Source organism: Flavobacterium xinjiangense, assembly GCF_900142885.1.
GTDB classification, from domain to species: domain Bacteria; phylum Bacteroidota; class Bacteroidia; order Flavobacteriales; family Flavobacteriaceae; genus Flavobacterium; species Flavobacterium xinjiangense.
Genome location: NZ_FRCL01000006.1, coordinates 57,672 through 115,342 on the forward strand (window position 1 = coordinate 57,672; position 57,671 = coordinate 115,342).

At 33.3% G+C, this 57,671-nt stretch carries 57 protein-coding genes (2 of these 57 cut by a window edge); 41 read left to right on the plus strand and 16 right to left on the minus strand.

Annotation, left to right across the window (positions count from 1 at the left end):
* Window positions 1-1,918, plus strand: the 3' portion of a protein-coding gene (locus BUC23_RS08740; RefSeq protein WP_073208563.1) for a M1 family metallopeptidase. 146 nt of this gene lie to the left of the window's left edge; the window shows 1,918 of its 2,064 coding nt (coding positions 147-2,064); the start codon falls outside the window, past its left edge; it ends in the stop codon at window positions 1,916-1,918.
* Between the two features lie 119 nt (window positions 1,919-2,037).
* Here the strand turns inward: BUC23_RS08740 and BUC23_RS08745 are convergent, their stop codons facing one another.
* The gene (locus BUC23_RS08745) at window positions 2,038-2,559 is read right to left on the minus strand and encodes a DUF7935 family protein (RefSeq protein ID WP_073208565.1); all 522 of its coding nucleotides are present in this window, start codon (window positions 2,557-2,559) and stop codon (window positions 2,038-2,040) included.
* A 130-nt stretch (window positions 2,560-2,689) separates the two neighbouring features.
* On the opposite strand from BUC23_RS08745, the gene BUC23_RS08750 reads away from it, so the two are divergent.
* The 3 genes from BUC23_RS08750 (at window position 2,690) to BUC23_RS08760 (ending at window position 6,617) form a co-directional block, all read left to right on the plus strand.
* Window positions 2,690-3,457 carry a sulfite exporter TauE/SafE family protein gene (locus BUC23_RS08750; protein ID WP_073208567.1) on the plus strand — a complete coding sequence of 256 codons (768 nt, stop codon included), beginning with the start codon at window positions 2,690-2,692 and terminating at the stop codon, window positions 3,455-3,457.
* A 118-nt stretch (window positions 3,458-3,575) separates the two neighbouring features.
* Entirely contained in the window at window positions 3,576-5,912 is a 2,337-nt protein-coding gene (locus BUC23_RS08755; RefSeq protein ID WP_073208570.1) for an ATP-dependent helicase, read from the plus strand.
* A gap of 84 nt (window positions 5,913-5,996) precedes the next feature.
* A complete protein-coding gene (locus tag BUC23_RS08760; RefSeq protein WP_073208572.1) occupies window positions 5,997-6,617 on the plus strand; it encodes an L-threonylcarbamoyladenylate synthase in 621 nt (206 codons plus the stop codon).
* A 131-nt stretch (window positions 6,618-6,748) separates the two neighbouring features.
* Here the strand turns inward: BUC23_RS08760 and BUC23_RS08765 are convergent, their stop codons facing one another.
* The 3 genes from BUC23_RS08765 to BUC23_RS08775 all read right to left on the minus strand — a co-directional run bounded on the left by BUC23_RS08765 (window position 6,749) and on the right by BUC23_RS08775 (window position 9,146).
* The gene (locus BUC23_RS08765) at window positions 6,749-7,582 is read right to left on the minus strand and encodes an OmpA/MotB family protein (protein ID WP_073208574.1); all 834 of its coding nucleotides are present in this window, start codon (window positions 7,580-7,582) and stop codon (window positions 6,749-6,751) included.
* A 53-nt stretch (window positions 7,583-7,635) separates the two neighbouring features.
* Window positions 7,636-8,634, minus strand: a complete 999-nt coding sequence (locus tag BUC23_RS08770; RefSeq protein ID WP_073208576.1) for a glycosyltransferase family 2 protein — start codon at window positions 8,632-8,634, stop codon at window positions 7,636-7,638.
* A gap of 65 nt (window positions 8,635-8,699) precedes the next feature.
* Window positions 8,700-9,146 (minus strand): type I restriction enzyme HsdR N-terminal domain-containing protein, encoded by a 447-nt coding sequence (locus tag BUC23_RS08775; RefSeq protein ID WP_073208578.1) that lies wholly within the window; start codon window positions 9,144-9,146, stop codon window positions 8,700-8,702.
* Window positions 9,147-9,237: 91 nt separating this feature from the next.
* On the opposite strand from BUC23_RS08775, the gene holA reads away from it, so the two are divergent.
* The 3 genes from holA (at window position 9,238) to ettA (ending at window position 12,284) form a co-directional block, all read left to right on the plus strand.
* Entirely contained in the window at window positions 9,238-10,242 is a 1,005-nt protein-coding gene (gene holA / locus BUC23_RS08780; RefSeq protein ID WP_073208580.1) for a DNA polymerase III subunit delta, read from the plus strand.
* Between the two features lie 77 nt (window positions 10,243-10,319).
* Window positions 10,320-10,502, plus strand: coding sequence for a CAL67264 family membrane protein (locus tag BUC23_RS08785; RefSeq protein ID WP_039108177.1), 183 nt, complete (start codon window positions 10,320-10,322; stop codon window positions 10,500-10,502).
* Window positions 10,503-10,589: 87 nt separating this feature from the next.
* Window positions 10,590-12,284, plus strand: coding sequence for an energy-dependent translational throttle protein EttA (gene ettA / locus BUC23_RS08790; RefSeq protein ID WP_073208582.1), 1,695 nt, complete (start codon window positions 10,590-10,592; stop codon window positions 12,282-12,284).
* Window positions 12,285-12,357: 73 nt separating this feature from the next.
* On the opposite strand, the gene BUC23_RS17775 is transcribed toward ettA, so the two are convergent.
* The 4 genes from BUC23_RS17775 to BUC23_RS08805 form a co-directional block, all read right to left on the minus strand.
* The gene (locus tag BUC23_RS17775) at window positions 12,358-12,486 is read right to left on the minus strand and encodes a hypothetical protein (protein WP_279625681.1); all 129 of its coding nucleotides are present in this window, start codon (window positions 12,484-12,486) and stop codon (window positions 12,358-12,360) included.
* A 76-nt stretch (window positions 12,487-12,562) separates the two neighbouring features.
* A complete protein-coding gene (locus BUC23_RS08795) occupies window positions 12,563-12,979 on the minus strand; it encodes a thiol-disulfide oxidoreductase DCC family protein (protein WP_073208584.1) in 417 nt (138 codons plus the stop codon).
* A gap of 81 nt (window positions 12,980-13,060) precedes the next feature.
* Window positions 13,061-13,366 (minus strand): GIY-YIG nuclease family protein, encoded by a 306-nt coding sequence (locus BUC23_RS08800; protein ID WP_073208889.1) that lies wholly within the window; start codon window positions 13,364-13,366, stop codon window positions 13,061-13,063.
* A gap of 119 nt (window positions 13,367-13,485) precedes the next feature.
* A complete protein-coding gene (locus tag BUC23_RS08805) occupies window positions 13,486-15,651 on the minus strand; it encodes an endonuclease MutS2 (RefSeq protein ID WP_073208587.1) in 2,166 nt (721 codons plus the stop codon).
* Window positions 15,652-15,798: 147 nt separating this feature from the next.
* Here BUC23_RS08805 and ung point away from each other — a divergent pair, with 147 nt between their 5' ends.
* Window positions 15,799-16,479 (plus strand): uracil-DNA glycosylase, encoded by a 681-nt coding sequence (gene ung / locus BUC23_RS08810; RefSeq protein ID WP_073208589.1) that lies wholly within the window; start codon window positions 15,799-15,801, stop codon window positions 16,477-16,479.
* A 193-nt stretch (window positions 16,480-16,672) separates the two neighbouring features.
* Here the strand turns inward: ung and BUC23_RS08815 are convergent, their stop codons facing one another.
* From BUC23_RS08815 to porX, 5 genes are all read right to left on the minus strand, one after another.
* Window positions 16,673-17,047, minus strand: a complete 375-nt coding sequence (locus BUC23_RS08815; RefSeq protein WP_073208591.1) for a DUF4258 domain-containing protein — start codon at window positions 17,045-17,047, stop codon at window positions 16,673-16,675.
* A gap of 36 nt (window positions 17,048-17,083) precedes the next feature.
* The gene (locus BUC23_RS08820) at window positions 17,084-18,283 is read right to left on the minus strand and encodes an alanine dehydrogenase (protein ID WP_073208594.1); all 1,200 of its coding nucleotides are present in this window, start codon (window positions 18,281-18,283) and stop codon (window positions 17,084-17,086) included.
* Between the two features lie 91 nt (window positions 18,284-18,374).
* Window positions 18,375-18,848 (minus strand): GNAT family N-acetyltransferase, encoded by a 474-nt coding sequence (locus BUC23_RS08825; protein ID WP_073208596.1) that lies wholly within the window; start codon window positions 18,846-18,848, stop codon window positions 18,375-18,377.
* Between the two features lie 9 nt (window positions 18,849-18,857).
* Window positions 18,858-19,265 carry a tRNA (adenosine(37)-N6)-threonylcarbamoyltransferase complex ATPase subunit type 1 TsaE gene (gene tsaE, locus BUC23_RS08830; RefSeq protein WP_073208599.1) on the minus strand — a complete coding sequence of 136 codons (408 nt, stop codon included), beginning with the start codon at window positions 19,263-19,265 and terminating at the stop codon, window positions 18,858-18,860.
* Between the two features lie 81 nt (window positions 19,266-19,346).
* Window positions 19,347-20,900, minus strand: a complete 1,554-nt coding sequence (gene porX / locus BUC23_RS08835) for a T9SS response regulator signal transducer PorX (RefSeq protein ID WP_073208601.1) — start codon at window positions 20,898-20,900, stop codon at window positions 19,347-19,349.
* Between the two features lie 449 nt (window positions 20,901-21,349).
* Between porX and BUC23_RS08840 the strand changes: the two genes are divergently transcribed.
* The 20 genes from BUC23_RS08840 to BUC23_RS08930 all read left to right on the plus strand — a co-directional run bounded on the left by BUC23_RS08840 (window position 21,350) and on the right by BUC23_RS08930 (window position 39,189).
* On the plus strand, window positions 21,350-21,796 hold the full coding sequence (locus BUC23_RS08840) for a hypothetical protein (RefSeq protein ID WP_073208604.1): 447 nt from the start codon (window positions 21,350-21,352) through the stop codon (window positions 21,794-21,796).
* Between the two features lie 221 nt (window positions 21,797-22,017).
* Window positions 22,018-22,641 carry a hypothetical protein gene (locus tag BUC23_RS08845; RefSeq protein ID WP_073208606.1) on the plus strand — a complete coding sequence of 208 codons (624 nt, stop codon included), beginning with the start codon at window positions 22,018-22,020 and terminating at the stop codon, window positions 22,639-22,641.
* A 28-nt stretch (window positions 22,642-22,669) separates the two neighbouring features.
* Window positions 22,670-23,023 carry a hypothetical protein gene (locus tag BUC23_RS08850; RefSeq protein WP_139259807.1) on the plus strand — a complete coding sequence of 118 codons (354 nt, stop codon included), beginning with the start codon at window positions 22,670-22,672 and terminating at the stop codon, window positions 23,021-23,023.
* A 135-nt stretch (window positions 23,024-23,158) separates the two neighbouring features.
* Entirely contained in the window at window positions 23,159-23,953 is a 795-nt protein-coding gene (locus BUC23_RS08855) for a 3-keto-disaccharide hydrolase (protein ID WP_073208610.1), read from the plus strand.
* A gap of 341 nt (window positions 23,954-24,294) precedes the next feature.
* Window positions 24,295-24,873 carry a protoglobin domain-containing protein gene (locus BUC23_RS08860; RefSeq protein ID WP_073208612.1) on the plus strand — a complete coding sequence of 193 codons (579 nt, stop codon included), beginning with the start codon at window positions 24,295-24,297 and terminating at the stop codon, window positions 24,871-24,873.
* A gap of 196 nt (window positions 24,874-25,069) precedes the next feature.
* A complete protein-coding gene (locus BUC23_RS17480; protein ID WP_167365567.1) occupies window positions 25,070-25,234 on the plus strand; it encodes a hypothetical protein in 165 nt (54 codons plus the stop codon).
* A gap of 23 nt (window positions 25,235-25,257) precedes the next feature.
* Window positions 25,258-26,391 carry a chromate efflux transporter gene (chrA, locus tag BUC23_RS08865; protein ID WP_073208614.1) on the plus strand — a complete coding sequence of 378 codons (1,134 nt, stop codon included), beginning with the start codon at window positions 25,258-25,260 and terminating at the stop codon, window positions 26,389-26,391.
* A 58-nt stretch (window positions 26,392-26,449) separates the two neighbouring features.
* Window positions 26,450-26,932 carry a GyrI-like domain-containing protein gene (locus BUC23_RS08870; RefSeq protein WP_073208616.1) on the plus strand — a complete coding sequence of 161 codons (483 nt, stop codon included), beginning with the start codon at window positions 26,450-26,452 and terminating at the stop codon, window positions 26,930-26,932.
* A 199-nt stretch (window positions 26,933-27,131) separates the two neighbouring features.
* Window positions 27,132-28,445 (plus strand): M16 family metallopeptidase, encoded by a 1,314-nt coding sequence (locus BUC23_RS08875; protein ID WP_073208618.1) that lies wholly within the window; start codon window positions 27,132-27,134, stop codon window positions 28,443-28,445.
* A gap of 4 nt (window positions 28,446-28,449) precedes the next feature.
* Window positions 28,450-29,850: a M16 family metallopeptidase gene (locus BUC23_RS08880; RefSeq protein WP_073208893.1), complete on the plus strand. Its 1,401-nt coding sequence runs from the start codon at window positions 28,450-28,452 to the stop codon at window positions 29,848-29,850.
* Window positions 29,851-29,932: 82 nt separating this feature from the next.
* Window positions 29,933-30,781, plus strand: a complete 849-nt coding sequence (locus tag BUC23_RS08885) for a hypothetical protein (RefSeq protein ID WP_073208620.1) — start codon at window positions 29,933-29,935, stop codon at window positions 30,779-30,781.
* 171 nt (window positions 30,782-30,952) lie between these two features.
* Complete coding sequence (locus BUC23_RS08890) at window positions 30,953-32,194, plus strand: HD domain-containing protein (protein ID WP_073208622.1); 1,242 nt, start codon at window positions 30,953-30,955, stop codon at window positions 32,192-32,194.
* Window positions 32,195-32,312: 118 nt separating this feature from the next.
* Window positions 32,313-33,356 (plus strand): UDP-3-O-(3-hydroxymyristoyl)glucosamine N-acyltransferase, encoded by a 1,044-nt coding sequence (gene lpxD, locus BUC23_RS08895; RefSeq protein WP_073208624.1) that lies wholly within the window; start codon window positions 32,313-32,315, stop codon window positions 33,354-33,356.
* A complete protein-coding gene (locus BUC23_RS08900) occupies window positions 33,349-34,737 on the plus strand; it encodes a bifunctional UDP-3-O-[3-hydroxymyristoyl] N-acetylglucosamine deacetylase/3-hydroxyacyl-ACP dehydratase (protein WP_073208896.1) in 1,389 nt (462 codons plus the stop codon). Before lpxD ends, BUC23_RS08900 begins: the two co-directional genes overlap by 8 nt.
* A gap of 70 nt (window positions 34,738-34,807) precedes the next feature.
* Window positions 34,808-35,593 (plus strand): acyl-ACP--UDP-N-acetylglucosamine O-acyltransferase, encoded by a 786-nt coding sequence (gene lpxA / locus BUC23_RS08905; protein WP_073208626.1) that lies wholly within the window; start codon window positions 34,808-34,810, stop codon window positions 35,591-35,593.
* Between the two features lie 53 nt (window positions 35,594-35,646).
* On the plus strand, window positions 35,647-36,213 hold the full coding sequence (gene efp / locus BUC23_RS08910; RefSeq protein WP_073208628.1) for an elongation factor P: 567 nt from the start codon (window positions 35,647-35,649) through the stop codon (window positions 36,211-36,213).
* 85 nt (window positions 36,214-36,298) lie between these two features.
* Complete coding sequence (locus tag BUC23_RS08915; protein ID WP_073208630.1) at window positions 36,299-37,228, plus strand: UDP-3-O-(3-hydroxymyristoyl)glucosamine N-acyltransferase; 930 nt, start codon at window positions 36,299-36,301, stop codon at window positions 37,226-37,228.
* A gap of 1 nt (window position 37,229) precedes the next feature.
* Complete coding sequence (locus BUC23_RS08920) at window positions 37,230-37,592, plus strand: hypothetical protein (RefSeq protein ID WP_073208632.1); 363 nt, start codon at window positions 37,230-37,232, stop codon at window positions 37,590-37,592.
* Between the two features lie 85 nt (window positions 37,593-37,677).
* Window positions 37,678-38,550, plus strand: coding sequence for a succinate--CoA ligase subunit alpha (gene sucD, locus BUC23_RS08925; protein ID WP_035672307.1), 873 nt, complete (start codon window positions 37,678-37,680; stop codon window positions 38,548-38,550).
* Between the two features lie 216 nt (window positions 38,551-38,766).
* Complete coding sequence (locus BUC23_RS08930) at window positions 38,767-39,189, plus strand: hypothetical protein (protein WP_073208634.1); 423 nt, start codon at window positions 38,767-38,769, stop codon at window positions 39,187-39,189.
* A 49-nt stretch (window positions 39,190-39,238) separates the two neighbouring features.
* Here BUC23_RS08930 and BUC23_RS08935 read toward each other — a convergent pair whose 3' ends face one another.
* Window positions 39,239-40,435: a cytochrome-c peroxidase gene (locus BUC23_RS08935; RefSeq protein ID WP_073208636.1), complete on the minus strand. Its 1,197-nt coding sequence runs from the start codon at window positions 40,433-40,435 to the stop codon at window positions 39,239-39,241.
* Between the two features lie 396 nt (window positions 40,436-40,831).
* On the opposite strand from BUC23_RS08935, the gene fabG reads away from it, so the two are divergent.
* The 4 genes from fabG (at window position 40,832) to BUC23_RS08955 (ending at window position 45,666) form a co-directional block, all read left to right on the plus strand.
* Complete coding sequence (fabG, locus tag BUC23_RS08940; RefSeq protein ID WP_073208638.1) at window positions 40,832-41,578, plus strand: 3-oxoacyl-[acyl-carrier-protein] reductase; 747 nt, start codon at window positions 40,832-40,834, stop codon at window positions 41,576-41,578.
* A gap of 103 nt (window positions 41,579-41,681) precedes the next feature.
* Complete coding sequence (locus BUC23_RS08945; RefSeq protein WP_073208641.1) at window positions 41,682-43,709, plus strand: hypothetical protein; 2,028 nt, start codon at window positions 41,682-41,684, stop codon at window positions 43,707-43,709.
* Window positions 43,710-43,728: 19 nt separating this feature from the next.
* The gene (locus tag BUC23_RS08950) at window positions 43,729-44,625 is read left to right on the plus strand and encodes a LysR family transcriptional regulator (protein WP_073208898.1); all 897 of its coding nucleotides are present in this window, start codon (window positions 43,729-43,731) and stop codon (window positions 44,623-44,625) included.
* Between the two features lie 75 nt (window positions 44,626-44,700).
* Window positions 44,701-45,666 (plus strand): YeiH family protein, encoded by a 966-nt coding sequence (locus BUC23_RS08955; RefSeq protein WP_073208643.1) that lies wholly within the window; start codon window positions 44,701-44,703, stop codon window positions 45,664-45,666.
* Here the strand turns inward: BUC23_RS08955 and BUC23_RS08960 are convergent.
* Window positions 45,659-46,399 carry a YoaK family protein gene (locus BUC23_RS08960; RefSeq protein ID WP_073208645.1) on the minus strand — a complete coding sequence of 247 codons (741 nt, stop codon included), beginning with the start codon at window positions 46,397-46,399 and terminating at the stop codon, window positions 45,659-45,661. The genes BUC23_RS08955 and BUC23_RS08960 overlap by 8 nt on opposite strands.
* A 98-nt stretch (window positions 46,400-46,497) precedes the next feature.
* On the opposite strand from BUC23_RS08960, the gene BUC23_RS08965 reads away from it, so the two are divergent.
* Window positions 46,498-47,496 carry a zinc dependent phospholipase C family protein gene (locus BUC23_RS08965; RefSeq protein ID WP_073208647.1) on the plus strand — a complete coding sequence of 333 codons (999 nt, stop codon included), beginning with the start codon at window positions 46,498-46,500 and terminating at the stop codon, window positions 47,494-47,496.
* Window positions 47,497-47,559: 63 nt separating this feature from the next.
* On the opposite strand, the gene BUC23_RS08970 is transcribed toward BUC23_RS08965, so the two are convergent.
* Complete coding sequence (locus BUC23_RS08970) at window positions 47,560-49,659, minus strand: LTA synthase family protein (protein ID WP_073208649.1); 2,100 nt, start codon at window positions 49,657-49,659, stop codon at window positions 47,560-47,562.
* A 165-nt stretch (window positions 49,660-49,824) separates the two neighbouring features.
* Between BUC23_RS08970 and BUC23_RS08975 the strand changes: the two genes are divergently transcribed.
* From BUC23_RS08975 to BUC23_RS09015, 8 genes are all read left to right on the plus strand, one after another.
* Complete coding sequence (locus BUC23_RS08975) at window positions 49,825-50,256, plus strand: QcrA and Rieske domain-containing protein (RefSeq protein WP_073208651.1); 432 nt, start codon at window positions 49,825-49,827, stop codon at window positions 50,254-50,256.
* A gap of 20 nt (window positions 50,257-50,276) precedes the next feature.
* A complete protein-coding gene (locus tag BUC23_RS08980; protein ID WP_073208653.1) occupies window positions 50,277-50,711 on the plus strand; it encodes a thioredoxin family protein in 435 nt (144 codons plus the stop codon).
* Between the two features lie 6 nt (window positions 50,712-50,717).
* Entirely contained in the window at window positions 50,718-51,707 is a 990-nt protein-coding gene (locus BUC23_RS08985; RefSeq protein ID WP_073208655.1) for an FAD:protein FMN transferase, read from the plus strand.
* The gene (locus BUC23_RS08990) at window positions 51,700-51,909 is read left to right on the plus strand and encodes a DUF4266 domain-containing protein (protein ID WP_073208657.1); all 210 of its coding nucleotides are present in this window, start codon (window positions 51,700-51,702) and stop codon (window positions 51,907-51,909) included. Before BUC23_RS08985 ends, BUC23_RS08990 begins: the two co-directional genes overlap by 8 nt.
* 9 nt (window positions 51,910-51,918) lie before the next feature.
* Entirely contained in the window at window positions 51,919-53,328 is a 1,410-nt protein-coding gene (locus BUC23_RS08995) for a DUF3570 domain-containing protein (protein WP_073208658.1), read from the plus strand.
* A gap of 3 nt (window positions 53,329-53,331) precedes the next feature.
* A complete protein-coding gene (locus BUC23_RS09000) occupies window positions 53,332-53,994 on the plus strand; it encodes a response regulator transcription factor (RefSeq protein ID WP_073208899.1) in 663 nt (220 codons plus the stop codon).
* 6 nt (window positions 53,995-54,000) lie between these two features.
* Window positions 54,001-55,395: a HAMP domain-containing sensor histidine kinase gene (locus tag BUC23_RS09005; RefSeq protein ID WP_073208660.1), complete on the plus strand. Its 1,395-nt coding sequence runs from the start codon at window positions 54,001-54,003 to the stop codon at window positions 55,393-55,395.
* A gap of 692 nt (window positions 55,396-56,087) precedes the next feature.
* Window positions 56,088-57,671: the start of a CusA/CzcA family heavy metal efflux RND transporter gene (locus BUC23_RS09015; RefSeq protein ID WP_073208663.1), read on the plus strand. Its footprint extends 2,760 nt past the window's final position; only the first 1,584 of its 4,344 coding nucleotides appear in the window; its start codon is at window positions 56,088-56,090; the stop codon falls past the right edge of the window.

Consider the following 57,671-nt stretch of genomic DNA (forward strand, 5'->3'; position numbering starts at 1 on the left):
AATACCAGTAGATACAATTAAAATCGATGCTCAAAATATGAATTTTACTGATGTAGAATTGAATCAGAAAGAAATCCACTTCACTACTGATGGAAAGCAAATTTTACTGATTTCAGCTTTTAAAAAAGGGACCAATAACATTAGTTTTAATTATGTTGCTAAACCTAAGCAAGCGATGTATTTTGTAGGTTCTGAGGATAATGATAATGTACAAATCTGGACGCAGGGTCAAGGAAAAAACACCAGTAATTGGTTTCCGAGTTTTGATGATGTCAATGAGAAATTGATTTTTAATCTGGAAGTCGTTGTGGATTCCAAGTACCAAGTAATTTCTAACGGAATCTTAAAAAGCAAAGTGGATAACAATTCGATGACGTATTGGAGTTTCAACATGCAAAAACCAATGAGTTCTTATTTATTAATGCTTGCCATTGGGAAATTTGAAAAACAAACGCAGCAATCAAACTCGGGAATTCCATTAGAAATGTACTATGACTCCAAAGACAAATTTAAATTTGAACCCACGTATCGATATTCAAAGCGGCTATTCGATTTTTTGGAAAAGGAAATAGGAGTGAGGTATCCTTGGGGAATTTATAAACAAGCTCCCGTCCGAGAATTTTTATATGCAGGAATGGAAAATACTTCGGCAACATTATTCGCCACCCGGTATCTTGTAGATTCTACAGGTTTTGAAGATAGAAGCTATACGAATGTCAATGCACATGAATTGGCGCATCAGTGGTTTGGAAATCTTGTCACTGCCGAAAGTGGAAAACACCATTGGCTTCAGGAAGGATTTGCAACCTATTATGCGTTACTGGCTGAGAAGGAAATTTATGGCGAAGATTATTTTTATTCCAAATTATATGAATCGGAACAACAATTAAAGTTTGCTTCTAGAACCGACACTATTCCTGTTTTGAATGCCAAAGCGAGTTCGTTGACTTTCTATCAAAAAGGCGCTTGGGCACTTTTTGTTTTACACGAGGCAATAGGAGATAAGGCTTTTAAAACAGCGGTAAAATGTTATTTGAAAAAACATTCGTTTCAAACGGTAAATACACAAGATTTCTTTGCTGAAATTAAAAAAGTGTCTGATTATGATTTAGATAATTTTAGTAAAGTATGGCTTGAAACAAGTGTATTTAATACACAACAGGCTAATATTTTATTAAATAAAAATAAATCAATTCAAATTTTATTTGAAGTAGAAAAATTAAAAAATAAACCCTTATCTGCAAAAGAAAATTTTTTCGCGAAAACACTACAATCCGATGTTTATTTTTCAGTGAAAGAAGCGATTGTCAACCAATTAAAACAAGAAAAATTGGAAGATAAAGGAGCTCTTTTAAGCTTGGCTTTGGCTTCTAAAAATGTACAAGTTCGTCAAGCGGTCGCGGCATCAATGAATGAAATTCCGGAAGGTTTCAGAGCACAATACGAAACTTTACTCGATGATAAATCGTATCAGACGCAAGAAATAGCGTTGTATAATTTATGGAATAATTTTCCGAAACAACAATCCCATTATTTGGATAAATCAAAAGATTGGGTTGGTTTTAGTGATTATAACCTGCGAACATTATGGTTGTCACTGGCATTGTCTACATCCAATTATTCGACAAATAAAGAACAGTTAATAGGTGAATTAATTAATTATTCATCGGGAAATTATGAAGCAACTATTCGTCAAGATGCTTTAGAGAAACTACTTGCTTTTAATATAATCAATGATCAAGTATTGCAAAATTTGGTCAGCGCAACCACGCATCATATGTGGCAATTTTCGAAATTTGGAAGGGATAATATCAGGAAACTGCTTAAAAATAAGGAAATGAGCGTTTCTTTTGAAAGAATTCTGCCTAATTTAAATGAAAGCGAGCAATTTCAATTGAATCGATTATTGAAAGAATAGCAATTAAACATAGAATTTTGGGCGCTATTTTTTAAACTTAAATGAACTTATATTCCTTAAATGTTTGGATTTTTTACCGTATCAGGAATATAAGTTCATTTAAGAATATTAATGATATTCTACCACAATTGCCCCACTTCGTTTTTGATATAAGCCAAAGCCGCATTACTTGGAGATTGTTTTTCCATTAAATCATTCAAAAGCACTTCACGCAATTTGTCAGCACTATCCACACGGTCACTCATATTTGCCTTACGGATCATTTGAATGGTAGCATTTTTGGCTGTTACAATAATCGTCCAGCATTCATCTGACATGTATATTTGTTGCGTCAAATTATGTTCAAATTCCTGTTCGATTTGTGCAATTATAAGATTTTCATAATCGTTTTTATCCTGTGAAAGAGGCGCTATTCGAATCAATAATTTGGTAGGATTGATACGCTCAACATATAAAGTCATACGTTCGAATGCTTGCAAGCGTAAGGGCAAAGCGTTTTTTTGAGCCTCTTTGTTTAACAAATAACGGCGTCTTCCTTCTTCGTTTTTGGTATGGAGATCAAAAAAATAATAGGCAACAAGTCCTGTGACAACTGCCGGCAAAGTATAACTTAGTAATTCTATGATTGGTAATGATTCCATTTTTCTTTAAAGATTTAGTAAAGCAAAAATATACTTTTTTGAACACAAAACAACTTGATTTTATTAGCAATAAATCAATTCGAATAGTATTTTTACCATTTGGACCTAAAATTAAATATCGACAATTACAATGGAAACATACGTATTGGTTTTACTTTGTTTAGCCGCTTTTGCCGCAGGATTTATAGATGCTATTGTAGGCGGCGGCGGACTGATACAAACGCCTATGGGATTGATATTATTACCTAATTTACCAGTTTCAACAGTTATTGGAACTCTGAAAGTTCCTGCTTTTAGCGGTACTTCATTTGCAGCCTATCAATATCTTAAAAAATTAGATATGAACTGGAAATTGCTAGGAATTATGATGCTTTTGGCTTTTCCTTCAGCATTTTTAGGTTCTACATTATTGACGTATGTAAGTAATGATTTTATGAAACCGCTATTATTGGTTGTGCTTTCATTTTTAGTTGTTTATACCTACGCAAAAAAGAATTTTGGGCAACATATTGCAAAAACTCATTCTCCCAGAACTCAAATCTTAAATGCGATTGGAATCAGTTTTATAGTGGGCTTGTACGATGGATTTATTGGTCCGGGAACAGGCAGCTTTTTGGTGGTTGCTTTTATATCCATTATGGGATTCGATTTTTTGCATGCTTCCGCAAATGCTATAATGGTGAATCTTTCGACTAACTTTGGTTCCATTTGCCTGTTTATTTTGAAAGGTAAAATTATTTGGGCAATAGCAATACCGATGGCTGGTAGCAATGCTTTCGGAGGCTGGCTAGGGGCTAAATTAGCTATAAACAAAGGAAATAGTTTCATTCGGATTTTCTTTTTGGTAGTTGTAATCGGTACATTAATCCGTTTTGCTTATGATGTATTTTTTAAATAATAAATACAGAACATCTTATTAAAAACAATTGCAAAATGAATTAGTCAATTGTTGTTTTTTGGTACTTAAAACCTCATTCAAAATCGCTATTTTTGCATAATATAATTTAAAAATTTCCATGCATAAATATATCGATCAACTTAACGAAGCGCAACGAGAACCCGTTCTACAAAAAGACGGTCCTATGATAATTATTGCAGGAGCAGGTTCTGGTAAAACGCGGGTGTTGACCATACGAATTGCTTATTTGATGAATCAGGGAGTAGATGCATTTAGCATTCTGTCGTTGACTTTTACCAACAAAGCAGCTCGAGAAATGAAAAAACGTATCTCTGATATCGTTGGTGCTGGCGAAGCCAAAAACCTTTGGATGGGAACCTTTCACTCGGTTTTTGCTCGAATTCTTCGTTCAGAAGCGGAACATTTAGGCTATCCTTCGAATTTTACCATCTATGATTCTCAAGATTCTCTTCGTGCCATTTCTGGAATTATCAAGGAAATGCAGTTGGATAGGGATGTGTATAAACCAAAACAGGTTTTAAGCAGGATTTCCAATTTCAAAAATAGTTTGATTACGGTAAAAGCGTATTTCAATGATCCCGATTTGCAAGAAGCAGATGCGATGTCTAAAAAACCTCGAATGGGCGAAATTTATCAAAATTATGTAGATAGATGTTTCAAAGCAGGAGCAATGGATTTTGATGATTTATTATTAAAAACGAATGAGTTGTTAACTCGTTTCCCAGAAGTTTTGGCTAAATATCAAAACCGTTTCCGTTACATATTAGTTGATGAGTACCAAGATACGAACCATTCTCAATACTTGATTGTTAGAGCATTATCAGATAAATTTCAAAATATTTGTGTGGTAGGTGATGATGCACAAAGTATTTATGCGTTTCGTGGAGCAAACATCAACAACATCCTGAATTTCCAGAAAGATTATGAAGGGGTGAAAACCTTTCGATTAGAGCAGAATTACCGTTCGACAAAAAACATTGTGGAAGCGGCAAATACTATCATAGATAAAAACAAAGTTAAGCTTGATAAAATAGTTTGGACCGCCAATGATTTTGGTCCAAAAATAAAAGTACACCGCAGTTTAACGGATAACGAAGAAGGCCGATTTGTTGCGAGTACGATTTGGGAGCAAAAAATGCAAAATCAGTTGCCTAATGGCGCTTTTGCAATTTTGTACCGTACCAATGCACAATCACGTGCGATGGAAGATGCCCTGCGAAAAAGAGATATTCCGTACCGAATTTATGGTGGACTTTCTTTTTATCAAAGGAAAGAAGTGAAGGATGTATTGTGTTACTTGCGATTGGTTATCAATCCAAAAGATGAGGAAGCATTAGTGCGCGTAATCAATTATCCGGCTCGTGGAATTGGGAATACGACTATCGAGAAATTGACTATTGCCGCCAATCATTACAAGCGTTCGATATTTGAAGTGATGCAAAATATTGAAAAAATTGACTTGAAACTGAATTCAGGAACAAAACAGAAACTTCTTGATTTTGTAACGATGATTCAGAGTTTTCAAGCTATAAACGAAAATCAAGATGCCTTTTATCTTGCGGACCATGTTGCAAAGAAAACAGGACTAGTACAGGAATTAAAGAAAGATGCCACTCCGGAAGGAATGGCTAAAATCCAGAATATTGAGGAATTATTAAACGGTATCAAGGATTTCACCGAAGGACAAAAAGAAGTTGATGGTGCCAGAGGTGCATTGGCTGAGTTTATGGAAGACGTCGCACTGGCAACCGATTTAGATAAAGATACAAGTGACGAGGATCGTGTGGCGTTAATGACTATCCATTTGGCCAAAGGATTGGAATTTCCTCATGTTTTCGTGGTAGGAATGGAAGAGGATTTGTTTCCAAGTGCGATGAGTATGAGCACGAGAAGCGAACTAGAAGAAGAACGTCGTTTATTTTATGTAGCTTTGACAAGAGCGGAGCATCAGGCGTATTTGACCTATGCGCAATCGCGTTATAGATGGGGAAAGTTGACTGATAGTGAACCTTCTCGTTTTATTGAGGAAATCGACAGTCAGTATCTAGAATATATGACACCACCGGAGAATAATTATCGTTATAAACCGATGATTGACAGTGATATTTTTGGTGATGTGGACAAATCCAAATTGCGTCTGGCAAAACCAATAGGAGGTACACCGCCAAAACAGGTTACTGATAATGAACCCAAATCAGATATAAATGTTAGGAAACTAAAGCCTGTTTCCAGTAATGGAGCTTCAACTGGAAGTGCAAATTTATTTGACAACAAACTCGTTGCTGGAAATATTGTTATGCACGAACGTTTTGGGAAAGGCGAAGTTGTTAATATGGAAGGTGTTGGTGCTGATAAAAAAGCCGAAATCAAGTTTGAAGTGGGCGGAATAAAGAAATTATTATTGCGATTTGCAAAACTGGATATTATTGGGTAAAAATTCGTTTCAGGTTTAAGGTTTAAAGTTGTCTTTTAGAGGAACTTTAAGCCTTAAACATTTTAACTTTAAACTAAAAATTAAATGGCTCAATTTATAAAAATATACGAAGACAAACCTAATGAAGCGGCAATTGCCAAAGTCGTAAAGGTACTTAAAGATGGCGGACTGGTAATTTATCCAACCGATACCGTTTATGGATTAGGCTGCGATATTACAAATACCAAAGCGTTGGAACGTATTGCTAAAATCAAAGGGATTAAGTTGGACAAAGCAAATTTCTCTTTTATTTGCAACGATTTAAGCAATATCTCCGACTACGTGAGACAAATTGATACGACAACTTTTAAAATATTAAAACGAGCTTTGCCTGGTCCTTATACTTTTATTTTACCGGGAAATAATAACTTGCCTAAGGAATTTAAAAAGAAAACGACTGTCGGAATTAGGGTTCCAGATAATGCGATAGCTTTAGAAATCGTTAAGCAACTGGGAAATCCAATTGTGTCCACTTCGATTCACGATGATGACGATGTGATTGAGTACACTACAGATCCCGAGCTTATTTTCGAGAAATGGCAAAACTTAGTTGATATAGTTATTGATGGTGGCTATGGCGATAATGTAGGTTCTACGATTATCGATTTGTCGGGAGATGAGCCAATAGTGGTTAGGGAAGGTAAAGGGAGCTTGGATATTCTTTAAGGAAGTGTTCAGTGTTCAGAAAAACACTGTTCAGTTGCCGCAGCCTCAAAATTAGTGTTCAGTAATAACTATAAAAAAACGTCTCGATACACCGAGACGTTTTTATTATTATAAGCAAACTAAACACTGTTTTATTGTTTTTGTTTTTTCATTTCTTTTTCAATCATATCATAAAACTGATCGATTTTTGGCAATACAACAATACGAGTTCTTCTATTACGAGCTCTGTTTTCAGCAGAATCATTAGTTACTAAAGGAATGTATGAACTTCTTCCTGCTGCAATTAATTGTTCTGGTTTAACACCTAATTGATTTGTTAAGACGCGAATGATGGAAGTAGAGCGTTTTACACTCAAATCCCAGTTGTCTAACAATACACCACTACCTTTGTAAGGCACGTTATCAGTATGTCCTTCAACCATACATTCAAAATCAGGTTTGTCATTTACCACTTTAGCCACTTTGGCTAAAACGCTTTTTGCTCTGTCTGTTACGTCATAACTTCCTGTTTTGAATAATAATTTGTCGGCAATGGAGATAAATACAACTCCTTTTTCAACATTTATTTCGATATCCGGATCAGAAATTCCAACTGAGCTTTTTAAACTTGTTACTAAAGCAAGAGTTACACTGTCTTTTTTAGTTAAAGCATCTTGCATTCTGCTTATTTTTAAATCTTTTTCTTTAATAGATTCTAAAGCTTTCTCAATGTTTTCAGCACCTTTCGTAGACAATATAGTCATGTCTTTGGAAGTACTGATTAATCCTGTATTTTGCTCTTTCAAACCAGCTACAGTAGCTGTAAGCCCAGCTTTTTCCTCTAAACAAGAATTTAACTTTACCGTGCAACTGTTTAATAAATCTTGGGTTTCTTTATTTCTTGCTTCTAAATCAGTGTATTTCTTTTTCGAAACACAAGAAGTTAAAAGTGCTAATACGGATAATGCGATTACGATTTTTCTCATAAAATGTTTAATTTAATTAGACGTGAATTACAAATTTAGTTTTTAATATTTAGTTACGAGTTAAATAAATGTTTAAATATTTGAACCTTTTTGACGAAGTATAGATAAACGATGCTTTTCTGGTTATAGTATTTTTCCGATTGAAATTTGTCTCTTTTTTTATAATTTGCCAAAAATAAGCGGTAAAATGAACCGTGGGCCTTTAAAATGGCTAAAAATTGTTTGAATTTTCCTTGTGAAATAAATTGTATTCCAGCAGCTGCGTCCAAAACCATTCGGCAAAACAGAACCCAATATAATTTATCTTTAGGTAAATTTTTGGTCAACATTAATAATGAATTTCTAAAATTCAGATACGTTTTTTTTGGATTTCCCTGTTGCAATGTAGCTCCGCCAACATGAAAAACCAGTGATTCCGAAATGTATTTAATTTGATGGCCCTTATTGAAAGCGCGCCAACAGAGATCAATTTCTTCCTGATGCGCAAAAAAGTCAGCATCAAAACCTTTCAATTCGTCATAAACAGAACTTCGTATAAAAAAGCAAGCGCCCGATGCCCAAAATATTTCACAGTTATCATTATATTGACCGTTGTCTTTTTCTAAGGTATCAAAAATGCGACCTCTACAATATGGATAGCCATATTTATCAATAAATCCGCCGGCAGCACCAGCATATTCAAAATATTCTTTACTTTTAAAATCTAATATCTTAGGCTGAATTATAGCCGTTTGAGATTCATTTTCAAATGCTTTAATAATGGGTTGCAACCAATTCTTGGTAACTTCGATATCTGAGTTTATCAAAGCATAAACATCGGCATCAATATGCTTTAACGCTTCATTGTATCCGCCAGCGAAACCTGAATTGGAATCATTTTTAACTATTTTAACCGAAGGAAAATTAGCCATTACAAATGAAATGGAATCATCTGTTGAAGCATTATCTGCAAGATAAATTGTAGCTTCAGGTGAGTATTCTACCACTGATGGTATAAATTGTTCTAATAATTGTACTCCATTCCAATTGAGTATGACAACCGCTATTTTCATTTTGACTTTTAGATTTATAGATTTTTCGACATTTTAGATTTTTAAAATCTAAGAAGTTTAAAAATCTAGCTATTATAATTCGGTAGGTTTTCCAGGAAAGTATATTTCTCGTTTTTATAATCCATTTGACAAAAGTAATGATTCAAACCATTGGTCACCATCAAAAATTGGGACTGCATAGTCATATTGTAACGGGCAATTTGGTCGAATGTAGCTTGTGCAATTTTTATTTCGGGTGCTTTGCATTCGATTAATATAAAAATAGAACCATCAGGATTGAAAACAACAACATCGTATCTTTTTCGCAAACCATTGACTTTTAGAACTTTTTCGACATTTATTAATGATTTAGGATACTTTTTTTCATCCAATAAGTACTGAACTACGTGCTGACGAACCCATTCTTCGGGAGTGAGAATGATAAATTTTTTCCTGATTTCATCAAAAATGGAGACTTTATTTTCGCTATTTTTGAACCGAAAGTTATAAAGTTGAAAATTTAGTTTTTGCATAAAGCAAAAGTATTAAATAAGTTTAAAATTTAAGGTTTAAAGTTTCATTGGAAACCACAAACTTTAAACTTCAAACTTTAAACAAAAAGAAATGGACGAGGTTGTAAAAATTGTAAATGATATAAAAAGCGGCAACATCAAACCCATCTATTTTTTGATGGGAGAAGAACCGTATTATATAGATAAATTATCTGATTATATAGAAGAAAAAGTACTAACCGAGGAGGAAAAAGGCTTTAATCAAACCGTTTTATACGGAAGAGATGTTTCGATAGAAGACATTATTTCGACCGCCAAGCGATATCCGATGATGGCAGAACGTCAAGTGGTGATTGTAAAAGAAGCACAAGATTTAATTCGGACGATAGACAAATTGGAAAGTTATGCTGAAAACCCAATGCCTACAACAGTTTTAGTTTTTTGTTACAAATACAAAACGTTGGATAAACGAAAAAAATTAACCAAACTGTTAGCTAAATCGGGTGTAGTTTTCGAAAGTAAAAAACTGTATGAAAATCAAGTTGGTGATTGGATCAAACGTATTTTATCCGGTAAAAAGTATTTGATTGAACCTAAAGCAAATGCCATGTTAGTGGAATTTCTTGGAACAGATTTGAGTAAGATAAACAACGAACTCGAAAAATTACAAATTATCCTACCCGCTGGAAGTACAATAACTCCTAAGCATATTGAGGAAAATATAGGGTTCAGTAAAGATTTTAATGTCTTCGAGTTGCGAAAAGCTTTGGGAGAACGCAACCAATTGAAAGCCTATACCATTGCCGAAAATTTTGCGCAAAATCCTAAAGATAACCCGATGGTGGTAACTACGAGTTTAGTTTTTGGTTTTTTTATTCAGTTATTCAAATACCACGGATTAAAAGATAGAAATCCTAAAAACGTGGCGGCTGTATTAGGCGTTAATCCTTTTTTTTTGAAGGAATATGATGTGGCCTTGAAAAATTACCCAATGAAAAAAGTAAGTCAAATTGTCGGAGCTTTGAGAGATATTGATGTAAAAAGTAAAGGTGTTGGGGCTAATGTCTTATCTCAATCGGATTTATTAAGAGAAATGCTTTATAAAATATTTAATTAAAGTGTAAAAAATCCCGATATTTGCATTTCGGTTCTGACGTTTCGGAGTCGGGAGTAAAAAATTAAAATACCACAATTATGGGAATGAATAAAAACACTGTTTTAGGTTGGGCAACTTTGATAATGATTCTGATGGGATTACTCTTAATAGGATTAGGAGCTTTCCGTTACAGCGATGTTTCAGGATGGGGATTTGCTGCCGTTGGTGTTGGATTTTTAGCTAATGCTTGGGTATTTAGTTCACTTAAAGGAAGGCTTTAAAATAAAGTAAAAATTACGAATAAAAATTAAAAAAATTAGATAATAACTAATTATCTAAAAGTCTAATAATCTGAAAATCTATAAAAAATGGCAGACGATAAGAAAGTGATATTCTCAATGTCAAAATTGAGTAAAACCTATCAAGGAGCAGATAAACCAGTGCTTAAAAATATTTATTTGAGTTTCTTTTATGGAGCAAAAATTGGTATTTTGGGTCTAAATGGTTCTGGAAAATCTTCTTTATTGAAGATTATCGCCGGAGTTGATAAAAACTACCAAGGGGATGTCGTTTTTGCACCAGGCTATACTGTTGGTTATTTAGAACAAGAACCTATTTTAGATGATAGTAAAACGGTTATCGAAATTGTAAGAGAAGGTGTTGCAGAAACTATGGCAGTTTTAGATGAATTCAACAAAATCAACGATAGTTTTGGTTTGCCTGAAGTCTATGAAAATGCAGATAAAATGGAGCAGTTGATGGATCGTCAAGCGCTTTTACAAGATAAAATTGATGCATTGGGTGCTTGGGAAATTGATACCAAACTAGAAATAGCGATGGATGCATTACGTACTCCGGAAGGTGACACGCCAATTAAGAATTTATCTGGAGGTGAGCGTCGTCGTGTAGCTTTATGTCGTTTGTTGTTGCAACAGCCTGATGTTTTGCTTTTGGATGAGCCTACGAATCACTTGGATGCAGAAAGCGTTCTTTGGTTAGAGCAGCATTTAGCACAATATGCCGGAACTGTTATTGCCGTAACGCACGATAGATATTTCTTGGATAATGTTGCAGGATGGATTTTGGAATTGGACAGAGGTGAAGGTATTCCTTGGAAAGGGAATTATTCTTCTTGGTTGGACCAAAAATCAAGCCGTATGGCACTAGAAGAAAAAGTAGCTTCGAAACGCAGAAAAAACTTAGAGCGCGAGTTGGACTGGGTTCGTCAAGGTGCCAAAGGACGTCAAACGAAACAAAAAGCGCGTTTGCAGAACTACGATAAATTATTGAATGAAGACCAAAAACAATTGGATGAAAATCTGGAAATTTATATTCCAAATGGTCCACGTTTAGGGACTAATGTTATTGAAGCCAAAAATGTTTCGAAAGCTTTTGGAGATAAATTACTATATGATAATTTAAATTTCACGTTACCGCAAGCAGGAATTGTTGGTATTATTGGTCCAAATGGTGCTGGTAAATCTACGATTTTTAAAATGATAATGGGTGAGGAAAAGCCAGATTCGGGAGAGTTCTTAATTGGAGACACCGTGAAAATCGCTTATGTGGATCAAGCACACTCTAATATAAATCCGGAGAAATCGATTTGGGAAAACTTCGCTGATGGTCAGGAATTGATTATGATGGGCGGAAAGCAAGTGAATTCAAGAGCCTATTTGTCACGTTTTAATTTTGGTGGAGGAGAACAAAATAAGAAAGTTTCGATGCTTTCAGGAGGAGAACGTAACCGTTTGCACCTTGCAATGACTTTGAAAGAAGAAGGAAACGTATTGTTACTGGATGAGCCTACCAATGATTTGGATATCAATACACTTCGTGCTTTGGAAGAAGGTTTGGAGAATTTTGCAGGTTGTGCGGTAGTAATTTCTCACGACAGATGGTTCTTAGACAGAATTTGTACGCATATTCTAGCTTTCGAAGGAAACTCTGAAGTTTATTATTTTGAAGGTGGTTTCACTGACTATGAGGAAAATAAGAAAAAACGCCTAGGTGGTGATTTAACTCCTAAACGATTGAAATACAGAAAATTAATCAGAAGTTAATGATTCTAAACTAAAGAATTTTATTTTAATATCCAGAGGATGCCTGCAACGGCATCCTCTTTTTTTTACGATATTATTTCTTTTTGGTATCGGAATACATCATAATAAGCACAGCAGCAACTATTCCCATTACCACTAGACCGAAAACGACAATCATTATAAATGATCCATTATCCCAAGAAAAAAGTGATGTGTCTTTCATAATTTAAATTTTAAGGTTATTCAAATTTAGATTTCCTTCAAAATATAATTTATGATAATTATCATGACAGTCTATTTTATTCTAAAAACTTAGATTTCAGCTCCTTTGTAGGAATCATACAACTCTCTTTCTTTCCATACCATTTGTAACGATTTTTGGCAATATAATCGTAAATCTGGTCTCTTAATTTGGTAGGGAGAATTTTAAAAATTGTTGCAAAATAAAAAATTCCACTTAAGTTTTTTGCAATTTCCAAGACAGCTTCGGATTTATAATAATAGGCGATTCCCGGTTCGTATAAAATGATACTATCTATATTTTTAGTATTTATTCCTATGTGTTTGATGATTTCCTGACCTAAATCAGATTGCAACGCCACAAATCTAAAATCATCTTTTTTGTCATGCTTAATGACAAATTGAACTGCAGCATCGCAGAGATTACAAACGCCATCGAAAAGAATTATTTTTTTGTTTTTAGGTAAGTTTTCCATTGTTTGTCATTGCGAGGAACGAAGCAATCGCATTTGGTTGCTCAACACTTCTTTTTGTTAGTCGGTCAAATTCTTTAAGAATCATTCTGTCATTATATTTTTAATTTCTTCAAATAAATCTTGCCAAGTTGGATTTAAAGAACGAATTAATTCATTTTTTGTTTCTCTTGAACCTGCTTTTATTAGTTTTTCTCTAGCTATTGCATCACCAATCCATTGAAATTGTTCAAAATATACTAATATATCCAAATTATAGCGAGCAGAAAATGAACTAGGATATCTTTTCTCTTTGTGTTCCAAAATTCTTTGCGGAAGATTTGAAGTAACGCCTGTATATACTACGGTTTGGTATTTATTAGTGATGATATAGATAAATCCAGGTTTCATATTTTTATTTGTATTTGTCATCGCGGGGAACGAAGCAATCTCATTTAGTTGCTCAATTTGTGCTCTTGTTAGTGCGTTTGCTTCGTTCCTCGCAATGACTTACGTAAACAGATTACCGCTTACTTCTTACCCGCTTCAACGAATTCTAGTGATTCAAGGCTTACTTTAGAGGTAAACACACCGTAATTTACCACCGCTTTGTTTTTCTCAATCTTATCAATGCTTCCCACTGCTTTTCCATCTGACATTCGAACGCGATCACCGACTTTTAGAATCGGTTTCGGCTTTTCAACCACTACTTTTAGTTTTTTCTCTTTCTTTTCTTTTCTGATTTCTTCAACCTTGACAGTAACCTCTTCAATCACTACTTTTTTCTGTTCAATCAGTGCTTTCGTTTCTTTGGGTGTCACTTTTTTTCGTTTTGAATTTTCAATTTCAATAATTTTCAAAAACTCACCAATAAGGTCCTTTTTGCTTTTGTTATTAAAATATTTCTCAGCTATATCTTCAATTTTTTGGCCAATGTATATCGTTTTCTGATTGCTGTCGTATAATTCTTGATAGCTTTCCAGTTTTTGCTTGATTTTCACATTGATGGTTTCCATTTTCCTTCCTTCTTCCCGCGCTTTGGTTTCTTCTTCTTTCAGCGTTTGAGAAGTTTTCTCCATTTTTGAACGCTCCTTTTGAAGGGTAGCAATCGTTTTATCGAAACGTACTTTTCCTACTTCAATTTTCTTTTTGGCACGATTGATTAAACTAAATGGGATTCCGTTTTTTAAGGCAACTTCAAATGTAAAAGAACTTCCCGCTTGTCCTAAAACCAATTTGTACAATGGTTCTAATGTTTTTTCGTCGAAAAGCATATTGGCATTTGTGGCATAAGGCAATTCATTTGCTAGAATTTTAAGATTCGAATAATGCGTTGTTATGATCCCGAAAGCTTCGCGATGATAGAACTCTTCTAAGAAAATTTCGGCTAATGCACCTCCCAATTCTGGATCAGAACCGGTACCAAATTCATCAATCAGGAACATTGTTTTCTTATTACATTTTTTCAAGAAGTAATTCATGTTCTTTAATCGGTAACTGTAGGTACTGAGATGATTTTCAATAGATTGATTATCTCCAATATCTGTTAAAATACGATCAAACAAAAATGTTTCACTACGTTCGTGAACTGGAATTAACATTCCGGATTGCAGCATTAGTTGGAGTAATCCAACCGTTTTTAATGAGATTGTTTTTCCTCCGGCATTTGGTCCTGAAATTACAATAATTCTGCTTTCTTGACTTAATTCAATTGTCTGCGGATGTGTAATTTCGTTTTTTTGTTTGTTGTTCAAATACAGAATAGGATGGAAGGCATCTCTAAAATAAACGCGGCGATCCTCTGTAATTGTTGGCAAAATTCCATTGATTTTATTTGCATATTTTGCTTTAGCGGCAATTACATCAATGTCACTAAGAAAATCCTGGTATTGAATAAGCAAGGGTAAAAAAGGACGAATTCTATTTGATAGTTGTTTTAAAATTCTGGTAATTTCCTCTTTTTCCTCATATTCTAAATTACTCAATTCTCTGGAATAATTCAAGGTAGCTTCTGGTTCGATATAAGCAATGCTTCCTGTTTTTGAACTCCCAAGAATCGATCCTTTTACTTTACGTCTATACATTGCTAAAACCGCCAAAACTCGACGATTTTGAACAAAACTCTCTTTGATATCATCTAAATATCCTAAAGCGTTGTATTGAGTTAAAGCAGTACCAAAACTCTGATTGACTTTACCACGCACTGCATTCATACTTCTGCGAATATTCAATAAATCCGGTGCGGCATTGTCTTTGATTTCGCCATATTTATCGACCACTTCATCAACCATCGTGATGATATCTTTGGTCAGTTCAACTTGGTTTGCTCTCGCATTTAAATTGGGATAATAATCTTCGAATTTTTTTAGGAAATTCAACAGAAAATTAGAAGTGGATGAAATAGTCGCTATTTTTCTAAAACTGCCTACTTCAAGAAAACTGTCTTCTATTGCCAAAAATCTAATTTCATGGGTAATAGCATCAAAACCATGATTGGGAATTGCATTATTATTTTGGAAAGACGAAACATACTCTGATGTTTGCATTAATGCCTGCATCAAAGAGTCCTTGTCTTTAAAAGGAGTTATTTCAAGTGCTTTTTGTTTACCAATATCAGTATTACAAATCGTCGAAATGGTTTCGAGAACGGTTGGAAATTGTAAATCTTGTAATGTTTTTTCGGTGATGGATATCATTTATCGTATTATTCTTTTCAAGACAAAAATAGCTAATAGTTAAGACTATTTAACAGACTTTCACAAAGAATTAATGAATGTTTATTATGCATTTTAGGATAAAAAAAAAGGATTCTCTCTGTATCTTTGCTTTATAAATATTTAACTATGCAAATCAATCTTAATCCGGAATGGCAATCCATTTTGTTAGACGAAATTCAAAAACCCTATTTTCAGGATTTAATGGAATTTGTCGATGAGGAATACAAGAATCATACTTGCTATCCGCCCAAAGAATTGATTTTTGCTGCTTTTAATTATTGTACTTTCAAAGATGTAAAAGTGGTTATTATAGGCCAAGATCCGTATCATGGGAAAGGCGAGGCTAATGGTTTGTGCTTCTCCGTCAATGACGGTGTTCGGATTCCGCCATCTTTACGGAATATCTTTAGAGAACTTAGTGATGATTTAGGAACTATTTTTATGCCGGTTTCGGGTAATTTAGAAGCTTGGGCAAAACAGGGTGTTTTATTGCTGAACGCTTCGCTGACAGTAAGAGAAGACAATCCGAATAGTCATAAACATTTAAAATGGAATCTTTTTACGGACGATGTAATTCAGAAAATTTCAGAAGAAAAGGAACATGTCGTTTTCTTGCTTTGGGGGAATTTTGCGCACAAAAAAGGACTAAAAATTGATCGAAATAAACATTTGGTTTTAGAGTCCGGACATCCGTCACCGATGAGTGCTAATCAGGGAAAATGGTTTGGGAACAAACATTTCAGCAAAACGAATGCGTATTTAAAACAAAACGGAATAAAAACAATCGACTGGATTTCAGCAGATTAAAAATATTTTTAAAGATGTAAATACTTGAATTTCAGATCGTTCCGCGTGAGTGATGGCAGTGGAGCTCTTATTTTGAAAGGCGCTTCAGCCTTTTGAAAAAAAGCGGGAACGTACAGCACGACCCGAAGTTGCGAGGAGGAATGACGAAGCAATCTGCAGGGTCACGCCCAAATAGAACAATTATTTAGAGTTTCTATTTTTTTATAATATCCTCTAAAACGGCTTTGTCACTGTAATTAATCACTTTAAGTGTGATTTCCTGTTTTTTTGTAGTTTGACCTTCAATAATGTACAATTTCCCTTTTTTAAGCTCTACATTACTTTTGTCGAAATCAACATCGCCAAATTTCAATGTATTTTTTATATCGGTGGTGTCCATCCATTTTTCAGCTAATATTTGGGATGCTTTATCGGAATAATAGAAAGGTTTATTTCTTAAATCATTCAAAACTCTGGCATTTGGAAAATAATTACAACGAGTGTCTTTTCCGCTAAAGATAGCAGCAACAAAGAATAATCCCATAATTAAACCAATAAGGTAATAAGCAAAACGATGTACAAATTTCATGAATCAATTTTTTGGCAAAGGTAAAAGAAAGTTTGCTTAAAAAACAATTAAATTGATGTCCTTATCCGGTAAATCAAACCAGTCGCCAATTGCTTTGTTGGTGAGAATTCCGTGATACAAATACACACCGTTTCTTAGGCCTTTGTCACAACGAATAGCAGCCTCAATACCGCCATCTTCAGCAATTTGCATTAGATACGGGGTAATAATATTGCTTATGGAAAGAGAAGCTGTTTTTGAATATCGGGAAGGAATATTAGGTACACAATAATGCAAAACATTGTTTTTGATAAATGTGGGATTCTCATGTGAGGTCACTTCTGAAGTCTCAAAACAACCTCCGGTATCAATGCTGACATCAACAATTACGGCACCATTTTTCATGTGTTCGACCATTGTTTCTGTAACTATAACGGGGCAACGTTCTTTTCCTCTCATGGCTCCAATCGCCACATCACAACGTCGCAAGGCTTTTAACAAAGATTTTGGCTGAATGGTAGAAGTAAAAATTCGTTGGTTTAAATTGTTTTGTAAACGACGTAACTTTGTAATGGAATTGTCAAATACTTTCACATTTGCACCTAAACCTATCGCGGTTTTAGCTGCAAATTCACCCACAGTTCCTGCGCCCAAAATAACAACATCAGTAGGAGGGACGCCGGTAATATTGCCGAACAACAATCCTTTTCCGAATTCATTGGTAATCATCAGTTCAGCAGCAATTAATATAGATGCAGTACCGGCTATTTCGCTTAGTGATTTGACTGCGGGATAAGTCCCATCTTCATCCTTTATGTATTCAAAAGCAAGAGCGGTGATTTTTTTCTTAGTTAAAGCTTCGAAATATGCTTTTTTTCTAGTTTTCAATTGAATTGCCGAAATCAGAATCGTTTCCGGATTCATCATTTGAATTTCGGCTGTAGTGGCTGGCTCAACTTTTAGGATCATCGGGCAGCTAAATACTTTCTTGGTGTCATTTGTAACCTCTGCACCGGCATCACAATACTCTTTATCAGAATAACTGGAACTTTGTCCTGCACCAGCTTCAATCATCACTCTGTGTCCGTGAAAGGTCAACGAATTTACAGCATCTGGAGTAAGACAAATCCGGCGTTCCTGATAGCTGGTCTCTTTTGGGATTCCAATAAAAAGTTCGCTTTTTTGTCTCGCTATTTCCAATTTTTCTTCTTGAGGTAATAGCTGTTGCTTTGTGAATGGAGTTATAGTAATTGACATTTTAATTGTTAATTTGTGGTACAATTTACGCAAAAGTTTTAGAAAAACGCAATTGTAGCGATGATAAGTACAGTAGTAGTTATTTTAAAATTTAGATGATGATTCTTTCCATTTTTATATCGGCTCTTTCATAAACTCCATCTTCTAATGCTATTTCTATAAAACCATATTTTTCATATAAATGGATAGCGGGCAGTAAACTTCTATTTGAGTACAAAATAAGTTTTTGAATGCCTTCTTCTTTGGCAACAGCCAGACAATGTTCCATTATTTTTTTACCAATTCCTAAACCCTGAATCGTATCTGTAACCGCCATTTTACTCAATTCAAAAGTAAAGTCATCTATTTTTATCAATGAAACGGTACCTATGATTTGATTATTGTATTTAGCATAAAATATCATTCCGCCTTTATCAATAATTTCACTTTGTGGATTAGAAAGTACGATTTCGTCTTTGGGTTCCACTTTGAAATATTTCTTCAGCCATTCTAAATTTAGTGTTTTAATATGTTCCTTTAAATCTGTTGAAAAAGGAATAATTTCTACGGTATTTTCTAAACTCATAAATATAATTTAACTTAATTCTAACGAACGTTTTCCATCCGAAAGCAACTCAATAGTAATAACAGAATGTGCTTCAGGAATCAGATTTGGAATTTTTTCAGCCCATTCAATAAAACACCAATTCCCCGAATAAAGGTAATCATCAATTCCCATATCCATAGCTTCTGTTTCGCTATTTAACCTATAAAAATCAAAATGGTAAACAGTTTGATTTTTAGCAGTTTTGTATTCGTTAACTAAAGAGAAAGTTGGACTGCTGGTAGCATCAGTAACACCAAGTGTTTTACACAATTGTTTAATCAAAGTTGTTTTTCCAACGCCCATTTCGCCATGAAAAAGAATCACTTTATTGGGGTTCTCCGTTATAATTTTTTGCGCAACTTCCTCGAGTTGATCTAAAGAAAAAGTAACATTCATAATTTAAGTGTTCAGTGTTCAGTAATTAGTGTTCAGTTCTCGCTTTTCTGCAAACTGACCATTGCAAACTGACCACTTTTTTTATTTCGGGTTAAAAACTAAGAAAGGGATAATCATTTCTTCCAATGAAATTCCGCCGTGCTGATACGTATTTTTATAATAACTCACATAATGATTGTAGTTATTGACATACGCCAGAAACAAATCATTTTTTGCAAAAATATAAGAACTGCTCATATTTATGGTAGGCAAACCAATATTTTTTGGTTCTTTCACAGCATAAACATCTTTGTGTTCGTATGTCAGACTGCGTCCCGTTTTGTAACGCAAATTCAAACTGGTATTTTTATCACCCACCACTTTCGATGGATTTTTTACGTTTATCGTTCCGTGGTCCGTAGTCAAAATCAATTTGAAACCTAATTTTTGAGCCTGCTGAATAATCTCCAACAATGGAGAGTTTTTAAACCAACTCAACGTCAGCGAGCGATATGCTTTATCATCCGATGCAAGTTCTTTTACTACATCCATCTCTGTTTTGGCATGCGAAAGCATATCCACAAAGTTGTAAACTACGGTAACCAAATCATTATTTTTTAATGCTTTAAAACCTTCAACCAGTTTTTTACCTCCGGCAAGATTGGTGATTTTAAAGTAATCTTCCTTGATGTTTAAACCTAATCGTTTCAGCTGTGCCGTCAAAAATTCGGCTTCATACAGGTTTTTTCCGCCTTCTTCCGGATCATTTTTCCAATACTGCGGAAACTGTTTTTCCATTTCAAGAGGGGTCAAACCAGAGAAAATAGCATTTCTTGCATATTGCGTAGCCGTAGGAAGAATAGCGTAATATGGTACTTCTTTTTCCAGTTTGTAATAATTAGCTACCACGCTTTCAAAAGTTTTCCATTGATCGTAACGCAAATTATCAATTACAACAAATAGAATTGGTTTGTCTTTTTTGACGATTTCCGGCACCACTAATTCTCTGAATAAAGTATGTGATTGCACCGGTTTATCCGCTTTTGGCGCAAACCAATCCTCATAATTGCGCTCTATGAATTTTCCAAATTGCGAATTGGCTTCCGCCTTTTGGGATTCCAGAATTTCAACCATGCTCTGATCGTTGATATTCTCCAATTCCAATTCCCAAAAAATCAATTTTTTATACAATTCTACCCAGTCTTCATAGGAATTTACCATCGACATTTCCATGGTGATTTTTCTAAATTCCTTCTGATAATCCAACGTTGTTTTTTGCGAAATCAATCGGGAATGATCCAGATTTTTCTTCAAACTCAACAAAATCTGATTCGGATTCACGGGTTTGATCAAATAATCGGCAATTTTAGAGCCAATCGCTTCCTCCATGATGTATTCCTCCTCACTTTTGGTAATCATAATCATGGGAACCGAAGATTTTTTCTCTTTCATCTCCGAAAGTGTTTCCAAACCGCTCATTCCGGGCATATTTTCGTCCAGAAAAACAATATCAAAATTGTTTTCGTCAAAAATATCAATCGCATCACGACCGTTATTACAAGTAGTTACCTCGTAATTCTTCTTTTCCAGAAATAATATATGTGGTTTCAAAAGGTCGATTTCATCATCCACCCAAAGTATTTTTATTTTATCCATAAGTTTTTAAGCAAGTATTCAAAAGTTGTAATTGAAAGTGCCAATTTACTGATTTTCGCAACGGTTCTTTGCTAATATTATGATAATTTTTAGTACAATAGTAGCTTGTATTGCTAAACCAAAGATATTATTTTATTTTGTCTAAACCTTTTTTTGGGCGTGACCCATCCTCCGTAAACTCCGTCCGGGGTCGGGCTGTACGCTGTATCTTTCCTTTTTAAAGAAAAAGGAAAGGATGCCGCTTCCATCCCTCACGCGGTTGCGATGGCGAATTGATTTTAATATCACTATTTAGGTAAGAAAAGTTTTCAGAAAATAAATAGCGGTTTGATAATTTGTAAGAAAAAATAAATATATTTGAAGGAACGTAAAGCAAAACAAACTTGCGCTAATCGAGCCATATTTGGCGCCTATGTTCAAGTTGTATGCAATTTTCTTAACAAACACTTATGAAACAAAGAATAACTATATTAATATTAATGTTATTAATATTTTCAGCTTGTAGCTCATTAAAACCAATTAATTCAGAATATAATTTAATTAGAACTTCCACAAGCCCTGAAGTGTATAAATATGGTAATGGAAAAATTTTAATTTATAATGGTGCTGGCGCTTTAAATAAAATAGATGATTCAGCAAGTTTAAACATTTGGATTAATGGCAAAGCACTTGGTCAACTTCGGTCAAATGAATATGTAGTACTTTATCTTATGCCTGATACATATCAATTTAAAATTCAGCACAAAGACGTAGTAAATTTTGAAAGCATACATACTATTAAAATTGATAATGAGACTTCCGTAATTAATGTTAATCCAACAATTACCTCGAATAAAATTGACATAACTAATTATATTTCACCAAACTTTCAATGGTATAGAAATGTTCTAAAATAAACTGCACACAACAGCGGTTTGTAGCAATTGAAGTGCTTGGGTTTTACCCGATTTCCGTTCGGAAATCGAAAAAGAGTTTGGTACTTTGAAAAATCTCAAATAGACATTTCTCAAAAGGTTGATTTAGGTTATTATACAGACTGACGTTACTTGCCATTTTATTAAAAAACTCAACAAAAAAGTAATTCAGAATAAGTTACAATCAATAATTAAATAAAAAAATGAAAAATATTTTATTACTATTTATTTTAACTCTGTTAAGTTGCACTAACAAAAAGAATGAAGATTTAATCCGCGAGACAGAAACGGTCAGTATTATTCAAACTTTAATTGAAAAAAAAGGTTTAGAAATGACAAGGGATTTTCCAACTGAAAAAGAACTTCCAATATGTTTAGACTTAAAAAAAGTTATAGTTAATACTAGGTGTTTTGAAGAAACGGAACCTAATAACAAGATAACAGCAATAAAACTTCCTGAAAGATCCTTTGCAAACCAAGGAGAAGTTTGCATAGAAAAAATAAACAAATCAAAACCAATTAACAATTCATTTTTCCAAATAAAGGATTCTCTAGATATTCTTAGTCAAAATGCAACTATTAAAACATTCAAAATTCCAAAAAGTATTACTCAAAAGTTTAAAACTGTAGAATTAACTAGAAATTTAAAAATAATTGAACAATATATTCAATTTTCTATTCCCATCTTTTCCAAAGATAATAATAAAGCATATTTAGAATTTGATCATTACTCCAATAATGAACAAAGCTATGGTAATTCAATATATCTAGAAAAAATAGAAGGAAAATGGAAAATAAAATATATTGAAAAAAATTGGAATATATAAAAAACTCAACAGTGAAAAAATTCATTTCATGACTGCAAATATTAAAAATTACAAAACAATGAAATACGCGGAATTCACTATCGACAATAATAAAATTGAATTTTTAAATTCCATTTTTGGAAAAGAAACTGTAGTAGTAAATGGAGAAAAAGTTTCTAAAAAATTCTCAGTTACTGGCGCTGAACATCATTTTACCATTAAATCAAACCATTTTATTCTCAAATCCAATTATGAATTATTTAAGGTTAAAAAATTAAAAATTGAGTTGCTAAAAAATGATGAAATAATTGATTCGAAATCAGTTGATATGAACAGTAAACAAAGATTTGTATGGATGGCGTTCGGGGCACTAATTGGATATGGTTTAGTTAGATATTTGTAAACGGAGTAATTTATTGTCTATATATTCTCTCCCATATAATCCTGAGTTTTGAAGAAGAAAACTTTTTTTCCCCTCAATGTAAAACAAAACGATTTTATTCTAAATTTATACTTTTCAAACCAAATCAAACTATTTATGAAACCAAATACCATTAGAAACTATTTTTTAAGCATCACTTTATTTTCAATGACCATTGCAATGGCGCAACACGACTACGTGAATACACCACCAGCGGTATCACCAATGGCAATGAAACCTGAAATGACTGAAATTTGGGAACCACAAGTGAAAGTAATAACTCCTGCTAAAAAAATGGGAGATGCACCTTCGGATGCTATTGTTTTATTTGACGGTAAAAACTTAGATCAATGGGTTAGTCAAAAAGATGTTACAAAACCAGCTCCGTGGAAAATAGTTGATAAAGATTATATGGAAGTGGTAGACGGTTCAGGAGGAATTCAGACCAAAATGCAATTTGGAGATTGTCAATTACATGTAGAGTGGAGCGCACCAGACGTTGTTGTTGACGGCGGACAATGGAGAGGAAACAGCGGTATCTTTTTGCAAAACAGGTACGAACTTCAAGTTTTGGATTCCTACAATAACAGAACATACAGCAATGGACAAGCTGGAAGTATTTATAAAGATCATCCGCCTTTGGTCAATGCTATGAAAATTCCTTTAGAATGGAATACATACGATATTATTTACACCGCTCCACGATTCAAAACCGACGGAAACATAGATGCACCGGCAAGAATAACAGTATTGCATAATGGTGTTTTAGTCCAAAATAACGCCACTATTAATGGATTAACACTTTATATGGGTTTGCATAATTATCCTTCGCCACACGGTGAAGATGTAATTTCGTTACAAGAACACGGCTGCAAAACCCAATTCAGAAATATCTGGCTTAGAAAATTGTAAAATAACTAAAGGAGAGCTTATAACTCTCCTTTTTTGTGTAATTAAAGTAACCGTAACATTTGCGCATTTGATTCTAAATTATGGTAAAATGAATCCTCTGGATAATCATAAAAATTCAGTTCTAGAAATTGATAAGAATTCGACAATGACTACGCAAATATGTTTAAATTTTGATTTGACTTCACACTTTAACTTTGACAATCTCGTCAGTATTTATTGAGAAATAGATCTTTAGTTGTTGATTATCAGTAAGTAAGAAAGTGAAATATATGGAAATCAGCTCTTTTTCTTAGAATTTCTTATTAACTTTATGAGGTTATTAATGATTTAAATAAGAAAATATGGAAGAGCAAATAAAAGGTTATGCCTATGGGCAAGTAGGGCAATCACCTATAAGTATTGCTGAATTAGACCTTCTTAAAAAAACAGTAATGTTTACAGAAGCAGATGAAAAAAATCTGCAACTTGCGGGTCAAGTGCTAAAAGATCAAACCAATGAAATTCTTGACCTTTGGTACGGTTTTGTGGGGGGAAATGAACATTTACTTCAATATTTTTCAAAGGATGGACAACCTAATACGTTTTATCTGAACGCTGTAAGAGCAAGATTTGGACAATGGATTATGGACATCTGCAACAAGCCCTATGACCAGACATGGCTAAATTATCAGCACGAAATTGCTTTGAGACATCATAGCACGAAGAAAAACAAAACGGACAATGTTGATACCGCACCCATAATCCATTATCGCTATATGACGGCATTTATTTATCCAATTACTGCAACCATCAAAGGATTTTTAACTAAAAAAGGACACGATCCAGAAACTGTAGAAGCTATGTATTCGTCATGGTTCAAAGCCGTAACGCTCACTGTAATTCTCTGGACTTACCCATACATCAACAAAAACGAATTCTAATTTATACCTTATTTCAAGAAAATGGAATAGCCTGATTTTTTTTCATTCGAAAACAAATCAGGCTATTCCTTCTATTTCTTAAATAGTTTTATTACTTGAAGGAACGATAACGGCGAACATTTCATTTAATCATTTTATAATATTCAAAAATTCAATTATTTTTATATTTATGTAATTTTACGAAAAACAAAAAACAATGGAAATAAATTGGTTTATTATCGCTGTAGTTTTGGTTGGAGTAATTGCTTTAATTCTATATTTGATTAAAAAAAATCAGAAGGATAAAAAAGACGTAACCAAGTTCTTTAATACTGATACTACAATTAGAAAGGAATCGGAACCGGACGAAGACGAGCGTTAATGATAGAATAAAAAGAATATTGAATGAATGAAAAAAGCAATTTAAAAGAAGTTGCCAAACTATTTTTAAAACTTGGAACTATCGGTTTTGGTGGCCCTGCAGTTCATATTTCGATGATGCAGGAAGACGTGGTCGTCAAAAAAAAATGGCTGAGCGAACAACATTTTCTCGATTTAATTGGCGCCACTAATTTAATTCCGGGCCCCAACAGCACTGAAATGGCAATTCATATCGGTCACGAAAAATCAGGCTGGAAGGGATTAATTGTTGCCGGACTTTGCTTTATTTTTCCTGCCGTTTTGATAACGGGATTTTTTGCCTGGCTGTATAAAGAATACGGTCAGCTCCCTGAATTGAAACCTTTTTTATACGGCATAAAACCAGCCATAATTGCTATTATTCTTTCTGCTATTTTTCCACTGGCCCAAAAATCCCTCAAAACTGTTCAGTTAGCTATTATAGGAAGTGCTGTTTTAGTACTTTCATTGCTTCATTACAATGAAATTGCATTACTTTTTGGCGCCGGAATCATTGCGTTGTTTTTATATACTTTAAAAAATAACGGTTCTGACATAAAAACAAACAGTTTGATTCCCCTTGCGTTTTTTTCTATTCCAAAAACGACTTTGATAAGCGCAACAAATTTTAATTTATTCCTGATTTTCTTGAAGATAGGAGCAATCTTGTATGGAAGCGGTTATGTGCTTTTTGCTTTTTTGGATGCGGAACTCGTTTCTAAAGGATTACTCACCCGCGCCCAATTGATTGACGCTATTGCAGTGGGACAATTCACGCCAGGTCCTGTTTTCTCTGCAGTAACTTTTGTAGGATATCAAATAAATGGAATATCGTGCTCGGTGATTTCGACTATCGCGATATTTTTACCCTCTTTTATATTTGTCGCGATATTAAATCCATTGGTCAAAAAAATGAGGAATTCTAAACCTTTTTCGGTATTTCTGGATGCTGTAAATGTGGCTTCCATCGCTATAATTGTTTCGATTTGTTATCAATTGGGCAAAGAAACAATAACGGATTGGCGAAAAATCTTAATTGCAACAATAAGTATTCTGATTGCTTTTAATTATAAAAAAATCAACAGTGCTTTAGTTGTTTTGGGAGGTTCAATACTGGGTTATATATTGACTTTTATTTGAGGAATAACAAACAGTAATTTTTGAAAATTGCAAAACATACATTAAACAAATTATTCATATGAAACCCAGAATAGAAACGCTTGCTGAAAAGAAAATCATCGGTAAACGCATGACAATGTCTTTATCTAACAATAAAACGCCGGAACTTTGGAAAAGCTTTATGCCAAGACGAAAAGAGATTGAAAATAATAATGGCATAAATCTCTATTCAATGCAAATCTACAATCCTTTGTATTTCAGTAATTTTGATTCCAACACTGATTTTGAAAAATGGGCAACGATTGAAGTCACCGATTTTGACAAAGTTCCTGATGAAATGGACACTTTTACAATAGCAAGTGGACTTTATGCGGTTTTTACCTATAAAGGAGATATGAGCTTGGCACCGCAAACCTTTCAATATATTTTTACAACTTGGTTACCCAATTCTTATTATATTTTGGATGACAGACCACACTTTGAAATTTTAGGCGAAAAATATAAAAATAATGATCCAACTTCTGAAGAAGAAATTTGGATACCAATCCAATTAAAGAGATAGCTTTGTGGGAATTCTTAGATTAAAAAAAATTGGTTAAACTAAAAACTTTTTTAAATTAGCTGAGAATTAAAATCGATTTTCAAGAAGTAAATTGGAATTATTTTCAAGTGTTCAGCTTAAAACAACAGCCATATTTATTCTTTCTTAATTTAAGATGTAATCAAAAACAAAATGTTTAATTAATATTTATTTATGTAGTATGAAAAAAATAATCTTGCCTCTTTTTCTTATGCTGGCCTTAACGGGTCGGGCACAAATGAAAGCAGATGATGTAAAAACGTTTACCCTGAAAAATGGTATGAAATTCCTGGTCGTGGAAGACTTTTCCATTCCTAATGCCAACATGTATTTATTTTACAAGGTAGGTAGCCGTAATGAATACCAAGGAATTACAGGGCTTTCGCACTTTTTTGAACATATGATGTTCAATGGAGCTAAAAAATATGGTCCTAAACTTTTTGACCAAACAATGGAATTCAACGGAGGCGCCAATAATGCGTATACCACTGAAAATGTTACCGTTTATACCGACTGGTTTCCGGCATCGGCCTCAGAAATTATTTTTGATATGGAAGCTGACAGGATTGCAAGTTTGAGCATTGATCCTAAAATGGTTGAAAGTGAAAGAGGTGTAGTATTAAGCGAACGACGTACCGGATTAGAGAACTCTCCATGGCGACTTTTATCGCAATCAGTTCAAGCAACTGCTTTTCAAGAACATCCTTATCACTGGCCAGTTATTGGATATGAAGACGATATGAAAAACTGGACGCAACAAGATTTAGAACGTTATTTCAAAACGTATTATGCACCAAATAACTGCGTAGTGGTAGTTTCTGGAGCAATCAAAGTGGATCAGGTAAAACGATTTGCCGAGAAGTATTTGGAACCAATTCCAGCGCAACCTGCACCACCTGCAGTTCATATTGTGGAACCTGCACAAACTGGAGAACGAAGAATAACTGTGAAGAAAGAGGTGGCAACTCCGTATTTAATGATTGCCTATCATACTCCGGAGTCCAAAAATGAAGATTATTATGCCTTGAATATCCTTAGTTCCGTTCTTTCAAGCGGGCAATCATCTCGATTATATTCGGCATTAGTTGACAAACAACAAATAGCAACTCAGGTACAAACCGATTTTGGAGATAGTTTTGATCCTAATCTTTTCAATTTCTATGCTGTTGCCAATAAAAATGTAAATGAAACAGATTTAGAAAATGCAATCTATGCTGAAATTGAAAAAATAAAAAAGAATGGAATTAGTGAAACAGAACTTCAAAAGATAAAAAATCAAAAACTGATGGAGTTTTATTCTCAGGTGGAAACAATCAATGGGAAATCTAATAACATCGGTACTTATGAAGTTTTCTTTGGTGATTACAAAAAAATGTTCAATGCTCCAGCCAACTACAATAAAATTACAGTGGCTGATGTGCAGAATGTAGCGAAAAAATATTTTGTAAAAAGCAACAGAACGGTAGGTATTTTAAAAACAAACGTTGAAAATTAATTTTATGGAACCAATCAAAAAAACAATACTAACTATCTGTTTACTGGTATTGACACACATAAGCCTATCGGCACAAAGTTATAAATTACCCGATTATACTACTTTTAAATTATCTAACGGACTTACTGTTTATCTGATGGAACAGCATGATGTTCCGGTAATCAGCGCTTCAGCGATACTTCCTGCAGGAGCCATTTATGATAATGACAAAGCGGGACTTGCATCATTAACCGCTACGGCTTTGAAACATGGCACTAAAAATTTTACAAAGACAAAACTGGATGAAGAACTTGATTTCATTGGAGCGGATGTAAATACGTACGCAACTAAAGAATATGCTGGTCTTTCTTCTAATTTTGCAGCAAAGGACAAAGTAAAAGTACTTGCAATAATTAAAGACTTATTACTCAATCCTGTATTTGATCCAACGGAGTTTAACAAAGAGAAAAGCCGTTTATTAGTAATGCTTGAACAGCAAAAAGAAAGCCCACGATCAGTGATAGGTTCTTATTTTGATGCATTTTTGTATGGTAATCATCCTTACGGAAATGTAATTAGCGGAATAAATTCTACGGTTAGTAAATTGACTGTTGATGATTTAAAAAATTTCTACAAAACCAATTACAAGCCAGATAATTCTGCGATTAGCATAGTTGGAGATTTTAATACTAAAGACATGAAAACAGAGATAACCTCTTTATTTTCAACTTGGGAAAAATCTACAAAAGAAAAAGAGAATCCTGCAACAAAAGCGATTAGCATTCCTACTGAAAATAGAGTGTTATTGGTTAATAAAAATGATGCTAAGGAAACAACTTTTTATATAGGAGCTCCTGGAATTAGCAGAAACAACCCAGATTTTGTAGCCATTGAAGTTGTAAATACTCTTTTTGGCGGACGATTTACTTCTATGTTGAATGATGAACTGCGTGTAAATTCAGGTTTAACCTATGGAGCTTCAAGTAGATTTAATACTCTTAAAAATGGAGGTTCTTTTGTCATCAGCACTTTTACTGCCAATAAAACGACCGAAGCTGCAATTGATAAAGCTTTGGAAGTTATGACTAAACTGCATGCAACTGGTCTAAATGAAAAATCATTAGCCTCTGCCAAAAATTATGTCAAAGGACAATTTCCTCCTCGTTATGAGACGGCGGGGCAACTATCCGGCCTGATGACACAAATGTTCTGGTATAATTTTGACAAATCTTTTATCGACAATTTTGAGAAAAATGTGGATGGGCTTGACTTAGCAAAAGCAAACCAAATCATTGCCAAATATTTCCCTAAGGACAAATTCCAATTTATCATGGTGGGTAAATCAGAAGAAATCAAAAAAATTGCTGAAAAATACGGTAAAGTCACCGAAGTCGATATAAAAGACGAACAAAAGAAGGTGTTGTAAGAAATGAAAAGCGGGGATGATATTCCCGCTTTTTTTTAAATAATTTTGTACTAATTTCAACTATTCTCAAAGTAAAAATAAAATGGAAAATATTTTTAAAACACAACAGCAATCGCATTTAGTACTGGCACAATATTACCGCTGGTATCAAGTTTATGAAGTGCCTTTTACCGCAGAGCGTATTAACAACCAAAAAGATATTTTGAGTGAAGATGTAGAGCTTAGTTCACAGAGCGGCACTACAAAAGGCAAAGAAGGTTTAGAGGAACGCTTGACAGTTTTTACAGGTTGGAAAAATGCACATCATGTTCAAAATACCACAGTAAAAGAATTACCAAACGGAAACCTTTCGTTGGAAGCTGATATTTTGTATCAAAATATTCGTCCTGATGACAGCAAATACAATTATACTTTGCATTATTCGACCCAGTTAAAACAACGAGAAAATGACTTGCCTGTTTTTACCAAATTAGATTTGAAAGCAACAGGAGTAATAGAAGAATTTAAGTTTGAATCCGCATATCCCGAAAATAGAACCAAGTCATTCATGCATTATTGGTTGTATTTAATGGAAAAACCGGATGCTGAAAAATTCAAAGAATTATTAGCTCCTGATTTTTCTTTGCAATTAAGTTCAAATGAAAAGATAACCGCCCTCCCAAAATTCGAAGAATGGTTAAAATCAATAACTGAAAGGATTTTGACAAGCACACATTCCTATAAAAACTTTAAAGTGACGGATAATAAAGACAATACTTTTAGTGTTTCGGTTGATTTTGATTGGAAAGGAATAAACGTAGCTGAAGAGAAAATGATTGCACAAACGCATCACGAGTGGCTTTTGACTAATAATATGGACGAGCGGTTTGTAAGAATGAAAACCATGAAAGTAACGACTTTGAAACCTTTTCAGGTTGTAGATAAATTTTAAAAAATGATTTCACTGTCTTATTTTTAAATTTTTACACTGCTTTAATCTTGAATTCAAAAGATTCCTCAACATTATAAAATCAATCCGATTTGATAAAAAACATACCGCCGATATCGCTTAACTGTAATACAATCTAATTTGCCTATATTTGTTCACCAAAATAAAGTTATAGTGAGTCAAATCAATAAGCTAAAAATATTCAATGATCCCATTTACGGGTTTATTACCATTCCTAATGCCTTAATTTACGACTTAGTTCAGCATCCTTATTTTCAAAGGTTGCGACGTATTTCTCAAATGGGATTATCCTACTTAGTATATCCTGGGGCAAATCATACTCGTTTTCATCATGCTTTGGGTTGTATGCACCTGATGCAAAAAGCCGTTGAAGTATTACGTTTTAAAGGAGTCTCAATATCTCCGGAGGAAGAAAACGCCCTATATATTGCTATTTTATTGCACGACATAGGTCATGGTCCTTTTTCGCATGCTATGGAAAGAAGTATTGTAGAAGACGTGCATCATGAAGAAATTTCACTCTTATTTATGAACCAGCTAAATGTGGAATTTAATGGTCAGCTGAATCTCGCAATACAGATTTTCAAAGGGGAATACGACAGGAAATTCATGTTGCAGTTGATTTCCAGTCAATTGGACATGGATCGAATGGATTATTTAAAACGCGATAGTTTTTATTCGGGCGTGGCGGAAGGAAATGTTAATTCAGAGCGACTCATTCAAATGATGAACGTTGTGGATGATTTCTTGGTGATTGAAGAAAAGGGTATCTATTCGGTAGAGAAATTCCTGATGTCCAGAAGATTAATGTATTGGCAGGCGTATTTGCACAAAACAAGTTTAGTGGCAGAGTTAATTTTGATGAAAGTCTTAAAGCGTGCCAAAGAACTGACCCTTAAGGGAGTGCAGTTGCCATGTAGTGAACCTTTATTGTTTTTTATGCAAAACAAAATCACAATGGAAAATTTTGATACCACTACTTTAGATTTATTTTCGCAATTAGATGATTTTGATATTATTAGTGCTTTAAAAGCATGGCAAAGACAGGATGATTTTATATTGTCTTCTCTCAGTAAAATGATTGTAAACAGGGATTTATTGAAGATAAAATTAACGAGTGAAAAAGTTTCATTAGAAGAAATGCAACCGTTGAAAGAACGTTTTGCGGCTGAAAATAATATTACCTTGCTGGAAACTAATTATTTTATTTTTAAAGGTAAAATAAAAAATCAAGCCTATAGCAAGGAAGCCGAACCGATACGAATTTTGAAAAAAGACAGAACAGTAGAGGATGTTATTGAATCTTCTGATCAGCTGAATTTAAAATCATTATCTAAATTGGTAACTAAATATTATATCTGTTTCCCAAAACAACTCGTAGAAATGAACATTTAAAATCTATTTTTTTATATTTTTGTCGCAATGAAACGAGCCAATGCCTTTTTATTTAATTTTAAAAGAACTTTATATAGGGAGTTCCATCTTATACCTATAAAAAACATAATCAGATAAGATGAAATTTACAGCACAACAAATAGCGGATATTTTGGAAGGTGAGGTTGTTGGGAATCCCATAGCTGAAGTGAATCAATTGTCTAAGATTGAAGAAGGAAAAGAGGGTTCATTAACTTTTTTATCGAACCCAAAATACAATAACTTTATTTATACAACGGAAGCTACAATTACGATTGTAAACAAAACCTTTGTACCTGAAATAGAAATAAAAACCACTCTAATAAAAGTGGAAGATCCTTATATGTCTTTTTCTAAATTATTAGAATTTTATGACAAGGCGAAAGGAAATAAAAATGGGATTGAACAACCATCCGTTATTTCAGAAACTGCAAAGTATGGAGAGAACTTATACTTAGGCAGTTTTAGTTATATAGGCGAGAATGTAATATTAGGAGAAAAGGTGAAAATTTACCCTAATTGTTTTCTTGGAGATAATGTTGTAGTAGGAGATAATGTGACTATTTTTGCTGGTGCAAAAATTTATTCAGAAACTATTATAGGGAATAATTGCACGATACATTCCGGAGCTATTATAGGGGCTGACGGCTTTGGTTTTGCACCAAATCCAGATGGAACTTATAGTAAAATTCCTCAAATAGGGAATGTAATTATAGAAGATAATGTTGATATTGGATCTTGTACAACGATCGATAGGGCGACAATGGGTTCGACAATTATTAGAAAAGGAGTGAAGCTTGACAATCAAATTCAGATTGCCCATAATGTTGAGATTGGTGAGAATACAGTTATTGCTGCTCAAACAGGAGTAGCGGGTTCTACAAAAATCGGAAAAAATGGAATGATAGGCGGTCAGGTAGGAATTGCAGGTCATTTGACCATTGGAAACAATGTTAGAATTCAGGCACAATCTGGAGTCGCAAAGAATATAAAAGATAATGAGATTTTACAGGGAAGTCCAGCATTTGGATACACTGATTTTAGCAAATCGTATGTTCATTTCAAGAATTTTCCAAAAATTATAGCAGAAATAAAAGAATTAAGAAAACAAATTTTAAACCAAAAAAATGGAAAAAATGGTTAAACAGAAGACCATCAAAACGGAAATTTCGCTTACTGGAGTTGGATTACATACAGGAAAAGAAGTGAAAATGACTTTCAAACCTGCTCCAATAAACAATGGTTTTACTTTTGTTAGGGTAGATCTGGAAGGAAGTCCAATTGTTGAAGCAGATGCAAATTATGTTGTAAACACACAAAGAGGTACTAATTTAGAGAAACTTGGCGTAAAAATACAAACTCCAGAGCACGTTTTAGCAGCTCTTACAGGATGCGATTTAGACAATGTTATCATTGAACTAAATGCTTCGGAACTGCCTATAATGGATGGTTCTGCTAAATATTTTGTAGAAGCACTTGAAAAAGCGGGTATTGAAGAACAAAATGCAAAACGTAATGTATATGTCGTGAAAGAAGTGATTTCTTTTACTGACGAAGCTACGGGAAGCGAAATATTAATCATGCCAAGTGATCACTATTGTGTGACTGCGATGGTCGATTTTGGAACTAAAATTTTAGGAACTCAAAATGCAAATATGAAAAGTATTTCTGAATTTAAAACAGAAATATCGGATTCAAGAACTTTTAGTTTTTTGCATGAACTAGAATCTCTTTTGGAAAACGGATTAATAAAAGGAGGCGATTTGAATAATGCAATTGTATATGTAGATAAAGAAATATCTGCAGCTACAATGGAAAGTTTAAAAGTTGCTTTTGGTAAAGAGGAATTGACAGTTAAACCTAACGGAATATTAGACAATCTTACTTTGCATTACCCTAATGAAGCAGCAAGACATAAACTTCTTGATGTTGTTGGGGATTTAGCTTTAATAGGAACTAAAATTCAAGGTAAAGTTATTGCCAATAAACCAGGACATTTTGTAAATACACAATTTGCAAAAAAAATGGCAAAAATCATAAAAATAGAACAGAGAAATTATGTACCTGTTTATGATTTACACCAAGAACCATTGATGGATATTCATAAAATTATGGCTGTTCTACCGCATAGACCACCATTTTTATTGATTGACAGAATCATTGAAATGTCTGAAAGTCATGTTGTAGGTATGAAAAATGTGACAATGAATGAAAATTTCTTTGTTGGACATTTCCCGGAGGCTCCGGTTATGCCGGGTGTTTTAATTGTGGAGGCAATGGCACAAACAGGAGGAATTCTTGTTTTGAGCACGGTTCCTGATCCAGAAAACTATTTGACTTATTTTATGAAAATAGACAATGTCAAATTCAAACAAAAAGTATTGCCAGGAGATACTTTGATTTTTAAATGTGATTTAATAACGCCTATTAGAAGAGGAATTTGTCATATGCAAGCTAATGCTTACGCAAATGGTAAACTGGTTGCTGAAGCGGAATTAATGGCGCAAATTGCAAAAAAACAGTAATTTTTTTGTTGATTTGATTAATCGTTTATTTGATTAATCGATAAAACAGTTAAACGATTAAATAAAGAATATGAATCAACCACTAGCATATGTTCATCCAGGCGCTAAAATCGCCAAAAATGTAGTCATTGAGCCATTCACGACCATTCATAATAATGTTATTATTGGTGATGGAACATGGATTGGATCAAATGTTACCATTATGGAAGGGGCAAGAATAGGAAAAAATTGTAATATTTTTCCAGGTGCAGTTATTTCAGCTGTTCCACAAGATTTGAAGTTTGGTGGAGAAGATTCTTTAGCAATAATTGGAGACAATTGTACGATTAGAGAATGTGTAACTATTAATAGAGGTACGATCGCATCAGGACAAACAACACTCGGTAATAATTGTTTAGTAATGGCTACTGCTCATATTGCGCACGATTGCCATATTGGTGATAATGCAATTATTGTAAACGGGGTTGCCCTTGCAGGTCATGTTACTGTGGGTAAATTTGCAGTGATTGGTGGTTTGGCGGCAGTGCATCAGTTTATTCAGATTGGGGATCATGCTATGATATCAGGCGGGTCATTAGTTAGAAAAGATGTTCCTCCTTATACAAAAGCGGCAAAAGAACCTTTATCTTACGTTGGAATCAATTCTGTTGGATTAAGAAGACGAGGATTTACAACTGAAAAGATTAGAGAAATTCAAGACATATACCGAATTCTTTATCAAAAAAATTACAATACCACGCAAGCTTTAGGTATTATTGAAGCCGAGATGGAAGCAACACCGGAAAGAGATGAGATTATTGATTTTATCAGAAATTCATCAAGAGGAGTTATGAAAGGATATTCTGGAAATTACTAAGACCAATTTCAGTTAGCACAAAATAAAAATATTAATAAAAAATAAACAACATAATGGCATCTACATCAGATATTAAAAACGGATTGTGTATTAAATACAACAACGATATATACAAAATTATAGAATTTCTTCACGTAAAACCTGGGAAAGGACCTGCTTTTGTAAGAACAAAACTAAGAAGTTTGACTAATGGGAAAGTTTTGGATAACACATTTTCTGCAGGGCATAAAATTGAAGAAGTTAGAGTAGAAAACCATAAATTTCAGTTTTTATATCCAGAAGGTGATGAATTCCATTTTATGAATACAGAGACTTTCGAACAAATTACTTTAAATAAAAATATTTTAGATTCACCAGATTTATTGAAAGAAGGAGAAAATGTAATGGTAAGTATCAATACAGAAACTGATTTACCTCTTTCAGTAGATATGCCGGCATCTGTTATTCTTGAAGTGACGTACGCTGAGCCAGGAATTAAAGGAAATACTGCTACTAATGCTACAAAATCAGCTACAGTTGAAACTGGTGCAACAGTAAATGTTCCTTTATTCATAAATGAAGGTGATAAAATTAAAATTGATACTGCAACTGGTTCTTACATGGAACGAGTAAAAGAGTAAATTATTTAGATAATTAGAAAATGTGAAAATTAGATAATTTCCATATTTTCTAATTAACTAATTTTCACATTTTCTAATTAAATTTATGAAATTCCAAAAAGTCCATTCTTTAGAAGAAATTGCCAATATCATCAACTGTGAATATGTTGGTGATGCTAATTTTACAGTATCTGGAATGAACGAAATCCATGTTGTTGAATCTGGTGATATCGTTTTTGTAGATCATCCTAAATATTACGACAAAGCATTAAATTCAGCTGCTACTATAGTTTTGATTAATAAAAAAGTGGATTGTCCTGAAGGAAAAGCACTTTTAATTTCGGATGATCCTTTTAGAGATTTCAATAAATTAACCAATCATTTCAAGCCTTTTCAGTTTTCTAATGTATCAATAGCTGCTTCAGCTTCGATAGGGCAAGGCACTATTATACAGCCTAATGCGTTTATTGGAAATTATGTAATTATTGGAAAAAATTGCTTAATACATTCTAATGTTTCCATTTATGACCATACGGTTATTGGTGACAATGTATTGATACACGCAGGTACAGTTCTTGGAGCAGATGCTTTTTACTATAAAAAGCGTGTTGAAGGTTATGATCAATTACTTTCCGGAGGACGTGTTGTAATAAAAGACAATGTTGGGATTGGTGCTCTTTGTACTATTGATAAAGGAGTTACAGGTGATACCACAATTGGAGAAGGTACCAAAATTGACAATCAGGTGCATGTAGGTCATGATACCGTAATTGGAAAAAACTGTTTGATTGCTTCACAAACTGGAATTGCCGGCTGTGTAATAATTGAAGATGATGTAACGATTTGGGGACAAGTTGGAACTACAAGTGGAATAACAATTGGAGCAAAGGCAGTTATTCTGGGTCAAACTGGAGTGACGAAATCTGTAGAAGGAGGTAAGTCTTATTTTGGCACTCCAATAGAAGAATCAAGAGAAAAATTGAAACAACTGGCTAATATCAAGAAGATTCCAGAAATCCTAAATAAATTAAAATAATATGTCTGCTAAAGAAATTATTCAAAAATTTTATAAATCAGATGCACTGATTGATAGCGATGTCATGAAAGAATTTTTGCATCCCGAAGTTCTTTTAGATTGGAATAGCAGTAAAGGATTTTTGCAACTGAATTACGATTCCTTATTGAATTTATCTCATGATTTAAGCAAAGCCTATGTTCGATCGAAAGTAAGAATAAGCCAAATAATTGCGGAAAATGACACGATTTCAGTTCGGTATTCACATTTTGTGAAAACAATTGAAAACCCAAGAGAAGAAATGTTATTAGCCCATTTTATAGCGATTTGGCAAATAAAAGACAATAAATTGTTCAGAGGGTATCAAATGAGCCAAATATCATAATTTATTTTGACAAAAAAAGGCTCGGAAATAATTCGAAAGCCTTACTTTTGCTTCACAATTTTAAAAACTACATAAAATATATATCATGAGTGTTTTAGTTAATAAAGATTCCAAAATAATTGTTCAAGGATTTACTGGAAGCGAAGGAACTTTCCACGCTTCTCAAATGATTGAATACGGTACTAATGTTGTTGGTGGTGTAACTCCAGGAAAAGGTGGAACAACTCACTTAGACAGACCAGTTTTCAATACTGTTAAAGACGCTGTTGAACAAGCAGGAGCAGATACAACTATCATTTTTGTTCCGCCAGCTTTTGCTGCTGATGCAATTATGGAAGCTGCTGATGCAGGTATTAAAGTAATTATCGCTATCACTGAGGGAATTCCTGTTGCTGATATGATTAAGGCGAATAGCTATGTTAAAGAAAGAAATGCTCGATTAATAGGACCTAACTGCCCAGGAATAATTACTCCAGGTGAAGCTAAAGTGGGAATTATGCCAGGCTTTGTTTTCAAAAAAGGGACTGTAGGTATTGTTTCTAAATCAGGTACATTAACTTACGAAGCTGCTGACCAAGTGGTAAAACAAGGATTAGGAATCACGACTGCAATTGGTATTGGTGGAGACCCAATCATTGGAACAACTACAAAAGAAGCGGTTGAACTATTGATGAATGACCCAGAAACAGAATGTATCGTAATGATAGGTGAAATTGGAGGACAATTAGAAGCAGATGCTGCTCATTGGATAAAAGCTGATGGTAACCGTAAACCTGTTGTAGGATTTATTGCAGGAGTTACAGCTCCTCCAGGACGTACAATGGGACATGCAGGTGCGATCGTTGGTGGATCTGACGATACTGCTGAAGCTAAAAAACAAATCATGAGAGAATGTGGAATACACGTTGTGGATTCTCCAGCTGAAATTGGTAAAAAGGTAAAAGAAGTTTTAGGTTAATATAACCTCAAATTAAATATTTTAAAAGCCTCACATTTTGTGGGGCTTTTTTATTATAAATTGAATTAAAGAAATATCTTTGCACTTTATTAAAATTCTTTGGTTTACCCAGTTAATAATAATAAGAGCAAACATAAACGAATGGTTTTCAGTGAGCCTCATGATTTTGTGAGGTATTTTTTTTGTTAAAGCCAATTCAAATAAAAATATAATAATATGTACAAAGAGTTAAAAAAATTCAAAGTTACCAATCAGTTTTCATTTACTACAGACGATAGTTTAGAAGAAGTTTGTAATGCTTCAGAAGGATCTGGAGTATTTTTAGTTTATTCAGTTGGAGATGAGAAAGAATTAATTATGGTTGGTTCTACTGGAACGGTTCAGAATGACGGAACTTTGAAAATTAAAAATGGTGGTCTTAAGGACAAAATTGTTGAAGGACACCAATTTGCAAAAACTGGAAGAAAATATTCTTGGCCAGCACAAATGAAAATCGAAGATATTAGTACAATTGAAGTAGTTTGGTATGAAACATTCAATGATAAAACTAAAGTAATCCCAACATTCGTAGAAGGACAAGTTTTACAAAACTTCCTTGATGAAAATGACAGATTACCAAAATGGAATGTAGCTTTTTAATACAATCCGTTTTTTAAAATAATTTAAAAGCTCCTATTTGGAGCTTTTCTTATTTAAAAGGTGTCGACCATTTTGTATCTACATATACATTAGTTCCTGATAATGTTTGAATGAAAGCTGCAAGAGCGTTAACTTCAGGAGCAGTAAGATTTAATTTTTGCCCAAACCCATTTGGTGCTAATCTAGCATCTAAATTTGTATTTCCTGGAGCTAAATTTATACTTCCATAATGGCCAATAACATTTTGTATCGTTGCTAAATTTCCGGTATGCATAAAGGAACCATTTGAACTTCCGTTTGGTTTGACCAAATCTCTCAATGATGGAGCTCTTGTGTTTGTGATGTCAATTCCCGGTGCGTTTAAAACACCTATAATACCATTGTTTTTTGTATTGGGATCAATATCAAATTCAGGAGCGGCATGGCAAACCGCGCATCCTACCCCTCCAGAAGTTCTATTTCCGGTTGCGTCAAAAATCGGAGGAGCTAAAAACAAATTTTTACCTTGATTTTCTTGTGCCGAAAAGTTAGTGAAGGGTTGGCCGTCGCTTGCAACCAATGCTCTTCCAGCATCATATTTAGAATCAAAGGATTGGATGCTTCTAATAAATTGTGCCAAAGCTTGCTGTATCTTGCTTTCAGTAATAATTTCAGAGCCATACGTATATTTAAACAATTCTTTGTAATAGCCGATCTTCTGCAATTTTGCAATTAATACTGTCAAGTTTGCATCTCCTAAGGTTCCACTAAAACCCATTTCAATATGATTTTGAATAGGTTGTGTAGTTTGCAATTCTAATGTGGCTGCTCTTTCGTCCCAGAAAAACTTGTTTTCTCTTGAAAATCTAGAGTTTACCAATCTCATTGAATGTCTGGTGGTCGTTCCGTTTATTCCATCACTGGCAATAGCCACATCACCAAAAGCATTGGCTTGAATGTGGCAGGAAGAACACGAAATCGTATTATTTGCAGATAAATTTTTATCGTAAAATAAAACCCGTCCTAAGGTAGCTCCTTTGTCAGTTATGGGATTTCCCGCAGTATTATCTTTAGTGATGTAAGTTGGAATATTCTGGTTTGCATAATTATTCAAATTATTTAAATCAATTTTACCGGAGAAAGCTGCAATCACATTGGGATATGAATCTGTAATTTCGGCAGCACTTGAATCTGAACTTTCATTTTTACTGCAAGATGTAACTATTAAGAACGTTGCAAAAAGTAATAGGGAAGTGATCTTCTTCATATTAATTATTTTAGTTAAAAAATGAGTTCGTTGATTCTATATGGCCTTTCTGTAAGGATAGGTGATTTTTCTGCTTTTTTTAAATAATTAAAATCATTTTCAAATCTAACGATTTTATTGCCATTGCTTCTAAATATTTTGAAGCTTTAATCATGTTAAACAGTTTTACTTAATTTTAGGACATTTTTTTTTATAAAAGGTTTAATTGAAGCTGTAATTTTTTTTCAACCCACAATTATTGCTATATTTGACGAGTGAAAATTAGCCCTGATAGAAGTGGAAATCCTTTTTCTTGTTAGTTCGATTTCGCTTGAAAAGCGAGGAGGAGAACAAGAGAAAAAGATTGAAACGGATAGCAGGAATAGCTTCAAATAAATATTAAATTAATTTTAGAACATGAAATTACTAGAAGGAAAGGTTGTTATAATTACTGGCGCAAGTCGTGGAATTGGTAAAGGAATTGCAGAAGTTTTTGCGAAAAATGGGGCGAATGTTGCTTTTACATACAGTTCATCTGTTGAGTCAGCTTTGGCTCTTGAGAATGAATTGAACGCTTTAGGGATTAAAGCCAAAGGATATCAATCAAATGCTGCTGATTTTACCGAAGCACAAACTTTTGTAGATGCAGTAATTGCTGAATTTGGAACTGTTGATGTTTTGATAAATAACGCTGGAATTACTAAAGACAATTTGTTAATGCGTATGTCTGAAGCCGATTTTGACCAAGTAATTGATGTGAATTTGAAATCCGTTTTTAATATGACCAAAGCGATTCAAAGAACTTTCTTAAAACAACGTTCTGGATCTATCATTAACATGAGTTCTGTAGTAGGAGTGAAGGGCAATGCAGGTCAGACTAATTATGCGGCTTCAAAAGCGGGTGTTATTGGATTTACAAAATCAGTAGCATTAGAATTAGGGTCTCGTAATATTCGATGCAACGCTATTGCACCAGGATTTATTGAAACAGAAATGACAGCTAAGTTAAACGAAGATGTTGTAAAAGGTTGGAGAGATGGAATTCCGTTGAAACGTGGTGGAACTACCGAAGATGTTGCTAATGCTTGTCTTTTCTTTGCTTCTGATATGAGTGCTTATGTAACCGGTCAGGTTATGAACGTTTGTGGAGGAATGCTTACTTAATATAATTTAAAGATTAAAAGATTTAAAAATTGGCCTGAAGAGTTACTCTTAAAATTTCATAATCTTTAAATCATTTAATCTTTGAATTTTTAAATAAAAAAGAATGACAACAACTACTATTTTATTGATTATACTTTCATTAGTCGTAGCAGGTGGTTTGTCATTTTACCAATATTTATATAAAGCCAAAAACAAATCGCAAGTCAATTTGTTTTTGGCTTTTTTGCGCTTTGGGTCTATATTTTTGATTTTATTATTGCTTATAAATCCAATAATTACCAAAAATACTTTAGAAATTGTAAAAACACCTTTAGCAATTGTGGTTGATAATTCCAGTTCTGTTTCTTTTTTGAATGCCAAAGAAAAAGCATTGGAATTGTATAAAAAAATTAGTTCAAATACTGCAATCCAAGATAAGTTTGATGTACAATCTTACCAATTTGACACTGATTTTGAGCCAGCCTCCACGTTTAATTTCAAAGGAACCCAAACCAATCTTGAAGTAATTGCCAAGAATTTGAAGAGCATAAATAGAAATGTAATTTTTCCTACGGTTATTATTACGGATGGAAATCAGACTTCGGGCAATGATTATGTGTATAGTTTTGATGCCGCTAATAAAGTTTATCCAGTAATATTAGGCGACACAACAAAATTATTTGACTTAAAAATCAATCAACTGAACGTTAATAAATACGCTTTCTACAAAAATAAATTCCCTGTTGAAGTCTTTTTACAGTATTCAGGAACCAAAAATATATCTGCAAATTTTAGTGTTACACAAGGAAATTCAGTAGTAAGCAAACAAAGTATTTCATTTTCTCCTTCGAAAAAGACGGCAATACTAAATTTGCTCTTGCCAGCCAATAGAGTAGGTTTGCAAGTTTTTAAAGCTAGTATTACATCCAGAGAAAAAGAAAAAAATGTGTTCAATAATACTAAGAATTTTGCCGTTGAAGTTATTGATCAGAAAACAAATGTGGCCATAATTTCAGCAATAAATCATCCTGACATTGCTGCTTTGAAACGCGCAATTGAAACTAATGCACAACGTAAAATTACCATTGTTAAGCCAAATGATATCAAATCATTACAGGATTATAATGTTTTGATTTTGTACCAGCCAAATGGCGAATTCAAATCGGTTTTTGATACCGCTAAGTTAGCCGGTATTAACACTTTTATTATTACAGGAAACAACACAGATTTCAATTTTTTGAATCAAAATCAAAGCAGTTTGACTTTTAAAATGAGTGGACAAAAAGAAGATTATTTGTCTGTATTTAGTTCTCAGTTTAATCTGTTTGCGATTGATAATATTGGTTTTGAAAATTTTCCTCCTTTGCAAAATCCTTTTGGAAATGTGACTGCCAATGGCAATGTATCGGTTTTACTTTCGTCAAAAATCAGAAACATAGATACGAATTCCCCATTACTCGCTTTTACGGAGAATCCAGGAAAACGGTCCGCTTTTCTTTTAGGTGAAAATAGCTGGAAATGGCGTTTACAAAGCCACATCGATAATCAGTCTTTTGCAAAATTCGATATTTTTATAGATAAGATTATTCAGTTTTTGGCTTCCAATAACTCCAAGAAATCATTAGTTGTTGAACATGAAAGTTTTTATAATTCAGGAGAAGCAATTGAGATTTCTGCGCAGTATTTTAATAAAAATTATGAATTTGACGAGAAAGCACGATTGACAATTGCCGTTACCAATACTAAAACCAAGCAAACTAAAAACTACGATTTATTAAAGGGAAATAATTCTTATACCGTCAATCTTGATGGTTTTTCTGCGGGAAGTTATAATTTTTCTGTAAAAGAATTAAATTCAAAAACCACTTATTCGAGTCATTTTGAAATTTTGGATTTTGATATTGAAAAACAATTTGTAAATCCCGACGTAGAAAAATTATCTCAATTAGCATTGGAAACTCAGGGAAAAGAGTATTATCCGGATCAGGCCGATGTTTTGATAAAATCGCTTTTAGAAAATGAGGAATACAAATCAATTCAAAAAAACAATATGACCAAAATGCCTTTGATTGATTGGGTTTGGTTATTGGTTTTGATTTCCATTCTTCTGGCGACAGAATGGTTTGTTCGAAAATACAACGGATTACTGTAATAAAATACAATTAAACAACATGGATTTTAGACTAAAAGTATTCTTTACCGTTGCCAGCAGATTGAGTTTTACAAAAGCAGCAGCAGAGTTATTTATCACACAACCTGCTATTTCCAAGCACATTCAAGAATTAGAAGAACAATATAAAATCAAGCTTTTTGATAGAAATGGTTCCAAAATTTCACTTACAAAAGCAGGTGAGCTGTTATTAAAACACACTAAAAATATATTTGAAATTTATCGGGAAATAGATTTTGATTTGAGTGCGCTCATAAATAAACAGCAGGGAACGTTGCGATTGGGAGCCAGCACTACGATTTCTCAATATATAATTCCACCACTTTTAGCGCGTTTCCATCAAAAATTGCAGGATATCAAGGTGAATTTGCTTAATGGTAATACAGAGCAAATTGAAAGCGCCTTATTGAACAAAGAAATTGAAATAGGAATTGTAGAAGGGCAATCTAAAAATCAGTCTATTAAATATACCAAGTTTTTAAAAGATGAATTAGTATTGGTTTGCAACAGTAAAAATCCCTTGGTTAACAAACAAGAAATAACGAAAGAAGATCTTAAAAGCATGCGATTTCTAATGCGCGAACAAGGATCAGGAACACTGGAAGTTATTGAATACGCGTTGAAACCTTTTGAAATTAAGCTTTGTCAACTAACTATTGAAATGCAGTTAGGAAGTACCGAAAGTATAAAATCGTATCTATTGAATTCAGATTGTGTGGCTTTTATTTCGATTCACGCGATAAATAAGGAGCTAAAAAACAATGAATTGACTATTATTGATGTCAAGAACTTAATGATAGAACGTTTTTTTTATATTATTACATTGCAAGGAAAAACAGATTCGCTTTCGGAGTTATTTATTAAAAACATTGCCAGTTACTATAACTTAAAGTTATAAGTCATTAAATTATACAATTGGTAACTATTGAATTATCTATGCACCTTTGTAAGGTAATAATTCAACAGTTTTACTTTGGAAACGAATCAATATACCAACATTAATTTATTAAAAATCAATCCGACATTGCAACAAATTATTTTTGTTGTTTTATTATTGGTTTGTATGACTTCATTTATTTCTCCACCAATAGCTTTACTATTAGGGTTAGTTTTAGCTAATCTTTCGGGGCATCCTTTTATACATCTCAACCATAAAGCGACGAATATATTACTGCAAATTTCTGTAGTTGGGTTAGGTTTTGGTATGAACATAAATAGCGCTTTGGCGGCAGGAAAGGAAGGTTTTCTATTTACAATCGCTTCTATTTTTAGTACTTTAATCCTAGGTTCTTTTCTTGGAAAATGGTTTAAGATCGAAAACAAAACTTCGCATCTAATTTCTTGTGGAACTGCCATTTGCGGAGGAAGCGCTATTGCAGCAATTGCACCGGTAATTCAATCGGATGAAAAGCAAACATCAGTCGCTTTGGGAGTTATTTTCATTCTGAATTCCATTGCACTATTTCTATTTCCAGCGGTAGGGCATTGGTTGGATTTATCACAAAAAGAATTTGGATTATGGTGTGCCATCGCTATTCACGACACTAGTTCTGTTGTAGGAGCCGCCAGTAAATTTGGCCCGGAAGCTTTACAAATCGCAACAACAGTAAAATTAGCCAGAGCTTTATGGATAATTCCAGTTGCTTTGATTACTTCTTTAGTATTTAAAAATAAATCCAGTAAAGTCAAAATCCCATATTTTATAGGATTGTTTATTTTGGCGATGATCATGAATACTTATGTACCTCAAACGGCCATAATAGCGCCGCATTTAGTTTCTATTGCTAAAATTGGTCTTACGGTAACTTTGTTTTTAATTGGTGCAGGATTGAATTTGAATGCATTAAAATCCGTTGGAATAAAACCTTTATTACAAGGTGTTTCACTTTGGATATTCATTGCGATTGGCAGTCTCGTTGCAATTCTTTATTTCAATTAGTTTTGTGATGGAAGGTTTTTCTTTTAATAACATGAAACTGAAGTCGGATATAATCATATAAAAGTGCCACCAAAAGAAAGAACGCGGAGACAAAAAGTGTTTTCATTTCCAAAAAAACATACATAAATCCGCCCGAAAAACATCCTAGAAAGAAGAAAATGATAATCGACAATCTCAAATAAATACTGGTCTTTAATTTTTTTGTTTCTTCTGGTTTTTTATAGAAAAAAAGTTGGGAAAGTTCGATTCCGAGATCTGTAAAAAGTCCAGTCAAATGTGTAGTTCTCACCGTTGATTGTGATATTTTTGTTACTAAAGAATTTTGAATTCCCATGGCAAAAAGCATAGAAAAAGCAATCCATTTGCCTTCAAACGAAGATAATTCCGATTGTTCACCGTAAATCCCAACACTTATCAAAACAATTATTTCTAAAGAGATGGGAATAACATGAGATAAATTTGGATTTTTTTTCGAAATTATTTCGGCCAAAAAATTGGAGACAAAAGAACCGATGAGAAAGAAAATCGTGAAAATAAAAAAAGTAATTGCCGCTGAATAATTCTTTTTCATAACCTCTTCAGCGAAATAGGCAAAATGTCCTGTAACGTTAGTTGTCAATGTTTTGATTGATAAAACTCCGGTGACATTTACAATTCCAGCCACAAATGACAATAAAGTTGCCAAACGTAAATTATGAATAAAAGTTCTGTTTTTTCCTTGATGACGAAACATTTCGATAGATTTTTTTTAAAATTAACAGAATCATAAACTAGATTTTTTTTAATAACGATTTAAAGAAATACATTTGTCCTTCAAAAAAAATAAATTTAATGAAAAATTTTAAAATTAGACCTACACTTATTGCGTTATCTGTAATAAGTATTACTTTTTTTCTTTTATCATGGGGAATCGTCGGACATGAACGAATTAATAATGCAGCAGTAATGGCGCTCCCAAAACCATTACAGACTTTTTTTTATAATCATATTGATTTTATAACTCAAGAATCAACTGTTCCAGATTTAAGAAAATCTGTTTTAAGTGATAAATCTGAAGGTCCTCGTCATTATTTTGACATGGAGAATTTTGGTGCCAAAGACAGTTTTCCTAAAACAATGGAAGCTGCAAAGAAGAAATACGATGAGAAATTCTTGTCTAAAAACGGAACATTACCTTGGTACATTCAGGAAATGATGGGCAAATTGACTAAAGCGTTCAAAGAAAAAAGAAAAACAGAAATTTTATTTATTGCTTCTGATCTTGGTCATTATATAGCCGATGCTCATATGCCATTGCACACTTCAGACAATCATGATGGTCAAAATACCAATCAAAAAGGGATTCATTCTTTATGGGAAAGCCGTTTGCCGGAATTATTTGTAAAAGATTATAAATTCAATGTAGAACAAGGGAAATATATTGAAAATGTAGATCAGGCAACGTGGGATATTATTTTAGATACACATAGTTTAGTGGAACCATTATTAGCCATTGACAAAAAATTGAGAACTGCGACTCCTGAAAATAAAATGTATGTGATGGACGATGCTGGGAAGGTTTTAAAGAATAAATATGGAGGTGTGTTATATTCGGATGAATACGCAGGAAAACTTCATACAGCTTTAGACGGTATGGTTGAAAAACAAATGAAAAAAGCGATTACAGCAACGGCCAGTTTTTGGTATACTGCTTGGGTAAATGCTGGTAAACCGGATTTTAGTTCTCTTGATAATGCAGCACTTACAAAACGTAATAGAAAAGGACTGAAACAAGATTTAAAATCATTCAAAAAAGGAAATCTTTTTGGTTTAGAAAGCGAAAAAGAATAATTTTTTATAATAACTATTCTAAATGAAAACGGGTGAGATATTAGTCTCACCCGTTTTTTTTATTTAATTTACTTTCTGATATTTCTTTTTCTTTAATATATCCGAAGCCGTTTGATAATACGAAATAGTTTGATTTACTAAATCAGTTCTTTCCTTTACCAAAGGAATTTGGTCGTAATAAATTTGAAAATCAGCTGCTGTTTTTTGTTCTTTTTTCAAAGTTAATTGAAATTGTTTTACTTGTTGTTTAGGGGAAATAACAGTTAAAACATTATCTTTTATTAATCCTAAATCTTGATAAGTAGCTATTAAAGCTCTTGGTTTATAATCTGGTTTTAAAACGTCCTGCCCATAGAATTTACTTTGGTAATTAAAATTCAACAAGCCAAATAATGTGGGCATGACATCGATTTGAGACATTAGATTATTGTATTGTTTTGGCTGAACATAACCCGGACTGTAAATCATAGCCGGAATTCTGTATTTATCAACGGGAAGTTCTGTTTTTCCTGCACTTGAAGCACAATGATCTGCTAGAATCACAAAAACAGTATTGGCAAACCAAGGTTGTTTACTCGCCATTTCAAAGAATTTCTTCATCGCGAAATCAGTGTATTTTACGCCACCATCACGAGATTTTGCATCTCCGGGAATATCTATTTTATTATTAGGATAGGTGAATGGTCGGTGATTACTCACGGTCATGATATGGTTAAAGAAAGGCTTGTTTTGCTTTGCTTCATCATTCATTACCTTGATCGCCTTATTATACATATCTTCGTCACAAACACCCCACACATTCGAAAAAGTAATTTCCTCAGGTGTAAATGTTTTTTTATCTACAATTCCGTAGCCATTTCCAGTATAGAAATCCTCCATATTATCAAAAAAGGCATCACCTCCGTAAAGGAATTTTACATTGTATCCTTTCTGTTTGAAGATGTTTCCTGTCGAAAATTTGTTCTTATTATCTTCTCTTTTTACCACACTTTCACCAGCGGTAGGAGGAAAACACAAGGTTACCGCTTCAAGACCTCTAACAGTTCTATTCCCAACGGCGTAAAGGTTAGTAAATAATAAACTTTTTGTTGCTAAACTATCCAGGAACGGAGTAAGATTTTGCTCATTTCCGTATGCTTTCATAAAATCAGCGCTGTAACTTTCGATGGTAATTAGTACAACATTCTTATGATTTTCTGCTGCTTCACTTTGAATTTTTCTTAGAGAAGTTTCTCCAGTAATTCCAGGAATTTGTTCTTGCAATAAGGCATACGCTTCTTTTTCCGGTAGTGTTTTATAGAATTTAAAATAGTCTAATTCACTATTTTTAAAGGCTAAAAAGAATTTATATATTCCATTCGCTTCTAATTCATTGGCAAAAATATTCTGAGAATTTTCCTGAGATGCTAAAACCGGTATTACGAATAAAGAAAGTCCAAAAAGGGTAAGATATATTCCGGATAGTTGTATTTTTTGGACAAAAGTAGGAATGCTGTCAATATAACTTCTCGATCTTCTTACAATTATATAAGTTATCAAACCCGCAACAATAAATAATGCACTAAATATAGGAATAACAGGGTAGGACTGCATAATATTTCCGATAACCTCATTGGTATAAACCAAATAATTCACGGCTATAAAATTGTATTTTACACCAAATTCATTCCAAAAAAAGTACTCGCTGATTCCATTTTGTAAAATTAAAACGACGTACAAGAAAATGACAAAAGAAAACAACCAGAATCTTATTTGACTTCGATATTTTGGTAAAAAAAGCAATAAGCCAAATAAAATTGTTTTTATGGCAATGAAAGCGATTCCAATTTTAGGCAATGCGCCCCCATATTCATTAAGAATGGTGTTACCAAAAGAAACATATAACAACAAGGCAACCAATAGCCCGAAGAAAATGTAACCGTAAGGTTTAAAGTATTTTGAATTGGAAATAAAAATCAGGTATAACCATAAAAAACCGCTGACCAATACAAAAATGAAAAAGTCAGAAATCAATCCAAAACCAAATATTTTAATGATATCGATAAAACTAAATGAGCTTTGAGTAATGGGATGAAACAATAGAACTATTCTTAAAACAATGCTTACAATAATATAGAAAAGCATAAGATTGAAAAATGGGGAAAACTTTTTTGAAAGCGTCATTAGGAGTTATTTTTTACAAAAATACTAATTTGAAACAATAAATGTATTAAAGTAAGCTGTATTCCATTCTTAATTTTGGCTTAAGAAGTATTATTTTTAACAATTTTATTTTATATTTAGAGTTAATTTGTAAAGGAGTTAATGTATTAATCAAAAACAATTAATATGAATAGAAAAGAATTTTTTTCGAAAGTAGGATTTGGGGCAGCTGCCGCATTAGTGCCTGCTTGCATAGCAGGATTAGCTTCAAGTTGTTCTAGTGACAATTCCACGTCACCATCGCCGGCTCCGGCTCCGTCTGGCGTAGATTTTATACTTGATGTGAGTACGGGAGCATTAGCTTCAAATGGAGGTTTTTTAGTATCGCAAGGTATTGTTGTTGCAAGGACTAATTCAGGAACTTTCATTGCCGTATCAGCTGCATGTACACATGAAGGCACTAATGTAAATTACGTTGCTTCAGCAAATGATTTCCTATGTCCAAATCATGGTGCTCAGTTTAGCAGTACCGGTGTAGTTACTCGAGGTCCGGCAAACACAAATTTGAAGCAATACAATACTTCATTGACCGGAAACTCTCTTAGAGTCTATTCATAAGTAAAAAACGAAAATTAATCATGAAAAATATATTCTTAGTAATGTTGCTTTTTTTAGTAACAATTGGTTATTCGCAGGAATGGAAAACTAATTTTGAGACAGCAAAAACAGAAGCAACTAAACAGAATAAGAATATTCTCCTTGTTTTTTCTGGTTCAGATTGGTGTGGACCATGTATTAAATTAGATAGAGACATCTGGAAATCGGCCGAGTTTATGGAATATGCGAAAAATAATTTGATATTAGAACGCGCGGACTTTCCAAAGAAAAAACAAAATCAATTGTCTCCGGAAATAAAAAATCTAAATCAGAATTTGGCTGAAAAATATAATAAAGATGGAATGTTTCCTCTAGTTGTTGTTTTAGACAAAAATGGAAAAGTATTGGGGAAAACCGGTTATAAAAATGTTTCTCCTACAGAATATATAGCGTTGCTTAAATCATTTATAAAATAAAAATTAATGAGATTAATTATTTTTATTTCTTTTCTATTTACAGCCACTTTAGGTTCTGCTCAGGTAACTCAAAAAAGTACTTTATCTATGTTAGGAAGCCCTTTTGAGATGACTGTTGTGGCAAAAGATATTCCAGAAGCTGATTATTATATTGGTATGTCAGTTGCTGAAGTTTCTCGAATTGAAAATCTAATCTCCGATTGGATCCCAACAACTCCAATTTCGCAGGTAAATAAATATGCAGGAATAAAACCGGTTAAAGTTCCACAGGAAGTTTTTGACTTAGTAGAACGCTCGATAAAAATATCAGAATTGACCTCAGGCGCATTTGATATCAGTTATGCTTCTATGGATAAGATTTGGAAATTTGACGGAAGTATGACTAAAATGCCAACTCCAGAAGAAATCAAGAATTCGGTTTCAAAAGTGGGATTCAAAAATATAATTTTAGATCATAAGAACAGTACTATTTTTCTAAAATTGGAAGGTATGAAACTTGGTTTAGGCGGAATTGGACAAGGATTTATAGCAGATAAAATTAAATCATTACTAATTTCCAAAGGCGTGGTCGCCGGAATCGTAAACATCTCAGGAGACATTAATACTTGGGGAAAACAGACCAATGGCGAGAAATGGAAAGTAGGTATTAAAAATCCTTTAAACAAAAATAAAATATTCGCTACATTTCCATTAGAAGACAGCGCTGTAGAAACATCCGGAAGCTATGAGAAGTTTGTAACTTTCAACGGGAAAAGGTATTCGCACATAATTGATACCAGAACCGGTTATCCTTCATCAGGAGTTATAAGCGTTTCCGTTTTTGCAAAAACAACTGAATTAGCGGATGCTTTAGCAACAGGTATATTTGTCTTAGGAGTTGATGTTGGATTGGATTTAGTGAATCAATTACCCGGAATTGGTTGTATTTATGTTGATGACAGCGGAAAAATATTTTCCTCAAAAAATATAGATTTAAAAAAATATAAAGATGAATAAAATAGTGCTTTTTGTAATTCTGATAGTTGTGATGCAATCTTGTGTAGCGGTAAAAGAATATGATAAACAATTTATCAATGATCCGGATATGAAATTAAGTGCAAAAACGGCAGAACGATATGAGACGGCATTTCAAGTTTATCGGGAAGCTGCCGCTGGAGCTAATGGAGGAAAAACGGGTGGTGGTTGTGGTTGTAATTAAGTAAGGATTATGAAAAAAAGAATTTATTTAATTGTTTTATTAGTAAATGTAGCTGCCATGGCTCAAACTCAAGATACGACAACAACTTTTAAGAAGAGGGTTTTAGAAAATACTGAGGTTGATTTTTTATTCAGTTATTATAAACAGGATGGATTACATTCCCCTGTTGCAGGTGGAATCGGTTCTGAAAAACTAACTGATATTGCTTCTAATATTGTCGTGGCTGTTCCATTAAACGATGATGATGTTTTGACATTTGATGTTGGAATTTCTGCTTACACTTCAGCATCATCAAGTAATATAAACCCATTTAATGCTACAGGTGCATCTGGTTCCGGGCAATCGACGGGTCCATATGGAACTCCTTGGCAAGCCTCATCTGGTGCTTCTGGAAATGATGAATTGGCCTCAATAGTTACAAATTATAGTCATAGTTCTGATAATAGAAATACCATTTGGAGCGCAGATGTTTCATTTTCCAATGAATATGATTATACGTCAGTTGGTTTTGGAGGAGGATTAACCAAATTATTCAATGAAAAGAATACGGAAATTGGTTTAAAAGTAAATGCTTATTTAGATCAATGGAGACCAATTTATCCAACAGAATTACATGAGTATTCCTTATATGGCAGTAATTTCCAGAATCAAGGTTATTTTTTCGGTGTGACTATCATGGATCAGAATGGGAATACATCAAATGGTTATTTGCCTTCTGCTTTTACAACTTATAATACCAAAAATAGAAATTCATATTCGGCTTCTTTATCCTTCTCACAAATACTTTCAAAAAGGATTCAAATGTCAGTATTTATGGATGTTCTAAAACAAGAAGGATTATTGGCGACACCTTATCAAAGAGTTTATTTTGCAGATAAATCAAATTATTATATTGGACAAGCGCAATATATCCCTGTATACGAAACGGCAGAAAATAAAGGAGTTTATAGACTTGCTGATGATATTGAACGATTACCAAATACTCGTTTTAAAGTCCCGATAGGTGCAAGAATCAATTTTTATATAAACGAATTTATAGTTGCCAAGACGTATTATAGATATTACGAAGATAATTGGGGTATTCAGGCTCATACCGCTTCTCTTGAATTACCAATTAAATTAGGGGAGAAATTTACAGTTTACCCTATGTACAGATATTACGTGCAAACAGCATCCGACTATTTTGCCCCTTTTGAAAAACATATTTCTACTGAAAAATATTATACTTCAGACTACGATTTATCAGCATTTAATGCCAGTCAATACGGCTTTGGCGTAAGCTATTTAGATATTTTGTTAGGTTCCAAAATTTGGAAATTTGGATTGAAAAACATAGACTTCAGATACAATCACTATGCCAGAAATGATGGTTTGAATGCCAATATTGTATCCTTGGGTATTAAATTTATAATGCAATAAATGATGCATATTTTAATTGTAGAAGATGAAATTGGTATTGTACAATTCCTAAAACAAGGATTAGAAGAGGAAGGTTATAAGATTACTTGCGCAACAGATGGTTTGCAAGGATTTGAATTAATTCAAAAGGAAAAATTTGATTTGATATTATTGGATTGGATGCTTCCAAAAATGACCGGATTAGAACTTTGTAAAGCCGTTCGATTAAAAGATAACAGTACACCACTTATTTTCTTGACAGCCAAAGATACTATTCAGGAAACAATAGAAGGGCTGAAAGTCGGCGCCAATGATTATATAAAAAAGCCATTCAGTTTTGATGAATTGACTGAGCGAATCAAAATTCATTTTAGAAAGCAAAACGAACAAGAAATCCTAAAGCTTGGGACGATTGAAATTAATGTTTTGCAACATCGTGTTTTGGCGAATGGCAACGAAGTACCCTTGACACATAGGGAATATGACTTACTCTGCTATTTGGTAAAAAACAAAGGTAAAGTATGTACACGAACCCAAATTATTGAGGATGTTTGGGATATTCATTTTGACTATGACACTGGTGTAATAGATGTTTTTATGAATGCCATTCGGAAAAAATTGAATTTAAAAATAGAAGAAGATTACATAAAAACCGTTCGCGGAGTGGGCTATATCGCTAATGACTAAATAAAAATGCAACAACTTTCCTTTAAAAACAGAATTGCGTCTAACTATATTATTACCACAGCTTTATTGATTTTTGTGGTGTTTTTTGTAATTTATTCTATTGTAAAACTCAGTGTTTTTGGTCATATAAATTATGACATAAAAAACGAATCTGAAAAGCATTTATCAGAAATTGAAATCGAAGGAAATAGTTTTCATTTAATTCACGAGGAAGAATGGAAAGAAAGAGAACACAATACTATAGATGTAAATCCTGTTTTTGTCCAATTTGTTGACGGGACTGGAAACGTTGTTGAGAAATCTCCAAACCTAAAAAACCGTATCTTAAAATTTCATTCGGAAATTATTGAAAATACATTATTCGATACCAAGTTGGCCAATAAAATCATCCGACAAATTCAAGTTCCCATATACAAAGAAAGTAAAATTATAGGTTATGTCATCGTTGCCATGTCATTAGAAGATGCCACGATGGTGCTGAATAATTTATCGGAAGTCTTGATTATTGCTTTCCCTCTAATCCTGATTGCTCTTTTTCTAATTGCCCGATTTATAGCCGGAAGAAGCATAAAACCTATCAGTTCCATTATTGAAACCTCTAATATTATTACAAAGGATAATTTAAAATCCAGAATTCCGTTGCCAATCAATCGCGACGAATTGTATATTTTGTCTCAAACAATCAATAATTTATTGGACAGAATCGAAACTGCTGTTGAAAGAGAAAAACAATTCACTTCGGATGCATCACACGAATTGAGAACCCCATTGACAGTTATCAAAGGAACGCTGGAAGTTTTGATTCGCAAACCCAGAGATCATGCAGAATATGAAGAAAAAATTAATTTTTGTGTTACAGAAGTCAATCGGTTGAATCATTTAGTGGATCAGTTGCTTTTATTAGCTCGATTTGAAAACCAAAAGCAAACCTTAAAAACGGAGAAAGTATATTTGAATGCATTATTTTTAGATACAATCGCTCGATATTCCACTGTAATTCAATCAAAAAAAATTACTGTTTCTACTGAATTCTCTCAAGATTATTACCTAGAAACAGATAGTTATTTGTTTTCAATAGTGATTAATAATCTGATATCAAATGCGTTGAAATATTCGAATCAAAATGGAAATTTGGCAGTCACCATAAAAACGATCGATTCTAAAATTGAATGCCACATCATTGATTCCGGAGTTGGAATACCTGTAGAGGACTTAGAAAAAATCTTCAATCAGTTTTACCGTTCAAAATCCAGCATCCACCCAGAAATTAAAGGAACAGGAGTAGGGTTGTCAATCGTAAAAAGATTGTGCTCCTTACTCAACATTGACATTTCAATTACTAGTCAGGAAAATAGCGGAACTACAGTAATTTTAAGTTTATTTGAAGCAGACTTTAAGTAGTTCTTAAGGTAATTCTCAAATTTATGCTTTACATTTATACTTTCTGTAACCACATTTATACAATGATAAATTAATGGATTCAATTTTTATAATAGGTCATTCGCTCATTAAACTTCTTTAAAACAAGGTATTTATTCAACCAAAACGGAAGTTTAGTTTAGTATTCCAATTAAAATAAAATCTAAAAAGTAATTATATTTGTTTCGTGAAATTTTTTAAAAACATAATAGCCCTAATTATTTGTTTACAACTAACAGTTCCTTTTGTTGTTGAGGATTGTTTGCGCTTACCTATTTTAGTTTCACATTTTATTCAACACACTTATAATCACAATGGTGTTACTCTCATCCATTTTTTGAAAGATCATTATTTAGACAAACATCAAAATGAGAAGCAGGATGACCATGGAGATTTACCTTTTCATAGCCATTCGGATTTTTCGTCTAATCAAAATTTAGCAATAAATTTAGAAATAAAATTATTCAAATTTATTCCTAACTACTATTTTAAAGAACCACAAAAAATAGCTTTTTTGCAAAACTATTTTTCTTCAAGTGTTCTACTATCTATTTGGAGACCACCAAAGTATTGTTAATTATTTTAATGCTTTTTTATAATTCATCTTCGTCTATACATTGATGACGATTTGTATTACAGCATATTATTAGAAAAATAATTAATAATTATAAATTATGTTGAATAAAATAATTGAATTTTCAATCAAAAATAAACTTATCGTTGGTCTTTTCATTGTTGCTCTTATTGGATATGGGAGTTATCAATTTACCAAATTACCAATTGATGCAGTTCCTGATATTACGAATAATCAGGTACAAGTAATCACTTCTGCACCATCACTGGGCGCAACTGATATAGAACGGCTGATTACTTTTCCAATTGAACAAGCCAACAGTAATATTCCCGGGCTGAAAGAAATTCGTAGTTTTTCTCGTTTCGGTTTATCTGTAGTAACTATTGTTTTTGATGATGCTATTGATGTCTATTGGGCCAGACAACAAGTAACGGAACGATTAAGTGCTGTTAAAGACCAAATTCCAAAAGGTATTGGAGATCCATTTCTTGCACCTGTAACTACAGGTTTGGGTGAAATTTACCAATATGCTGTTCGAACAAAATCTGGTTATGAAAAAAAGTATGATGTAACTGAGTTGAGAACCATTCAGGATTGGATTGTTCGCCGTCAATTATTAAGTGTTGAAGGTGTTGCAGAAGTAAGTAGTTTTGGTGGAAAATTGAAGCAATTTGAAATTGCTATTGCCCCAAATAAATTACAATCTTATAATATTACGATTACTGATGTTTTTACTGCTTTAGAAAAAAATAATCAAAATACAGGCGGTGCTTATATTGAAAAAGGACCTAAAGTTCTATACATCCGAAGCGAAGGATTAATTAGTACTATCGAAAATATAAAAGACATTTCTATTAAAACTACTAATAGCGGAAGTCCTTTATTTATTCGTGATGTGGCGGATGTTCGAATAGGGAGTGCTATACGTTATGGAGCAATGACTTTTAATAAAAAAGGAGTTCAATCCGGCGAAGTTTCGGGTGCTGTAGTGATGATGCTAAAAGGTGCTAACAGCAATGTGGTTATTAAAAAAATCAAAGAGCGTATTGAACAAATCCAAAAAACCTTACCTGAAGGCGTTATTGTAGAACCATTTTTAGACCGGACAAAAATGGTGAATAATTCCATTTCAACTGTAGAAAAAAACTTATTAGAAGGAGCATTAATTGTACTTTTTGTTCTTATTTTCTTTCTTGGAAATATAAGAGCAGGATTAATTGTGGCATCGGTTATTCCAATGGCAATGTTAATTGCTGTCATATTGATGAATTTATTTGGCGTTAGCGGAAATTTAATGAGTTTGGGAGCTTTAGATTTTGGATTAATTGTAGATGGAGCCGTTATTATTGTTGAAGCCTGTTTGTTTAGTTTACACAATAGGAAAACGTCTCAAATATCACAACAAGAAATGGACAATACCGTATTAAAAACGTCAATAAAAATGCGTAATGTATCTGTTTTTGGGGAGTTAATTATATTAATTGTTTATATTCCCATTTTTACTTTGCATGGTATTGAAGGGAAAATGTTTTTGCCAATGGCACAAACAATTGCATTTGCTCTATTTGGTGCTTTTATCTTGTCACTGACTTATGTTCCGATGATGACTGCTTTATTTTTGAATAAAAACATCACCCACAAAAAAACTTTTTCAGATAGAATGATGGAAAAATTAGAAAATTTC

Excerpts from the sequence above, each read along its gene's own strand:
- BUC23_RS08745 (WP_073208565.1), bottom strand. The coding sequence starts at position 2,559 with ATGGAATCATTACCAATCATAGAATTACTAAGTTATACTTTGCCGGCA.
- BUC23_RS08750 (WP_073208567.1), top strand. The coding sequence starts at position 2,690 with ATGGAAACATACGTATTGGTTTTACTTTGTTTAGCCGCTTTTGCCGCA.
- BUC23_RS08755 (WP_073208570.1), top strand. The coding sequence starts at position 3,576 with ATGCATAAATATATCGATCAACTTAACGAAGCGCAACGAGAACCCGTT.
- BUC23_RS08760 (WP_073208572.1), top strand. The coding sequence starts at position 5,997 with ATGGCTCAATTTATAAAAATATACGAAGACAAACCTAATGAAGCGGCA.
- BUC23_RS08765 (WP_073208574.1), bottom strand. The coding sequence starts at position 7,582 with ATGAGAAAAATCGTAATCGCATTATCCGTATTAGCACTTTTAACTTCT.
- BUC23_RS08770 (WP_073208576.1), bottom strand. The coding sequence starts at position 8,634 with ATGAAAATAGCGGTTGTCATACTCAATTGGAATGGAGTACAATTATTA.
- BUC23_RS08775 (WP_073208578.1), bottom strand. The coding sequence starts at position 9,146 with ATGCAAAAACTAAATTTTCAACTTTATAACTTTCGGTTCAAAAATAGC.
- holA (WP_073208580.1), top strand. The coding sequence starts at position 9,238 with ATGGACGAGGTTGTAAAAATTGTAAATGATATAAAAAGCGGCAACATC.
- BUC23_RS08785 (WP_039108177.1), top strand. The coding sequence starts at position 10,320 with ATGGGAATGAATAAAAACACTGTTTTAGGTTGGGCAACTTTGATAATG.
- ettA (WP_073208582.1), top strand. The coding sequence starts at position 10,590 with ATGGCAGACGATAAGAAAGTGATATTCTCAATGTCAAAATTGAGTAAA.
- BUC23_RS17775 (WP_279625681.1), bottom strand. The coding sequence starts at position 12,486 with ATGAAAGACACATCACTTTTTTCTTGGGATAATGGATCATTTATAATG.
- BUC23_RS08795 (WP_073208584.1), bottom strand. The coding sequence starts at position 12,979 with ATGGAAAACTTACCTAAAAACAAAAAAATAATTCTTTTCGATGGCGTT.
- BUC23_RS08800 (WP_073208889.1), bottom strand. The coding sequence starts at position 13,366 with ATGAAACCTGGATTTATCTATATCATCACTAATAAATACCAAACCGTA.
- BUC23_RS08805 (WP_073208587.1), bottom strand. The coding sequence starts at position 15,651 with ATGATATCCATCACCGAAAAAACATTACAAGATTTACAATTTCCAACC.
- ung (WP_073208589.1), top strand. The coding sequence starts at position 15,799 with ATGCAAATCAATCTTAATCCGGAATGGCAATCCATTTTGTTAGACGAA.
- BUC23_RS08815 (WP_073208591.1), bottom strand. The coding sequence starts at position 17,047 with ATGAAATTTGTACATCGTTTTGCTTATTACCTTATTGGTTTAATTATG.
- BUC23_RS08820 (WP_073208594.1), bottom strand. The coding sequence starts at position 18,283 with ATGTCAATTACTATAACTCCATTCACAAAGCAACAGCTATTACCTCAA.
- BUC23_RS08825 (WP_073208596.1), bottom strand. The coding sequence starts at position 18,848 with ATGAGTTTAGAAAATACCGTAGAAATTATTCCTTTTTCAACAGATTTA.
- tsaE (WP_073208599.1), bottom strand. The coding sequence starts at position 19,265 with ATGAATGTTACTTTTTCTTTAGATCAACTCGAGGAAGTTGCGCAAAAA.
- porX (WP_073208601.1), bottom strand. The coding sequence starts at position 20,900 with ATGGATAAAATAAAAATACTTTGGGTGGATGATGAAATCGACCTTTTG.
- BUC23_RS08840 (WP_073208604.1), top strand. The coding sequence starts at position 21,350 with ATGAAACAAAGAATAACTATATTAATATTAATGTTATTAATATTTTCA.
- BUC23_RS08845 (WP_073208606.1), top strand. The coding sequence starts at position 22,018 with ATGAAAAATATTTTATTACTATTTATTTTAACTCTGTTAAGTTGCACT.
- BUC23_RS08850 (WP_139259807.1), top strand. The coding sequence starts at position 22,670 with ATGACTGCAAATATTAAAAATTACAAAACAATGAAATACGCGGAATTC.
- BUC23_RS08855 (WP_073208610.1), top strand. The coding sequence starts at position 23,159 with ATGAAACCAAATACCATTAGAAACTATTTTTTAAGCATCACTTTATTT.
- BUC23_RS08860 (WP_073208612.1), top strand. The coding sequence starts at position 24,295 with ATGGAAGAGCAAATAAAAGGTTATGCCTATGGGCAAGTAGGGCAATCA.
- BUC23_RS17480 (WP_167365567.1), top strand. The coding sequence starts at position 25,070 with ATGGAAATAAATTGGTTTATTATCGCTGTAGTTTTGGTTGGAGTAATT.
- chrA (WP_073208614.1), top strand. The coding sequence starts at position 25,258 with ATGAATGAAAAAAGCAATTTAAAAGAAGTTGCCAAACTATTTTTAAAA.
- BUC23_RS08870 (WP_073208616.1), top strand. The coding sequence starts at position 26,450 with ATGAAACCCAGAATAGAAACGCTTGCTGAAAAGAAAATCATCGGTAAA.
- BUC23_RS08875 (WP_073208618.1), top strand. The coding sequence starts at position 27,132 with ATGAAAAAAATAATCTTGCCTCTTTTTCTTATGCTGGCCTTAACGGGT.
- BUC23_RS08880 (WP_073208893.1), top strand. The coding sequence starts at position 28,450 with ATGGAACCAATCAAAAAAACAATACTAACTATCTGTTTACTGGTATTG.
- BUC23_RS08885 (WP_073208620.1), top strand. The coding sequence starts at position 29,933 with ATGGAAAATATTTTTAAAACACAACAGCAATCGCATTTAGTACTGGCA.
- lpxD (WP_073208624.1), top strand. The coding sequence starts at position 32,313 with ATGAAATTTACAGCACAACAAATAGCGGATATTTTGGAAGGTGAGGTT.
- BUC23_RS08900 (WP_073208896.1), top strand. The coding sequence starts at position 33,349 with ATGGTTAAACAGAAGACCATCAAAACGGAAATTTCGCTTACTGGAGTT.
- lpxA (WP_073208626.1), top strand. The coding sequence starts at position 34,808 with ATGAATCAACCACTAGCATATGTTCATCCAGGCGCTAAAATCGCCAAA.
- efp (WP_073208628.1), top strand. The coding sequence starts at position 35,647 with ATGGCATCTACATCAGATATTAAAAACGGATTGTGTATTAAATACAAC.
- BUC23_RS08915 (WP_073208630.1), top strand. The coding sequence starts at position 36,299 with ATGAAATTCCAAAAAGTCCATTCTTTAGAAGAAATTGCCAATATCATC.
- BUC23_RS08920 (WP_073208632.1), top strand. The coding sequence starts at position 37,230 with ATGTCTGCTAAAGAAATTATTCAAAAATTTTATAAATCAGATGCACTG.
- sucD (WP_035672307.1), top strand. The coding sequence starts at position 37,678 with ATGAGTGTTTTAGTTAATAAAGATTCCAAAATAATTGTTCAAGGATTT.
- BUC23_RS08930 (WP_073208634.1), top strand. The coding sequence starts at position 38,767 with ATGTACAAAGAGTTAAAAAAATTCAAAGTTACCAATCAGTTTTCATTT.
- BUC23_RS08935 (WP_073208636.1), bottom strand. The coding sequence starts at position 40,435 with ATGAAGAAGATCACTTCCCTATTACTTTTTGCAACGTTCTTAATAGTT.
- fabG (WP_073208638.1), top strand. The coding sequence starts at position 40,832 with ATGAAATTACTAGAAGGAAAGGTTGTTATAATTACTGGCGCAAGTCGT.
- BUC23_RS08945 (WP_073208641.1), top strand. The coding sequence starts at position 41,682 with ATGACAACAACTACTATTTTATTGATTATACTTTCATTAGTCGTAGCA.
- BUC23_RS08950 (WP_073208898.1), top strand. The coding sequence starts at position 43,729 with ATGGATTTTAGACTAAAAGTATTCTTTACCGTTGCCAGCAGATTGAGT.
- BUC23_RS08960 (WP_073208645.1), bottom strand. The coding sequence starts at position 46,399 with ATGTTTCGTCATCAAGGAAAAAACAGAACTTTTATTCATAATTTACGT.
- BUC23_RS08965 (WP_073208647.1), top strand. The coding sequence starts at position 46,498 with ATGAAAAATTTTAAAATTAGACCTACACTTATTGCGTTATCTGTAATA.
- BUC23_RS08970 (WP_073208649.1), bottom strand. The coding sequence starts at position 49,659 with ATGACGCTTTCAAAAAAGTTTTCCCCATTTTTCAATCTTATGCTTTTC.
- BUC23_RS08975 (WP_073208651.1), top strand. The coding sequence starts at position 49,825 with ATGAATAGAAAAGAATTTTTTTCGAAAGTAGGATTTGGGGCAGCTGCC.
- BUC23_RS08980 (WP_073208653.1), top strand. The coding sequence starts at position 50,277 with ATGAAAAATATATTCTTAGTAATGTTGCTTTTTTTAGTAACAATTGGT.
- BUC23_RS08985 (WP_073208655.1), top strand. The coding sequence starts at position 50,718 with ATGAGATTAATTATTTTTATTTCTTTTCTATTTACAGCCACTTTAGGT.
- BUC23_RS08990 (WP_073208657.1), top strand. The coding sequence starts at position 51,700 with ATGAATAAAATAGTGCTTTTTGTAATTCTGATAGTTGTGATGCAATCT.
- BUC23_RS08995 (WP_073208658.1), top strand. The coding sequence starts at position 51,919 with ATGAAAAAAAGAATTTATTTAATTGTTTTATTAGTAAATGTAGCTGCC.
- BUC23_RS09000 (WP_073208899.1), top strand. The coding sequence starts at position 53,332 with ATGCATATTTTAATTGTAGAAGATGAAATTGGTATTGTACAATTCCTA.
- BUC23_RS09005 (WP_073208660.1), top strand. The coding sequence starts at position 54,001 with ATGCAACAACTTTCCTTTAAAAACAGAATTGCGTCTAACTATATTATT.